General features: G+C 64.2%; 52 protein-coding genes, 1 tRNA gene and 4 pseudogenes (1 of these 57 running past the window's edge). 25 read left to right on the top strand and 32 right to left on the bottom strand.

The window, feature by feature from the left end:
* From MKK84_RS24080 to MKK84_RS24065, 4 genes and pseudogenes are all read right to left on the bottom strand, one after another.
* A pseudogene (locus MKK84_RS24080) lies at nt 1-387 on the bottom strand (cation:proton antiporter) (its annotated part extends 747 nt beyond the left edge of the window); the annotation flags it as partial.
* 104 nt (nt 388-491) lie between these two features.
* Nucleotides 492-1,328, bottom strand: coding sequence for an alpha/beta fold hydrolase (locus tag MKK84_RS24075; protein ID WP_243924449.1), 837 nt, complete (start codon nt 1,326-1,328; stop codon nt 492-494).
* 33 nt (nt 1,329-1,361) lie between these two features.
* A pseudogene (locus MKK84_RS24070) lies at nt 1,362-1,706 on the bottom strand (alpha/beta hydrolase); the annotation flags it as partial.
* Nucleotides 1,707-2,540: 834 nt separating this feature from the next.
* Entirely contained in the window at nt 2,541-3,236 is a 696-nt protein-coding gene (locus MKK84_RS24065) for an MBL fold metallo-hydrolase (RefSeq protein ID WP_243924442.1), read from the bottom strand.
* Between the two features lie 866 nt (nt 3,237-4,102).
* Here MKK84_RS24065 and MKK84_RS24060 point away from each other — a divergent pair.
* The 5 genes from MKK84_RS24060 (at nt 4,103) to MKK84_RS24040 (ending at nt 10,399) form a co-directional block, all read left to right on the top strand.
* Entirely contained in the window at nt 4,103-5,587 is a 1,485-nt protein-coding gene (locus tag MKK84_RS24060) for a PAS domain-containing protein (RefSeq protein ID WP_243924440.1), read from the top strand.
* Between the two features lie 2 nt (nt 5,588-5,589).
* A complete protein-coding gene (locus tag MKK84_RS24055) occupies nt 5,590-5,775 on the top strand; it encodes a hypothetical protein (protein WP_243924438.1) in 186 nt (61 codons plus the stop codon).
* A gap of 108 nt (nt 5,776-5,883) precedes the next feature.
* Nucleotides 5,884-8,298 (top strand): EAL domain-containing protein, encoded by a 2,415-nt coding sequence (locus MKK84_RS24050; RefSeq protein WP_243924436.1) that lies wholly within the window; start codon nt 5,884-5,886, stop codon nt 8,296-8,298.
* A 319-nt stretch (nt 8,299-8,617) separates the two neighbouring features.
* Nucleotides 8,618-9,382, top strand: coding sequence for an IS5 family transposase (locus MKK84_RS24045; protein ID WP_243924434.1), 765 nt, complete (start codon nt 8,618-8,620; stop codon nt 9,380-9,382).
* Nucleotides 9,383-10,093: 711 nt separating this feature from the next.
* Nucleotides 10,094-10,399, top strand: a complete 306-nt coding sequence (locus tag MKK84_RS24040) for a hypothetical protein (RefSeq protein WP_243924432.1) — start codon at nt 10,094-10,096, stop codon at nt 10,397-10,399.
* Here the strand turns inward: MKK84_RS24040 and MKK84_RS24035 are convergent.
* Entirely contained in the window at nt 10,336-10,569 is a 234-nt protein-coding gene (locus MKK84_RS24035) for a DUF3606 domain-containing protein (protein WP_243924429.1), read from the bottom strand. The genes MKK84_RS24040 and MKK84_RS24035 overlap by 64 nt on opposite strands.
* A 690-nt stretch (nt 10,570-11,259) precedes the next feature.
* Complete coding sequence (locus MKK84_RS24030) at nt 11,260-12,318, bottom strand: CorA family divalent cation transporter (protein WP_243924427.1); 1,059 nt, start codon at nt 12,316-12,318, stop codon at nt 11,260-11,262.
* 237 nt (nt 12,319-12,555) lie between these two features.
* Here MKK84_RS24030 and MKK84_RS24025 point away from each other — a divergent pair, with 237 nt between their 5' ends.
* Complete coding sequence (locus MKK84_RS24025; protein WP_243924453.1) at nt 12,556-14,022, top strand: carbohydrate porin; 1,467 nt, start codon at nt 12,556-12,558, stop codon at nt 14,020-14,022.
* Between the two features lie 90 nt (nt 14,023-14,112).
* On the opposite strand, the gene MKK84_RS24020 is transcribed toward MKK84_RS24025, so the two are convergent.
* The 23 genes from MKK84_RS24020 to MKK84_RS23910 form a co-directional block, all read right to left on the bottom strand.
* The gene (locus MKK84_RS24020; protein WP_243924425.1) at nt 14,113-15,939 is read right to left on the bottom strand and encodes a cation:proton antiporter; all 1,827 of its coding nucleotides are present in this window, start codon (nt 15,937-15,939) and stop codon (nt 14,113-14,115) included.
* A gap of 114 nt (nt 15,940-16,053) precedes the next feature.
* On the bottom strand, nt 16,054-18,717 hold the full coding sequence (locus tag MKK84_RS24015; protein WP_243924411.1) for an MHYT domain-containing protein: 2,664 nt from the start codon (nt 18,715-18,717) through the stop codon (nt 16,054-16,056).
* Between the two features lie 156 nt (nt 18,718-18,873).
* The gene (locus MKK84_RS24010; RefSeq protein ID WP_147907774.1) at nt 18,874-19,065 is read right to left on the bottom strand and encodes a hypothetical protein; all 192 of its coding nucleotides are present in this window, start codon (nt 19,063-19,065) and stop codon (nt 18,874-18,876) included.
* A 93-nt stretch (nt 19,066-19,158) separates the two neighbouring features.
* A complete protein-coding gene (locus tag MKK84_RS24005) occupies nt 19,159-20,034 on the bottom strand; it encodes a transglutaminase-like domain-containing protein (protein WP_243924409.1) in 876 nt (291 codons plus the stop codon).
* Between the two features lie 94 nt (nt 20,035-20,128).
* Entirely contained in the window at nt 20,129-20,449 is a 321-nt protein-coding gene (locus tag MKK84_RS24000) for a hypothetical protein (protein WP_243924402.1), read from the bottom strand.
* A 39-nt stretch (nt 20,450-20,488) separates the two neighbouring features.
* Complete coding sequence (locus tag MKK84_RS23995) at nt 20,489-20,905, bottom strand: hypothetical protein (RefSeq protein ID WP_243924401.1); 417 nt, start codon at nt 20,903-20,905, stop codon at nt 20,489-20,491.
* Nucleotides 20,902-21,888 carry a mechanosensitive ion channel family protein gene (locus tag MKK84_RS23990; RefSeq protein ID WP_243924399.1) on the bottom strand — a complete coding sequence of 329 codons (987 nt, stop codon included), beginning with the start codon at nt 21,886-21,888 and terminating at the stop codon, nt 20,902-20,904. The genes MKK84_RS23995 and MKK84_RS23990 overlap by 4 nt, the downstream gene beginning before the upstream one ends.
* Before the next feature lie 46 nt (nt 21,889-21,934).
* A complete protein-coding gene (locus MKK84_RS23985) occupies nt 21,935-23,107 on the bottom strand; it encodes a chromosome partitioning protein ParA (protein ID WP_243924397.1) in 1,173 nt (390 codons plus the stop codon).
* 31 nt (nt 23,108-23,138) lie between these two features.
* Nucleotides 23,139-23,450 (bottom strand): hypothetical protein, encoded by a 312-nt coding sequence (locus tag MKK84_RS23980; protein ID WP_243924395.1) that lies wholly within the window; start codon nt 23,448-23,450, stop codon nt 23,139-23,141.
* Between the two features lie 24 nt (nt 23,451-23,474).
* On the bottom strand, nt 23,475-24,245 hold the full coding sequence (aqpZ, locus tag MKK84_RS23975; protein ID WP_243924394.1) for an aquaporin Z: 771 nt from the start codon (nt 24,243-24,245) through the stop codon (nt 23,475-23,477).
* Complete coding sequence (locus tag MKK84_RS23970) at nt 24,245-24,601, bottom strand: DUF3618 domain-containing protein (RefSeq protein WP_243924392.1); 357 nt, start codon at nt 24,599-24,601, stop codon at nt 24,245-24,247. The genes aqpZ and MKK84_RS23970 overlap by 1 nt, the downstream gene beginning before the upstream one ends.
* Complete coding sequence (locus tag MKK84_RS23965) at nt 24,591-25,004, bottom strand: phage holin family protein (RefSeq protein ID WP_243924391.1); 414 nt, start codon at nt 25,002-25,004, stop codon at nt 24,591-24,593. The genes MKK84_RS23970 and MKK84_RS23965 overlap by 11 nt, the downstream gene beginning before the upstream one ends.
* The gene (locus tag MKK84_RS23960; protein WP_243924390.1) at nt 25,001-25,450 is read right to left on the bottom strand and encodes a hypothetical protein; all 450 of its coding nucleotides are present in this window, start codon (nt 25,448-25,450) and stop codon (nt 25,001-25,003) included. Before MKK84_RS23960 ends, MKK84_RS23965 begins: the two co-directional genes overlap by 4 nt.
* Nucleotides 25,451-25,495: 45 nt before the next feature.
* Nucleotides 25,496-25,858, bottom strand: a complete 363-nt coding sequence (locus MKK84_RS23955; protein ID WP_147907783.1) for a CsbD family protein — start codon at nt 25,856-25,858, stop codon at nt 25,496-25,498.
* A gap of 63 nt (nt 25,859-25,921) precedes the next feature.
* On the bottom strand, nt 25,922-26,110 hold the full coding sequence (locus tag MKK84_RS23950) for a hypothetical protein (RefSeq protein WP_243924389.1): 189 nt from the start codon (nt 26,108-26,110) through the stop codon (nt 25,922-25,924).
* A 114-nt stretch (nt 26,111-26,224) separates the two neighbouring features.
* Nucleotides 26,225-26,671 (bottom strand): YidB family protein, encoded by a 447-nt coding sequence (locus MKK84_RS23945; protein ID WP_243924388.1) that lies wholly within the window; start codon nt 26,669-26,671, stop codon nt 26,225-26,227.
* Nucleotides 26,672-26,716: 45 nt separating this feature from the next.
* A complete protein-coding gene (locus MKK84_RS23940; RefSeq protein ID WP_147907786.1) occupies nt 26,717-26,974 on the bottom strand; it encodes a 3',5'-cyclic-nucleotide phosphodiesterase in 258 nt (85 codons plus the stop codon).
* 83 nt (nt 26,975-27,057) lie between these two features.
* Entirely contained in the window at nt 27,058-27,948 is an 891-nt protein-coding gene (locus MKK84_RS23935) for a YsnF/AvaK domain-containing protein (protein ID WP_243924386.1), read from the bottom strand.
* Nucleotides 27,945-28,442: a YsnF/AvaK domain-containing protein gene (locus tag MKK84_RS23930; RefSeq protein ID WP_243924383.1), complete on the bottom strand. Its 498-nt coding sequence runs from the start codon at nt 28,440-28,442 to the stop codon at nt 27,945-27,947. Before MKK84_RS23930 ends, MKK84_RS23935 begins: the two co-directional genes overlap by 4 nt.
* Nucleotides 28,443-28,444: 2 nt before the next feature.
* Nucleotides 28,445-29,401 (bottom strand): PhnA-like protein, encoded by a 957-nt coding sequence (locus MKK84_RS23925; RefSeq protein ID WP_243924381.1) that lies wholly within the window; start codon nt 29,399-29,401, stop codon nt 28,445-28,447.
* Between the two features lie 73 nt (nt 29,402-29,474).
* Nucleotides 29,475-29,735: a GlsB/YeaQ/YmgE family stress response membrane protein gene (locus MKK84_RS23920; protein ID WP_243924379.1), complete on the bottom strand. Its 261-nt coding sequence runs from the start codon at nt 29,733-29,735 to the stop codon at nt 29,475-29,477.
* Nucleotides 29,736-29,990: 255 nt separating this feature from the next.
* Nucleotides 29,991-30,188, bottom strand: coding sequence for a hypothetical protein (locus MKK84_RS23915; protein WP_243924378.1), 198 nt, complete (start codon nt 30,186-30,188; stop codon nt 29,991-29,993).
* 105 nt (nt 30,189-30,293) lie between these two features.
* Nucleotides 30,294-31,739 (bottom strand): helix-turn-helix transcriptional regulator, encoded by a 1,446-nt coding sequence (locus tag MKK84_RS23910; protein WP_243924451.1) that lies wholly within the window; start codon nt 31,737-31,739, stop codon nt 30,294-30,296.
* Between the two features lie 320 nt (nt 31,740-32,059).
* On the opposite strand from MKK84_RS23910, the gene MKK84_RS23905 reads away from it, so the two are divergent.
* The 12 genes from MKK84_RS23905 to MKK84_RS23850 all read left to right on the top strand — a co-directional run bounded on the left by MKK84_RS23905 (nt 32,060) and on the right by MKK84_RS23850 (nt 43,962).
* Nucleotides 32,060-34,033 (top strand): AI-2E family transporter, encoded by a 1,974-nt coding sequence (locus MKK84_RS23905; RefSeq protein ID WP_243924377.1) that lies wholly within the window; start codon nt 32,060-32,062, stop codon nt 34,031-34,033.
* 66 nt (nt 34,034-34,099) lie between these two features.
* The gene (locus MKK84_RS23900; RefSeq protein WP_243924376.1) at nt 34,100-34,306 is read left to right on the top strand and encodes a hypothetical protein; all 207 of its coding nucleotides are present in this window, start codon (nt 34,100-34,102) and stop codon (nt 34,304-34,306) included.
* 148 nt (nt 34,307-34,454) lie between these two features.
* Entirely contained in the window at nt 34,455-35,753 is a 1,299-nt protein-coding gene (locus MKK84_RS23895; protein WP_243924375.1) for an alpha/beta hydrolase, read from the top strand.
* A 170-nt stretch (nt 35,754-35,923) separates the two neighbouring features.
* Entirely contained in the window at nt 35,924-36,220 is a 297-nt protein-coding gene (locus MKK84_RS23890) for a hypothetical protein (protein ID WP_313899369.1), read from the top strand.
* A 335-nt stretch (nt 36,221-36,555) separates the two neighbouring features.
* Nucleotides 36,556-38,220, top strand: coding sequence for an HTH domain-containing protein (locus MKK84_RS23885; RefSeq protein WP_313899368.1), 1,665 nt, complete (start codon nt 36,556-36,558; stop codon nt 38,218-38,220).
* A gap of 2 nt (nt 38,221-38,222) precedes the next feature.
* Complete coding sequence (locus MKK84_RS23880; RefSeq protein WP_313899367.1) at nt 38,223-38,837, top strand: class I SAM-dependent methyltransferase; 615 nt, start codon at nt 38,223-38,225, stop codon at nt 38,835-38,837.
* A 77-nt stretch (nt 38,838-38,914) separates the two neighbouring features.
* Nucleotides 38,915-39,673, top strand: a complete 759-nt coding sequence (locus MKK84_RS23875; RefSeq protein ID WP_243924371.1) for an SIR2 family protein — start codon at nt 38,915-38,917, stop codon at nt 39,671-39,673.
* On the top strand, nt 39,670-40,320 hold the full coding sequence (locus MKK84_RS23870; protein ID WP_243924369.1) for a non-canonical purine NTP pyrophosphatase: 651 nt from the start codon (nt 39,670-39,672) through the stop codon (nt 40,318-40,320). The genes MKK84_RS23875 and MKK84_RS23870 overlap by 4 nt, the downstream gene beginning before the upstream one ends.
* A 409-nt stretch (nt 40,321-40,729) precedes the next feature.
* Nucleotides 40,730-41,002 carry a hypothetical protein gene (locus MKK84_RS23865; RefSeq protein ID WP_243924367.1) on the top strand — a complete coding sequence of 91 codons (273 nt, stop codon included), beginning with the start codon at nt 40,730-40,732 and terminating at the stop codon, nt 41,000-41,002.
* 124 nt (nt 41,003-41,126) lie between these two features.
* A complete protein-coding gene (locus tag MKK84_RS23860; RefSeq protein ID WP_243924365.1) occupies nt 41,127-41,741 on the top strand; it encodes a DUF3489 domain-containing protein in 615 nt (204 codons plus the stop codon).
* Nucleotides 41,741-42,340: a DUF2924 domain-containing protein gene (locus MKK84_RS23855; RefSeq protein WP_243924364.1), complete on the top strand. Its 600-nt coding sequence runs from the start codon at nt 41,741-41,743 to the stop codon at nt 42,338-42,340. The genes MKK84_RS23860 and MKK84_RS23855 overlap by 1 nt, the downstream gene beginning before the upstream one ends.
* Nucleotides 42,337-43,962: a recombinase family protein gene (locus MKK84_RS23850; RefSeq protein WP_243924362.1), complete on the top strand. Its 1,626-nt coding sequence runs from the start codon at nt 42,337-42,339 to the stop codon at nt 43,960-43,962. The genes MKK84_RS23855 and MKK84_RS23850 overlap by 4 nt, the downstream gene beginning before the upstream one ends.
* A 340-nt stretch (nt 43,963-44,302) precedes the next feature.
* Here MKK84_RS23850 and MKK84_RS23845 read toward each other — a convergent pair.
* A tRNA-Ala gene (locus MKK84_RS23845) sits at nt 44,303-44,378 on the bottom strand.
* 681 nt (nt 44,379-45,059) lie between these two features.
* Between MKK84_RS23845 and MKK84_RS23840 the strand changes: the two genes are divergently transcribed.
* The 4 genes from MKK84_RS23840 to MKK84_RS23825 all read left to right on the top strand — a co-directional run bounded on the left by MKK84_RS23840 (nt 45,060) and on the right by MKK84_RS23825 (nt 50,346).
* The gene (locus MKK84_RS23840; protein WP_243924360.1) at nt 45,060-47,507 is read left to right on the top strand and encodes an SIR2 family protein; all 2,448 of its coding nucleotides are present in this window, start codon (nt 45,060-45,062) and stop codon (nt 47,505-47,507) included.
* A 578-nt stretch (nt 47,508-48,085) separates the two neighbouring features.
* Nucleotides 48,086-48,478 (top strand): heme utilization protein, encoded by a 393-nt coding sequence (locus MKK84_RS23835; RefSeq protein WP_243924358.1) that lies wholly within the window; start codon nt 48,086-48,088, stop codon nt 48,476-48,478.
* A gap of 102 nt (nt 48,479-48,580) precedes the next feature.
* On the top strand, nt 48,581-48,991 hold the full coding sequence (locus tag MKK84_RS23830; protein ID WP_243924357.1) for an acyl-CoA thioesterase: 411 nt from the start codon (nt 48,581-48,583) through the stop codon (nt 48,989-48,991).
* A gap of 137 nt (nt 48,992-49,128) precedes the next feature.
* Nucleotides 49,129-50,346, top strand: a complete 1,218-nt coding sequence (locus MKK84_RS23825; RefSeq protein ID WP_243924356.1) for a serine hydrolase domain-containing protein — start codon at nt 49,129-49,131, stop codon at nt 50,344-50,346.
* Between the two features lie 310 nt (nt 50,347-50,656).
* Here MKK84_RS23825 and MKK84_RS23820 read toward each other — a convergent pair whose 3' ends face one another.
* Entirely contained in the window at nt 50,657-51,958 is a 1,302-nt protein-coding gene (locus tag MKK84_RS23820) for a hypothetical protein (RefSeq protein WP_243924355.1), read from the bottom strand.
* A 1,046-nt stretch (nt 51,959-53,004) separates the two neighbouring features.
* Between MKK84_RS23820 and MKK84_RS23815 the strand changes: the two genes are divergently transcribed.
* The 3 genes and pseudogenes from MKK84_RS23815 to MKK84_RS23805 all read left to right on the top strand — a co-directional run.
* Nucleotides 53,005-53,928 carry a DUF3828 domain-containing protein gene (locus MKK84_RS23815; RefSeq protein ID WP_243924354.1) on the top strand — a complete coding sequence of 308 codons (924 nt, stop codon included), beginning with the start codon at nt 53,005-53,007 and terminating at the stop codon, nt 53,926-53,928.
* A 1,109-nt stretch (nt 53,929-55,037) separates the two neighbouring features.
* Nucleotides 55,038-56,216: a hypothetical protein gene (locus MKK84_RS23810; protein WP_243924353.1), complete on the top strand. Its 1,179-nt coding sequence runs from the start codon at nt 55,038-55,040 to the stop codon at nt 56,214-56,216.
* A gap of 33 nt (nt 56,217-56,249) precedes the next feature.
* Nucleotides 56,250-57,545 (top strand): annotated as a pseudogene (locus MKK84_RS23805) (efflux RND transporter permease subunit); the annotation flags it as partial.
* 1 nt (nt 57,546) lies between these two features.
* On the opposite strand, the pseudogene MKK84_RS23800 reads toward MKK84_RS23805, so the two are convergent.
* Nucleotides 57,547-57,671 (bottom strand): annotated as a pseudogene (locus MKK84_RS23800) (IS630 family transposase); the annotation flags it as partial.

The raw sequence follows: 57,671 nt of genomic DNA, 5'->3' as shown, positions 1-57,671 counted from the left end.
CGCGTCGGGCGGCGACACGACCGCGCCGAGGGCGAAGCAGGCGGCCCAGGGCAGCGTCGGCACGAGCCAGTGGACTGCGAGACCGACGGTTAGCGTCGTGAAGATGACCGCCCCGACCGCGAGCGAGAGGATGCCGCCGAGCTGGCGCCGGAAGTCGGACCACGCGGTGAAGTAGGCGCCGTCCATCAGCAGGGGCGGCAGGAACAGCACGAGGACGAGGTCGGGATCGAGCGTGAAGGCCGGGATGCCCGGCACGAAGGCCAGTCCGATCCCGCCGACGATCAGCGCAGCCGCCGGCGGCAGCCCGGTGCGATGGGCGAGGACTTCGAGGCCGAGGATGACCACAAGCAGGATGAGGACGAACTCGAACGTCGCGACGGGCGTCATGGGCGGGCTGTCCGGGGCAAGGGACCGGCTTGGCACAGGTCCAGGCGGTTGGGGTTCCGGTTGCCCGCCCCAGAAGGGACCGAGGCGGGCAGGACGGCGTGCTCTCAGCCGCGCACGAAGGCGAGCAAGTCGGCGTTGAGGACGTCCGCATTGACCGTCAGCATGCCGTGCGAGAAGCCCGGGTAGGTCTTCAGCGTGCCGTTGCGCAGCAGCGTAATCGCCTTCAGCGCCGCGTCGGCGATCGGCACGATCTGATCGTCCTCGCCGTGCAGCACGAGCGTCGGCACGCTGATCGCCCGCAGGTCTTCGGTCTGGTCGGTCTCCGAGAAGGCCTTGATGCCCTCATAGTGGGCCTGGGCCGAGCCCATCATGCCCTGCCGCCACCAGTTCTGGATCACGCCCGGGTGGACCGTCGCGCCTTCGCGGTTGAACCCGTAGAACGGACCGGTCGGAACATCGAGGAAGAACTGGGCGCGGTTGTCGGCCGTCGCCTTGCGGAAGCCATCGAACACCTCGATCGGTAGCCCTTCCGGGTTTGCCTCGGTCTTCAGCATCAGCGGCGGCACGGCGCTCACCAGCACCGCCTTGGCGACGCGCCCCTGCGGTTCCCCGTGCTTCGCGACGTAGCGCGCGACCTCGCCCCCGCCGGTCGAGTGGCCGATGTGTACGGCGTTTCTGAGATCGAGGTGCTCGGCGACTGCGGACGCGTCGGACGCATAGTGATCTATGTCATGCCCCACCGAGACCTGCGCGGAGCGGCCATGGCCGCGGCGGTCATGGGCCACCACGCGGTAGCCGTGCTGGAGGAAGAACAGCATCTGCGGGTCCCAGTCGTCGGACGAGAGCGGCCAGCCGTGGTGGAACATGATCGGCTGCGCGCCGCGGGGACCCCAGTCCTTGTAGAAGATCTCGGTGCCGTCCTGGGTCGTGATTGTAGCCATGGTGCTTCTCCTTGCAGTGGATCGAAGACGCCTTCACGCATACGCTTGCGCACGCCCTGACGCGGACCGGAGGCTGATCCAGGTCTTCGCCAAGCTCACATCGGCCTGGGTCAGGCCGTGTCCGTTGAGCAGCACGTGGTGCTCGACATCGGCACGGGCTGCGGCGAGACGCCCGGCATTCTCCGCCGGGACGATCGGATCGACCGCGCCCGACAGCATCAGCACCGGCTTGCCCGTGAGATCGACCGCCGGCGGGTCGGCAAGTGGCACCATCGGGCGCAGCAACATCGTGCCAGCAAGCAGGTCCGGCCGCAGTAGCAGGACAGCGGCAGCGATGTTGGCGCCATTCGAGAACCCGACCGCGAGCGGTGCGGCGACGACCGCTGTGGCCGCCGTCCGATGAAGAGAAGATGGCCGTGATCCGATCGTCTAAAAATAGAAACGATAGAAACTCATTGTTTCCAAAATTCTCTACCATTGAGTGTTAGCTGACATTGCCTCACATGCACGTCGAGCAACGAGACATGTATCCTGATGTAAAACATATGTCCGTTAGGGCATGCCGTAGCGGACACCAGGAGGTGGGTGGAAAGGCCCGTCCGTCCGGGTCGGCCTCGGCCAACGGACATGGGTCTATACGGACACCACCGCAGAGGATGGGCAGGTGCCCGGCGCCATGAAGTGCTCCACTTGGACGCCGATCGTCAGCCCGCCCTCTCTGAATGGTTGAGGTGACGTTCACCCGCTTGGTAGGATGCTCTCCGCCCTACACACTCTGTCCCTGGACATATCCATGCCATCGTCAAAGGGATCGAGGTCGAGCGAGCTACGGCCTATGGGGCCTCGGTACTGGGCAGCCTACTTCGACGCGCTCGCCACGGGGCCACTGCTGTTGAAGCCGCACACGGCACGTCGCCGGGCTGGAGAGGTGGCGCGGAACTGTCCATATCCGGAAATCGCTGCGGCGGGCTTGGCGAAGGTGAAGACCGCACTCAAAGCGCAGGATCCGGCAACCTCATCTTAGCGTCTAAAGCGGTGCGATGGTCGGCCGATCGGGTGCGGCGCGTAATGCAACGGGCTGCGGCGATCCCGTTGGCTTTGCTGCGTTACGCAGCCGGTTCACCCGGTACGGTTTGGGTATACCCAAACCGGACCACAATAATCGGCTGCTGTAGGTGGGGACGGATATCCGATCGTGGCGGCTGGCTCTCCTCAGCGTCGCGTTGCAGCCCGCCGAAGTTGAGCGGCGGCATCCTTCACAATCGATTTGCCATGTCCAAAGCAAACCGCCTCCGGTGTCAGCGCCGCCAGTTTACGCTGGCTGCGGCGTCCCTCTGCTTCGTCCTCAAACCCGATGGGATCGCCTGTGCCGAGGATATTGATGAACACATCGCCCGCGATCAGCAGCCGCGTCCCCTGCCATAGAAGACCCACCTGACCGGCGCAGTGTCCCGGAGCGTGGATTACTTGTAGCCCGCCCGCCAGCGGTAGCGTCTCGCCATCGGCGATGTGCTGGTCGATCTGGAACGGCTCCGTGCGCTCGTTCTGGTCGAAGACGATGCGGAGCATGATGTTGCGGATCGGGCCCGGCGCGGGCTTCATCGGCCGGAATGGACCACCGCTCTCGACCATGGGCACGTCGGCGGCATGCATGTAGGTCCGTGCCCCAGTCGTGCGGATAATGGGAATAGCACTGCCGATGTGATCAGGATGTCCGTGGGTGAAGACGAGGTGCTTCAAATCACTCGGCTTGCGCCCGAGCTTGGCGACCGCGTCGAAGACCTTGTCCGCTTTGTTAGGGAACCCTGCGTCCACCAAAACAAGCTCTGGGCCAGCGTCGAGCAACACCGAGTTCGCGTTGCCCATCGGCACGAGGTAGGCGCCGTCGATAATTTTCGTGAACGCCATGAACCTACCTGCTTGATGCCCCCATCCTTAGCCCGCCGTTAAAGGTCCGAGAAGGGTCCAGGCTGTGTGAAAACTCAGGTCCACGCCGAAATCGTGGAACAATCTCCTACGCTGCTGCCATTTGAGCATCCTGCATGGCGGCGGTGATGCCGTCAGAATGCCTGCGCCGGCCCTGGCCTAGGGCGAACGAGGGAAATTCTTCTACAACCTCTGAGTTTTCGCACAGCCTCGTTCGCTTCCCGCCTGTCGACGCAGCAGAGATCTACGACTGGGTTGGTGGTTTTGCGACCGTCCGCTTTCGAGCTGAAGACCTGTAAAAGCGAATGGTCATCGAACGGCATGAGCTGGCCGATAGCGGTCCGCTCGCTGTGGAGCACCTGCGGTCGAAAACCGGACGGTGCCTTGCATAGCCGTCTTTCCGCTTCACATGACTTTCACTACTCCGTTCCGGCATGCTTGAACTCAGAGCTGCAAACATCACGAGCCCGGTCGCCTCTAGTCGCGTTCGAACGCGAGGTGCTCCGGCCGCTCGGGCGCCCTGCCGGAAGCGCCGCAGGACGCTACGAACCAACCAGCGTAAGCAACGATGCGTTAACCGGGGCGCTGCGCGCCCTCAGTATCTTCGAGCACGTGTAAGTTGCATTGCCGCCGGTCACTAGATCGTGATTACTTGTGGACTTAGACCAATCACATCAGGCTATGAGATATCTTACTTTCTATACAGAGTCAGTAAGACTTAGTTAATGATTGACGTTCATTGCCTAAGTACGGTGCCGCGTTCAAGCGATGCATCAGTAGACTGCACTGTAGGCCTTAAGCCTCTCCCGTGTCGTCGAGCTGCCTCATTGATCTTGGGAGAGGAAACCATGTTCGGTAGAACGCGCGCGCACAAAGATCTCGCGGCCGAACTCGATGCCCTGGACCGTTCACAGGCGGTCATCGAGTTTCAGCCCGACGGTACCATCCTCACCGCCAACGCCAATTTCCTAACGGCAATGGGCTACACCCTGCCTGAGCTGCGGGGGCAGCATCACGCGATGTTCGTCGAGGCAGCGCACCGCGACAGCGTCGAGTATCGTGCGTTTTGGGACGCGCTGCGGCGGGGTAACTTCCAGTCGGCCGAGTTCAAACGTATCGCCAAGGGCGGTCGCGCCGTCTGGATCCAGGCGAGCTACAATCCCGTGCTCGACCGCGCCGGTCGCGTCGTGAAAGTGATCAAGTTCGCCTCTGACGTCACCGCCCACGTCCTGCGCAACATCGACCACGATGGGCAGCTTGAGGCCCTGCACCGCTCGCAGGCGGTGATCGAGTTCGCACTCGACGGCACCGTCCTGACCGCCAACGCCAACTTCCTCGACGCGATGGGCTATCAGCTCGACGAGATCCGAGGGCACCACCACAGCCTGTTCGTGGATGCGGCCGAGCGCACGAGCGCGGATTATCATGAATTCTGGGCCAAGCTCGGGCGTGGCGAGTTCGCCGCGGGTGAGTTCCGGCGGGTTGCCAAGGGCGGACGCGAAGTCTGGATCCAGGCCACCTACAACCCGATCCGTGACCGTGATGGCGTGCCGGTGAAGGTCGTGAAGTTTGCCGCCGACATCACCGCACAGGTGTGCGAGCGCCAGCGTCGAACCGAGGCACAGCGGGCGATCGGCATGGATCTCGACGCGATCGGCATCGCGGTCGAGGACGTCACCCGGCAGACCATGGAAGCGGTCGGTACGGTCGGGCAGGTCTCGAACGACATCCAGTACGTCGCCTCGGGCGCGGAGGAGCTGTCGGCCTCGGTCGGCGAGATCAGCCAGCAGGTCAGTTACGCCGCGCGCATGGCCGGCGAGGCGGTCGAGCAAGCCCGGCATACGGGAGCGATCGTGGCGGGGCTGAGCGGGCAGGCGGCTCAGATCGGCGACGTCGTGACCATGATCCAAGGCATCGCCTCGCAGACCAACCTCTTGGCCCTGAACGCCACGATCGAGGCGGCGCGCGCAGGTGCGGCGGGCAAGGGCTTTGCGGTCGTCGCCTCCGAGGTCAAGGCCTTAGCCGAGCAGACCGCCAAGGCGACCGATCAGATCCGCGGGCAGATCGCGGCCACACAGGCAGCCACGCGCGAGGCGGTGGAAGCGATCGGCTCGATCCGGGGCACGATCGCTCAGCTCGACGAGGTCTCGGCTGCGATCGCTGCGGCGGTGGAGGAGCAGTCTGCGGTGACCCGGGAGATGTCGGGCAGCATGCATACGGCCGCCCACGGCGTGACTACGATCGCCGGCGGCATGGAGGCGATCGCTCGGGCGAGCGAGCAGGTCGATGCGGCTACCCGCCAAGTGCGGGAAGCCGCGCGGGCGGTCGCCTAACGATGGCCCAGATCGACGATTTGGCCGCTGCTGCCCTGGGGCATAACTGGGCACAGCTGTCGGAGGTCGGTGCTGCTGTGCGGCGCAGCCTCGACGATGCGCTCGCGGATCTCGTGCGTGTGGCGGCCGACGAGCGCTATCTGTGTCGCTGGCGCTCACTGATGGAAGCTGTCAGCGAGCAACATTAGATATTTTTAACTATAATTCTCTTATCGCGGCCTACTCGATCGTGCGCTAGCGAACTCGATACACCTATATTAGCCTAATGCCTGCCTCATCCGTAGCTCGAGCCGGCTATGATTAGAATACTGACCTGCATTACACAGCAGCACGACCTGCGCCTCGTCGCGCTCTCGGCCGTCATTTGCGCGCTCGGCTCCTTCGCCGTCACCACCATGATGGCCCAGGCCGAGGTCACGAAGGCGCCTCACACCGCACGCTGGATCGGCGCAGCCGCCGTCGTCTTCGGATCGAGCGTCTGGGCCCTCCACTTCGTGGCCATGCTCGCCTTCGCCCCCGCCGAGGGCATCGCCTACGAGATCGACCTCACCGCTTCCTCGATCGCCGTCGCGGTCGCCGGCACCTGGGTCGCCCTACTGCTCTGGCACCTGTTCCGCCGCCCAGCGGCGGTGGCGCTCGCCGGCACCGTCCTCGGGCTGGCGATCGCCGGCATGCACTACCTCGGCGTCAGCGCGATGCGCTCGTCCGGCTTCATCGCCTTCGACCCCGCCTTCGTCGTCGCCTCGCTCGGCGTCGGCATAGGTTTGGCAGCCCTCGCGCTCGCACGAGCCCGCGATCTCCTGAGCCTGCGGCGCCGGATCGAGGTCACCACCTGGCTCGCGCTGGCGATCTGCGGCCTGCACTTCACCGGCATGGCCGCCACCACCGTCGCGCCGATGCTGCGGCTGAGCGAGGAAGGGCACCTCCTTGGTTCGACCTCGCTCGCCCTTGCAGTCGGGCTCGTCAGCCTCGCCATCCTCCTCGCGTGCCTCATCGCGATCCTGTTTCAGCAGCACCTCTCTCAGCGCGCCGTGCGCGAGCTCAACCGCATGCGCCTGCTCGCCAACCTCACCCACGAGGTCCTGCTCATCCACCGCGATTGCGAGATCGTTGAGGTCAACGATGCCGGCGTCCGCCTGTTCGGCGAACCCGTCGAAGATCTCGTCGGTCGCAATATCCTGGGTCTGTTCGCAGAGTCGGAAGGGCCAACACTTGCGCGCCGTGCTCGGTGCCCCGTGGACGATCTGCGGCCTGAGGAGTTCATCATGCGCGCCGCCGGCGGGGTGCTGGTGCCAGTCGAGCTGTCCTGCAGCGCGATCGAGTTCGGCGGCAGGCCAGCCACCGCGGTCGCCCTGCGCGACCTGACCGACCGCAAGCGCGATGAGGCGCGCATCCGCCACCTCGCCCTGCATGACGCGCTCACCGACCTGCCCAACCGCTATCTGCTGGAGCAGCGCCTTGCGCACGCGCTGGACGCGGCCGCCCAGGACGGCAGCGGGGTGGCCGTGGTCTACCTCGACCTCGACCGCTTCAAGCCGGTCAACGACCTGCACGGCCACGCCGTCGGCGACGCCCTGCTCGTCCAGGTCGCCAAGCGCATGCTGGGCGAGCTGCGCCCGACCGACACCCTGGCGCGCGTCGGCGGCGACGAGTTCGTAGCCGTGCTCGCCGGGACGCGCGCACCCGAGCACGCCGCGGAGATCTCCGACCGCCTGGTTGGGGGCCTGGTTCGCCCGTTCGCGATCGAGGGCCAATGCGTCGAGATTGGCGCCTCGGCCGGCGTGGCGCTGTACCCAGGCGACGGCGGCACCGCCGAGACCCTGCTGCGCGCCGCTGACACCGCGCTCTACCGCGTCAAGGACGACGGACGCGGCGCCGTGCGCTTCTTCGAGGCGTCGATGGACACGCAGTTGCAGGCGCGGCGGCAGATGGAGTACGAGCTCGGGCTCGCCATCGCGCGCGACGAACTGCGGCTGTTCTACCAGCCGATCGTCAACGGGGCGACGGGCGAGATCGAGACGTTCGAGGCGCTGATCCGCTGGCAGCACCCCGAGCGCGGCTTTGTCTCGCCTGCCGAATTCATCCCGTTAGCCGAGCAGAGCGGGCTGATCGCGCAGATTGGGGCCTGGGTCATCGACACGGCCTGCGCCGCAGCCGCGTCCTGGCCTCGGCCATGGCGGGTTTCGGTCAACGTCTCGCCGCAGCAGTTCCGCCAGTCGGACGTGCCCGCGATCGTGGTGCGCGCGCTGGCCCGGCACGGGCTGGTGGCGGCGCGCCTCGTGATCGAGATCACGGAGAGCGTGTTCATCCAGGACGCGACCAAGGCAGTGGAGGTCCTAACGCGGCTGCGGGGCTTAGGCGTGCGCTTGGCGCTGGACGACTTCGGCACGGGCTACTCGTCGTTGAGCTACCTGCAGCAGTTCCGGTTCGACAAGATCAAGATCGACCAATCGTTCGTGCGCAAGATAGAGCAGAGCGCGGACACGCTGACGATCGTGCGGGCGATCGCCAACCTCGGTCACAACCTCGGGCTTCAGGTGACGGTGGAGGGGGTTGAGACGGCCGAGCAGTTGGCGATCCTGCGCCAGCTGGGCTGCGACCAGATGCAGGGCTACCTGTTTGCGAAGCCGGCGCCGAAACTGCCGGCCTCGGAGCTGGAGCAGGCGCGACTGCGAGCGCTGTTCGCCGGCGCAGCGGCGCGGGTCGCGTAGTGCAGCCAAGCCACCGATCGTCGGATGAACGGTGGATGGCTTCCGGTGGCAGGTCGGGGCTTATCGGTGGCAATTCGTGACTGAGAACTGTCGCTTTGCTTCCTGCGGAAAACGACGGGTTGTCGGCGTCCGCGCCGTTCGCGCGAGGCGTCTTTCGGAACCGAGCGTGACTGGTACAGTATTGGCTACTGGTCCGCGCGGGGCAAGGTGACCGTCGGCGCCATAACTGAGAGCCGGTCCGATAAGGGTCTGAGGCGGGGTTGAGTGGTCGAGATGGCGGTGATTCCAGGGGGGTGCTGAAGCCTGACCTGGAAACGCCATGTGGACCCCGACAACCAGGCGGCAGCATAGCCGCGCGGGCCTTCGCTATGAAACCGATCTGACGGACGCCGAGTGGGCGCTGATCGGCCCGCTGATGCCAGAACCTGCCACGTGCGGTCAGCCTCCAGTCTGGACGAAGCGGGAGATCCTCAACGCGATCTTCTACGTTCTACGCGGTGGCATCGGGTGGCGGCTGATCCCCGAGGATCTGCCTCCACGCAGCACGACGTATGGCTACTTCAGCCGTTGGCGCGACACCGGCTTGTTTGGCCGGATCAACCACCTTCTCGTCATGGCAGACCGCGAGCGTGTCGGACGCGAGGCCTCGCCGTCCGCTGCGGTACTCGACAGCCAGAGCGTCAAGACGACGGAGAGTGGCGGACCGTGCGGATACGATGCCGGCAAAAAGGTCAAAGGCCGCAAGCGCCAAGCCCTCGTCGACACGGATGGACGTGCCCTGGTTCTCGATCCGCAGCCGGCCGATGTGCAAGATCGCGATGGAGCCGTTCCGGTGCTGCGCCTGTCGCGCCGAACCTTCCCGTTCATCACCAAGGCGTTCGCCGATGCAGGCTATGCTGGCGATCGTCCAGCCACGGCCACGATCATCACCGTCGAGATCGTGCGCAAGCCACCCGGCCAGGTCGGATTTGCCGTCCATCCTCGCAGATGGGTGGTCGAACGCTTCTTCGCTTGGATCAGCCGCAACCGCCGCCTTTGGAAGGACCCGGAGGCGACCGTCGCCTCGGCCAAAGCCTTCCTCTAAGCCGCAGCCGTCATGATCCTCGCCCGACGCCTCGTGCGCGCCTCATGAGATATCGGACGGACTCTAAAGGCATCCGTGACGCTTGAACCCCGTGTGCGAAAATCGACCGTTTTCCCGACAAACACCGCTATGCATGTTGCGGTCGCCGAGGCCGCCAAATTCTGTCGGGAAACCGCGCCGGACATTTAAACGTCGAGAAAACGTGTCCGTTGGCAGCCGGCAGCGAGAGCGCTTCTATGTCTGGTTCAGCGCCTCACGCAATCGAAAGCGGCCAAGCCGCTTTCGGCCAGACTATGTCACGCCGGCTCGCCGATGCGCGCAGAACCGGACGTTCGGCTTCGCGCCCATCTCGGTCATTTAGGCAAGCTCGGCAACGCCCGCATAGCAGACATTCATAGACACACTGGCATGCTGCGCATTTGCAGAGGGGCAGAATTGATATTATTTAACCGAGAGTCGGCGAAGTAAAGGGTTATTGAGGGCCAGCCCGCGACTAGTCATTGAAGAAAGCACATCCCGTCGATGTCGACGGCCACTACATTGCAATTGCGTTGGGTCGACGAGCGCCCCGCGACTGCGAGAACACCATCATACAGCCGGGCCACGAGCAATCTGTCGCTGAACACTTGTAAGAGGATGGTCGAGGTGGTCTCTATGAGGCAGAAATTTAGGTGTTGCACGCCAAGCTGAATTACTGACAAGTGGATCGACGTGCGGTTCACCCACAACGCGACCGGGCTCAACCTGACGATGAGTTGGCCGAAGTGGAAGCTTGGGCGTGGCTTGAACTATCTGGTGGAGTTGGCAGCCGGCTCGTCGGTACTGCAGTTAAAGGACGTGCGGTTCGTAGAGGCGCTTAGACTGACTGACGCGCTCGACGTGAAGGGCGAGGGCACGATCATCAAGGTTGCGCTGGCCAAGAGCACGGCCGGCCTGGACCTTCTGGAGGTGTGCTACTGCAGGAACGGCTCGGCCACCAAGACCAACCCGTTCGTCGCCCCCACCCGCAAGCTGTGAGCGGCCCCGGCCTCAGCGCCGGAGGTGCCGCGCAGTGTGGTGACGCGGCTGCCTACGAGGCGCACGGCCTTGCGGAGTTGCTCCTCACTGACCCCGAACAGCTTGGCGTAGGACTCGCGGCTGGACCGGTCGTGGATGTCGAGGTGAGTGCGTTCGGTCTCGGTAGCCATCGGTGTTCGCTCCCTGACACGCCTCTCGAAGGAGCGCCGTCGACTGTGGGATCAACGCGACCTCACCCTCCGTGTTGCGACCCAAACAGACGCGTTCCGCCGGTCATGCACAGGTTCCGCGGGCGATCCAACGAACGGAAGCGTCTCGCCGTTATGCAGGTCGACCTCGAGATCGACCTTGAAGAACCGGAGAAATGCCACGACCGGAGCCTGCCCAGTCCAGGTGACCTCGCTTTCATATCGGGTGTGAAACTCATCCGAAATGGCGCCCAGGAAGGAATGCAACCAAAGACGCTTGGCGCTCTTCTTCTCGTATCCACCACATCGAACATTTCGTCGGCCGCGCCCGTCGGATGATCCGCGTTCGCGAAGGCCGCAGCCATGATCCATTGCAATCATTACCAAGGTGGCGAAGCCCGACCGGCCCTCACCGAAGTCGCTCGGGTACTGTCGAGGCGAATGGTACCTCCCGAGAACGCGGACCTCCCGTCGCGCCTGGCCGAACTCGTCGCCGTGCTGCTCGCACGCGATGGCGAGCGCGGCGACCGTCGTCCGGACGACGCTTGAGAAGTCACAGTTCCAAATGGCGAGCCTTCGGACAGCCACTTCGTTCCCAACGAGATGCGCGGCATCGGAACACGGCCAATGGAAGCGATCCGCTCACGGTCAGAACGGTCGCGAAGGGTATGCTCACCCCCTGGGTGGACGAATGCCGAGCAATCGTATGACGGCAAAGGCTAGGACGGCCGATGCCAAGCTGAGGCCGCACACGGAGAGGAAACCGTGCGGATCGTCGCCCAAGGGCAGCCCCTTCACGTTCATCCCGAACAAGCCGGTGACGAAGGTCGGCGGAAGGAACAGCGCCGACAGCACCGACAGGACGTAGAGCTGCCGGTTCGTCGCCTCGGCGATGCGTTCGGACACCTCTTCTTGCAGCAGCCGAGCCCGCTCCGCCTGCAGGGTCATATCGCGGTCTAGCGCATCGAGGCGCTGCGCGAGCCGGGCCGCCGCCGCGACCGCCGGCCCGTGGACGTTGTCCGTCGCCCCGTCCGTCTCCAGCCGGTGGAACACGGCGGCGAGGCCGGCGATCTGCCGATGCAGGCGCACCGCGTTGCGGCGGACGGGCCCGAGCCGGCGGCGGTCGTCGCGGGGCCGTCCGTCGAGGATGTGGTCCTCGATCCCGTCGAGTGCGTCCGAGAGCCTCTGCCCGGTGGTGGCCATCGCCGACACGACGTGCCCGACAAGGGTCTCAAGGAGCAAGGTCGGCGAGGCGACGGTGTGGCCCCCCTCGACCGCCGCGCGGGTCGCGTCCGGGCTTTCCGCCGGTCCGCGGCGGCCGCTGACGAGGCTGCGTGGTCCCAAGACGAAGTGGAGCCTGCCCGCCGGGACGGGCTTGGCTCCCGGGCGGGCGAGGTCGGCGACGACGCCCCCGATGTGGTCGGCCTCGACAGTGATGCGCTGGTGCTCGTCGGGCGCGAACACGGCGGTGGCGAGCCGGGTGGGACCGAACCTGCCTTCGCTCGCCCGACCGACCAGATCCGCCGCATCCAGGTCGTAGTGCAACCACAGGAACCCGCCGCCGAACGCGTCAAGGTCGCTCGCCGCCTGCGCCGGCGGGACGGACCGTCCCCGCCCATCCGCGTCGAACGCCATGGCCCATAGCGGCTCGCCCGGCCGGGTCGGCCCCGCGATGCCCGTCGTGGTCGAGGGCGCGGCGCTGGCGTCGACCGGCGGATCCGACGGCTTCATGGGTGATCCAATCGATGAACGGCCCGGTGACGGCGGGCCGATGAGAACATAAAAACTTTGAGTGGTGGCGCCGCACCCGTATGGTGCCCCTCGTATCCAAGTCGAGGGCGACCGACGAGCCGCATGGGCGCCGCACCGGACATTCGAGCGGCTCGTCGGTTCCCAGGGTTCTGCATCCTGCCAGACATCTCCACCGAACGCGCGTGGCGGCCGTCCGTCCATGGGCGCTCCGGGCACGTGCGAGCCTTGCGCGATACGCTCGCCGTCGCGCTGATCGTCAGCCTCGCACCCATCGCCGCAGTCGCCCAGTCCGCGAATACCGGCGCCGGCGGCGATCCGCGCACCTCGGTCGCCCAGCCCGAGGTGTCAGGCAAGCCATCGGCGGTGGCGACGACCTCGATCCAGTCCGTGCTCGGTGACGCAGCCGATCCTACGGGTCTGCGTCGCTTCCTGTTTGACCGAGGGATTGTCCTCAGCTTCAACGCCATTGCCGACATCCTCGGCGACACTAGCGGCGGCACGCGTCGCACGGCCACCGTCCTCGGGCGGCTCGACATGCAGCTCGACGCCGACCTCGACCGCCTCGCCGGCTGGCACGGCGCCGCGTTCCGGGTCGAGGCCTACCAGATCAACGGCGCCGGGCTGTCCCGGGCCGCCGTCAACGACCTTGCCGTGATCAGCGAACTGGAAGCGCTGCCGTCCACCCGCTTGTACGAGCTCTGGATTGAGCAGCAGTTCCTCGACGGGCAACTGGCGGTCAAGCTCGGACAGGTGGCGGCCGACACCGAGTTCCTCGTGAGCCAGACCGCGACGCTGTTCATCAACTCGACGTTCGGCTGGCCGACCATCGCCGGCACAAACCTGCCGAGCGGTGGTCCGGCCTACCCGTTCGGCGCGCCCGCGATCCGGGCCAAGTACCTCCCGACCTCGAACCTCTCATTCCAGGTCGGTCTGTTCGACGGCGACCCGGCCGGTCCGGCGCGGCAGTGGAACGACCCGGACCCGCAACGGCGCGACCGCACCGGCACAAACTTCAGGCTGTCCGATCCAGCGTTCCTGATCGCGGAAGCGGCCTACGCGTACAACTTCGAGGAACGGGCCGGCACGGGTCAGGTTCTAGTCGAGCCCGGGACGGTGACGCTCGGGGGCTGGCACCATTTCGGCCGGTTCGATTCTCTCCGGGTCGATGACACCGGTCGCTCGCTCGCCGACCCTTCGACAACCGGGGTCGCCCGCAGGTTCCGGGGCAACGACGGCCTGTACGGGATCATCGACCAGACCGTGTACCGCGAGCCGGACGACGCCGGGCAGGGCGCAAGCGCGTTCGTGCGGGCGGTGACGTCGCCGGGCGACCGCAACCTGATCGACCTCTACCTCGACGCTGGCATCGGCTACCGCGGGCTGCTGCCGGGTCGGTCGAACGACACGGCGGGCGTGGCAGTGTCGTACGCGCGCATCTCGCCGTCGGCCCGGGGTGCAGATCGCGACACCATCCTGGAGACGGGCACCGCGATGCCCCGGCGGCGGTTCGAGGCGCTGATCGAGGCCACGTACCAGGCGGTCCTCGGCCCGGGCGTGACGGTACAGCCGAACCTGCAGTACGTTTTCCATCCGGGGGGCAACATCCCCGACCCGCGCGACGCGCTCGGGCGGCGGATCAAGAACGGCACGGTCGTCGGCTTGCGGGCGACGCTGACCTACTGAGCGAGGTTTGACTCCTTGCGGAACCTCGGCAATGGCCATCCGACCCGAGAGTGAACCGGTCGAGCCCGGACGCCGTTCGGATACCGTTCGTCAGGCGTGCACCGGAGATGACTCTTCCGCTAAATCGAGGCGAGGAATGTCCGGCGCGGCGAAGGCAAGCATGCGATCCCCCTCGTTGGGGGCGGCACGCTCGTTGTCGACCGAGAGGAGTTTCACCGCCCCGTCCGTCTCGATGATCAGCAGGGCGACCGCGTCGGTCTGCGCCCCCGCATTCGCGAGGACGACTTCGAACCGCCAGCCGGCCTCGTGCCGCCCGGCCAGGGCATCGAAGTCGACCGTGCCGTCGCCGAGAACCTTGCCGCGGGTATCCCGGCTGACACCCGTGTCCGCGTGCAGGAGGTGGTCCGCCGACGGCGCGAGTTGGTAGACGCGCTCGCGGCCGATCTCGGGGGCCAACCGAGTGCACACCAGCGCGTTGTAGAGCTCGTCCCGGGTCGCAGCGAGCAGATGGTCCGGGGGGTGGTCGGCGAGACCTTCCTCGGCATGCCGCGACAAGAGCTCGGCCTGCAGCGTTGGCACCCCCGCCTCACGAGCGGCCTGAAGCGCGCCAGGGTAGGTGTCGATTAGCACCACCGGCACGCCCGCGCGATGCAGGGCGACGACCATGTCGCTCGCCCATGGCGACGCCCCGACGACGGCGAGCCGCTGGGTCTCGGCCGCGGTGGACAGACCCAGTCGCCGAGCCAGCGGTCCCAGTGAAAAGCCATGAAGGATGACCGTGGCCACGATGACCGCGAACACGGTGGGCTGGATCAGGTCGCCGCCGGCGTAGCCCGCCTCGCTCAGACGGGGACCGGCCAAACCGGCGACGGCAGCCGCGACGATACCGCGAGGGCCGATCCAGCCCACGAACAGCCGCTCCCGCCGCGACAGGTCGCTGCCCAGCGTCGCGAGCCAGATGGCGGCCGGGCGGACCGCGAACAGGACAGCGGCGGTGAGAGCGAGGATGGGCAGGGACAGCTTGCCGAGGACGCCGAGGTCGAGGTCGGCGGTCAGTACGACGAACAGGCACGACACCAGGAGCACGACAAGCGCCTCCTTGAACCGACGCAACTCGCCCAAGCCCGGCACGTGGCGGTTGGCCAGCGCGATGCCGAACACGGTCGCGCCGATCAGCCCGGCCTCGTGCATGAGAAGGTTCGGGACGACGTAGGCGACAAGCGCGAGCGCGAGCAGCACCGGCGTTTTGAGCGTCTCTGAGACGAGATCCCGCCGGAATGCCCAGGCCACCAAGAGGGCAAAGCCAACGCCGAGACCGCCCGCCACGAGCACGCCCTCGGCGAGGTGGATCGCCAGGGCGACTGCCGGGGTCTCGCCGGCGTCGTGCGGCACGCCCACCAGGATCTCGATGACGACCGCCGTGAGGATGGCCCCGACCGGGTCGTTGACGATGGCCTCCCACTTCAGGAAGGCGGCAGACCGCCGCTCCAGGCGGGCGTGGCGCAGCAGCGGCAGGATCACGGTCGGTCCGGTAACGACGAGGATGGCGCCGAAGACCGACGCGGGGCCCCACATCATCCCGCCGATGAGGTGGGCGGCGAGGGTACCCAGGACGAAGTTGACCGGCAGCGCGAAGGCGGTGAACCGGAGAACGCCCTCGCCCGAGGCCCTGAGTTCGCGGAAATCGAGCGCGAGACCACCCTCAAACACCACGATGGCCACCGCCAAGCCGATCAAGGGTCGCAGGTTCTCCCCGAAGTCGCGGGACGGGTGCAGCAGGCCGAACACGGGTCCGACAAGGAACCCGAGCGCGAGCAGCAGCACGATGGCGGGGATGCGCAGGCGCGCGGCGAGCAACTGGGCGGCGATGCCACCGCCCACGATGCAGAGGACGGCCGTCGCCAAACCGTGTTCCATCCATTTCCTTCCGGGCAAACCTGTCGTCGAGACCGTCCGACGCCTCACCGGCGGAGGGATCAGCACTTCCGCCGTCGTAAGGGTCGGATCACATGCCCTACAACGGGTTGGAGCCTATGGGATTCCCGACCAGGTCCTCGTCGGGGTCGCACCCCCGGCATCGGTTTGGCGATTGTCGAGCTTGCGCAGCTCGGTGGCGATGTCCTGCAGGCTGGCGTCGCCCTTGCGCAGGACCCGGTCGGCCTCGGACAGCCGGTCGCGCTCCGCCGCCGTGATGTCCCGGGCGCTCAGCACCACCACGGGGAGCTCGGCGCAACCGGGCAGTCCCCGAAGCCGGTCCAGGAAAGAGAACCCGTCCATCACGGGCATGGTCAGGTCGAGCAGCACGAGGCGCGGCACGCCGTGCCGGACTTGGTCTAGCGCCTCGCAGCCGTTCCCGGCCTCACGGACAGTCCAGCCGTTGCGCTCCAGCACGGTCCGGAGGCGATGGCGCATGTCGGCATCGTCATCGACCACGAGCACGTCGCCGTCGGCTTCCCGGAACTGTTCCAGGATCGTGCGCAGCCGCGTCCAGTCCACCGGCTTGGGCAGCGCCTCCACCGCGCCGAGCGAGGCGCTCAAGGCCGCGTCGGCGACGAAGCTGACCATCACCACCGGGATACCGGCGGTCCCCGGCTCCGCCTTCAGGGCGGCGAGCACCGACCAGCCGTCCATCTCCGGCATCATCACGTCGAGCAGGATGGCGCGGGGCTTCAGCGACCGGGCGAGGTCGAGCCCGGTACGCCCGTCCCCCGCGGTGCGGACGGCGAAGCGCTGGCGTTCCAGGAACCGGGTCATCAGTTCGCGCTGGTTGGCCTCGTCGTCGATGACCAGCACGAGGTCGCCGACCGTCACGTGGTTTTCTGGAGCCACCGGTGCCGCCTCGACGGCCTGCTCGGGAGCCACCGCCGGGACGCGCAGGGTGAAGCTGGTTCCCTGGCCCTCGACGCTCTCGACGGTGATGTCGCCGCCGAGCAACTGGGCGAAGGCACGGCTCAGCGCCAGCCCGAGGCCGGTCCCCCCGTAGGTGCGCGTCGTGCTCTCGTCGGCTTGCGTGAACCGCTCGAATAGCCGCCCGACCTGCTCGGGGCTCATGCCGATGCCGGTGTCCCGCACGGTGAACCGGAGCCAGTCGCCGGCCGCGGCGACCTCGCGGGCGGCCCGCAGCGTGATGGTGCCGCCCTCGGTAAACTTGGCCGCGTTCGACAGCAGGTTGAACACACACTGGCGCAGCTTGGTCGCGTCCGTGCGCGCCCGGCCGACATCCCCGGCGACGTCCAGCGCCAAGACGTTCCCCTTCTTGGCCACCAGAGCCTCCACGGTGCCGGCGGCGTCCGTGACGAAGTCGGCAACGTCGATGTCCTCGGAGTAGAGTTCCATCTTCTCGGCCTCGACCTTCGACAGGTCGAGCACGTCGTTGATCAGCCCGAGCAGGTGCTGGGCGTTCGACTTGATCTTGCCGAGGTCCTTCAGCAGGCTCTCCTGGCCGAGCTCCTCCGCCTCCTCCTCCAGCATCTCCGAGTAGCCGATCACCGCGGAGAGCGGCGTGCGCAGCTCGTGGCTCATGTTGGCGAGGAAACGGCTCTTGGCCCGGCTGTGCTCCTCGGCGGCGTCCCTCGCCTCCTTCAGGGCGACCTCGGACGCGTGGCGCTCGGTGATGTCCTCGTGGACGCCGACCCATTCCCGGATCGTACCGTCGGCGTCGCGCACCGGCACCGCGCGGGCCACGTACCGCCGCCATTCGCCGTGGGCGGTGCGCACGCGATGCTCGGCAGTGTACGGGTATCCGGCGCGAAGGGCGTCGGTCCAGGTGGCAACCGTCGCCGGAAGGTCCTCGGGATGGATCGCCTTCGCCCAGCCGGCGCCCATGTACTGCTCCGGGGCGTGCCCGGTAATGCCGGCCCACCCCGCTTGCTCCTCGACGAAATGTCCGGCGGCGTCGGTGGTCCACATGATGCCGTTGACGGCCCGGACGGCGGATCGGAAGCGCTCCTCGCTGACGTGCAGGCGCCGCTGCACCCGGCGTTGGTCGAGCGAGGAGGCCATCATCGCGAGGAACAGGATCAGGAAGGTCACGCCGGCCACCGCCAGGGCGACGTCCCGCTGACCGGTCGCCAGTGTGGTCGCGTGCGCGGCGTGGGCGCCGGCCTCCTGCGCCGTGAACGTCGCCGCCGCCATGCCGGTGTAGTGCATGCCGGCGACCGCAAGGCCCATCACGCAGGCGGCGGCGAGCTTCTGCCATGGCCGGTTGCGGCGGAAGGTCAGCCACAAGGCGGCGGTCGCGGCGGTGACCGCGATGGCGACCGACACCGCCACGACGGCAGGGTCGTAGGCGAAGTTGCCGGGCACGCGCATCGCCGCCATGCCGGTGTAGTGCATCGCCGCCACGCCGACTCCCATGAGAGGGCCCGCGACCAGCAGGGACCGCGTGCCGGTGCCCCGGCGCGCCACCCAGGCGAAGGCGGCGGCGGTGACGCCGACGGCGATCAGCAGCGACAGCAGCGTCAGGCCGAGGTCGTAGGCGGCGGGCAGTCCCATCTCGAAGGCGAGCATGCCGACGAAGTGCATCGACCAGATGCCCCCGCCCATCGCCACCGCCGCGCCCGCACCCCAGGCCCAGCGCGGACCGACGTCCGGCCGGCGCACCCGCGCGCCGAGGTCGAGGGCGGCGTAGGACGCGAAGACCGCGATGACGATGGAGAGCGCGACGAGGAGTGGGTTGTATCCGGTATGGACCATGGGAATTCCGGTGTGTGTACGCGGTCCGTACCACCGAAAGGCAACGACCTTGGGGCACTCGCCCATTCGTGAACGGGCCGGGCGATCCGGTTTCCGGCGCTCGGTGGCTGTATTCGAGCCGTCCGTACGTAGATCCGCACCGGTGTATGCGGATGCCTAGAGCAGGAAGCGGACGCAGGCAGCCAAGGCGGCCGTCGAGGCGAGCGGGACGCCGAGCGCCGCACCCAAGGCGAGGCCTCGCCCCGTCATCGGCATGTTGTCGTTGCCGGCCTGCATGGCCAACCTCAGATGCCACAGCGCGATGGCCTCGCCGGGCGTGACGGTGCGGGACGTGGTGCCGGGGATCAAGGGCCGTCCCTCCATCGAATGCGAGTGCCCCCACCGGCGGTTCGCATGCGACGCCGGACCGGCCGTGGGATGAGGTTCCGGCGTCACCGCGGTTCAGGCCTCCGAGGATGCCGGCGACCTAGCACCCGAATGGGGCTCCGTCGTGGCCTCGTCGGCAACCTCCACCGTGTGCACGTCGAACTGCGCCAGCAGCGCCGTGCCGAAGCTCGTCGAGATCGCGACGTCGGTGGCGTCCCGACCGCGGGCGATCACGATGCGTCCGATCCGGCGGGCGTTATGGCGGGCGTCGAAGGTATACCATCGCGGCCCCTCGGGACCGTCGAGGAACACCTCGAACCACGCAGAGAAGTCCATCGGGTTCGGATCGACCGGAACGCCGATGTCACCCAGGTAGCCCGTGCAGTAGCGCGCCGGGAAGTTCATGCATCGGCACAGGGTCACAGCGAGGTGGGCGAAGTCGCGGCAGACGCCGACGCGTTGGTTGAACCCGTCGAACGCGGACCGCGTCGCATCGGCGAGCTGGTAGTCGAACCGGATGCGCTCGTGCGCCCACGTCACGATGGCCGCGACCCGCGCCCACCCCTCGGGCGCCCCGCCGAAGAGCGACCACGCGGTACCGGCGAGCTTGTCGGTGTCGCAGTAGCGCGAGCCGAGGAGATAGATCAACACCTCGTCCGGCAAGTCCTGGACCGGGATCTGCCGCGCGTCGGGGGCGTAGGCGTCGGGCTCGCCGCTGTCGTGGATCAGGAAGTCGGCCGAGACGGTGACCCGCCCGCCGGGCGAGAGCAGCCTCACGCAGGTGTTGCCGAACGCGTCGGTGTACTTCCGCATCGGAACCGGCGGGTCGACCCGCATCGCATCCGAGGACAGCAGGTCGTGGGCCCGCGACGGATGGACGTCGAGTTGGTAGATGATCGGCGTCGGCCCGAACGTGTCGTAGCCGATGGTGTACCCCGTCCTGATCCTCATGCTCATCCCCGTGAATCGAGTCCCGTCGTCCCGTCCCGCTCGGCGGCGACCATCGAGGTCTGCATGAGCCGTGCCCGTGTTCCGAGAGGACGGCTCAAAGCGTCAGAAGCAACGCGGAATACCCGGCCGCTCCCAGCGCGAAGGCCCAGAACCGGCTCTGCCGCTCGCTCGGCACCTCGTTCTTCAAGACGTTGAGGATCACGCCGCCGCCGAGGAAGGCGGTCAGCGCGGCGATTGCGGCATCGGACACGGTCGTCAGGGCGCCGAGCGCGAACCCCGCGAGCACGGCGGCGGCCAGGACCCAGCGGCCGATCCTGCGGTAGGCCGCCTTGTGGTCCTCGTTCAGGCCGTAGTCGGTGACCACGAAATGCAGCGACATGGCCACCGTGAAGAAGGCCAGGGAGGCGAAGGTCATGACCTCGCGGTGCAGGAGGAGGTACCCGACGAGGCCGTTTCAGAGGCCGAAGGATGCCATGTGGATACAGAACACGCCGACCCCGGTGCCGACGTCGGACGCCGCGGTGGAACTCCGGGCATCGGTGACCGCGAGGCCGGCGCGGCGTGATCGGTCGACCTTCGCCAACCGGTCCAATCCGTAGAAGGCCATCAGGCCGGCAAGCGCGATCAGGTAGACATGCCGCTCCGAAAAGCCCCCGAAGGTGCCGCCGGCCATCCGGCCGACGCTGGCCTCGCCATCGGCTAATTCCGGCAGGAAGTGGACGAAGACGTAGGCCACCGCGACCCCGCCGGCGGCCGACAGCCAGATGCTTCGGGGCGAACCGTCGAGGAAACGCAAGGTAGGCGTCACGACGTGGACGAGCGCCAGCACTACCGCCGCCAGGGCAGCCAGGAACGGAATCGTGGTCGTCACTCGGCAGTCTCCGAAGAGGCGGCGGCACGCCCCATGCGGCGCCGACCGGCGAGCTCGACCGGCGGTAGCCCGACGATGTCGTAGGTCGCCGACGCGATGCCGATGCCGGCGTCGTCCAGGCCGGCCAGGATCTCGCGGCTCATCGCGTCCTTGGCCCCACGAATTTGGTGTGTGCCGAGGATGAAGCGGACGGTGAGCTCCAGCCAGTTGTCGGTGATGCGGAAGAACACCCGCGGCTCCAGATCGACCGGCTCGACCCCGAAACGGTCCTGCAGCCGCGCCTTGGCCTCCCCGGCCATCGCGGTGGCGTCGAGGGCGTGCCGGCGCGCGGCGGCGAGCATGATCGCCTCGACCTTCAGGCGGTCGGACTCGTAGGTGATGGGGATAGCCATCTCCTCCCAGATAAAGGGGAAGTCGCGGGTGTAGTTGAACACCGGTTCCGAGAAGATCTGCGCGTTGCTCACGGTGACGATGCGGCCGGTGAACTGGCGGCTCCTGACCCACATCGCCGGGCTGCTGCCCTGGACCGCCGGGGGCTGGCCCATCTCCATGATGGTGGTCTGGATGAAGCCGAGGCGCAGCACGTCTCCACGCACGCCGCCCATGGTGATGCGGTCGCCCACCGTGAAGGTCGAGCCGCGCAGGATCACAAAGTAGCCGGCGAGCGACGTGATCACCTGCTGCAGGGCGAAGGCGAGGCCGGCCGAGAGCAGTCCGAAGGCGGTGGCAAGCCGGGCCGGGTCGTTGAACCAGATCGAGAGCAGCCCGAGGACCAGCAGCACCGCCGCGAGCAGGCTGATGCCCTGGCGCGTCCAGAACTTGGTCTGGAGCGTGGAATGGTCGGTGCGGGTCAGGACTAGCCCGACCAGCGCCCGAAGGCCCATGCCACCGCCGACGACCACCGCGATGAACACGAGCGAAAGGACGAGTTTCCGCCCGTTCTCGGCGTTGACGCCGACCCAGTCGATTCCGAGGAAATGCAAGTCTTCGCCCTTCGGGTAGGTCGAGGTGTATCGACGATGTGCCGGTTCAGTCCGCCTTCGGTACGGTGGTGGGCGCCGGAGACTGGGACGGAACGGGCTGCACCGTCATGGCCGGGGGCTGGTCCGAGAGCCCCTGCCGGGCTTCCGCGAGCTTAGCCTGGGCTGCCGCGAGTTCCTGGCGGGTCATCCCGAGCCGGTCTTCGAGGGTGGCCATCTCCTTGTTGCGCGTGGCCAGCGTCTCGGTCAGGGAGGCGAGTTGCGCCTGGGCGTCGGCCTGTTGCTTCCTTAGCGCTTCCACCGCTGCGGTCGCCCCGTCACGGTCGGCCGTCAGCTTCTGGATGGCCTGCTCGGCCTGACCGCGCTCGGAGATGACCCGGTCCCGCTCGGCCTGGGTCGTGGCGAGATCCTTCCGGGTCGACGCCAATCCGTCCTTGGCCTGCTGCAGTTGCTGGCCGGCCTGGGTGATCTCGGCGGTCAGCTTGTCCTTGTTGGCGTCGAGGCCGGCGATGGCCTGCTCCAGCTCGCCCCGCTGCCTCGTCGACTGCTCCGTGGCGGTACGGGCGTCCGCAAGTTCCTTCTGCGCCGCGGCCGAGCCCTCGCGGGCCTTCTGCTGGCTCTCCTCGGCCTTGGCCAAGTCAGCGGTCTTGGCGGTCGCCTCCTGGGACATGGCGGCGATGTCGGCACGCAGCTTGGCCTCCTGCTGGCGCGTATCCTCAAGGCGGCGCCCGACGTCGGCGAGCTCCTTCGTCCGGGCGGACGCCGCCTGCTCGGCCGCGGTGATGGCCTCCTTCATCGGCGCGAGCTTCTGCTCGGCCTGGCCGACCTGCGCCTGAAGGTCGGCCAGCTTCCTGGCCTCGGCCTCGGATGCGGACTTCGCCTCGGTCGCCTTCCCCTCCGCCGCCTGTCGCTCCGAGGCGAGGTTCGCCGCCTTCGCCTTGGCCTGCTCGCCGGCCTGGGTCGCGTCCCGGTCCTGCTGCTGGGCCGAGGCGATCCTGGCCTGGAGCGCGGCCAAAGTGCCGGCGGTTGACCGCTGCTGGTCGAGGTCACCCTGGAGCGCCGTCTGCCGGGCTTCCAGATCACCGATGCGGTGGTCCCTCGTCGTCCGCTGCCTGGCGCCGGCGATGGACGCCACGACGAGCCAGACCAGGAGAACCGCCGCCACGACGGCGAGGCTGAACGGGAGGGGTCGGCGCAGTTCCGGGCGATAGTCGATGGCCATGGCGGTCTCGCGGGCTTGGAGGGGTTTGGGGTCAGATCGAGGAGGCGGCCTCGCCCGGGGTCGGTTCGGCACCTGCGGCTCCGGGCTCGGGTCCACGGACGGGCGGGGCCGAGCCCGCATGTGCCGCCTCGACCAGGGAGCCGATCATCGTCAGGAGCGCGCGGTGCTCGGGCGATCCGTTCCCGGAAGCCAGGAAGCTCGTAAGCTCGATCCGGGACGGCGCCCCCCCGGACGGTCCGTTCGGCTCGTGGAAGACGAACACGTCGGCCTGGTCGTCGCCGTGGCAGAGTAACCAGCGGTCGTCGTTGCTCCCCGCGTGGATCAGCGTCCGTATGGTGGTCATCGACGGGTCCCTCGGGAGGTGGTGCTAGAACTCGGTCGGCTTGATGCCCGCCTTCTCCAGTCGCTGTTCGAGCTCGGCCGGAAGGGCCTGCACCGCCTGGCGCACCGGCATCTGCAGCACCGGATCGAGGGCACGCATCGTCGAGTACAATCCCGCCGCGGCGGCTCCGCCGAGGAGCGGAGCGAGAACGAATAGGCAGAGCTGCCCCACGGCGTCCCAGCCGGCGAACAGGGCCGGGCCGATGCTCCGGGCCGGATTGACCGAGGTGTTGGTCACCGGGATCGAGACGAGGTGGATCACCACCAGGACGACGCCGATGGCGAGGCCGGCGAAACCCACCGGCGCCTTCAGGTCGGTCGCCCCGAGTATGGTGAGGACGAGGAGCGCCGTCATCACGAACTCGACGATGAACGCGGCACTCGCTTTGTAGTGGCCCGGCGAGCGCACGTCGTAGCCGTTCGATGCGAAGCCCGAGGAGACGTCGAAGCCGGGATGGCCCTGCGCCACCACGTAGAGGACGTAGGCCGCCACGATGCCGCCGAGGACCTGCGCGGCGACGTAGCCAGGCAGACGGGCGGCGTCGAACTTGCGGCTGAGCGTCAGCCCCAGGGTCACCGCAGGATTGAGGTGGCAGCCGGAGATCGGTCCGAGCGCGTAGACCATCGCCATCAGGACGAAACCGAAGGAGAGGGCGACGCCGGCATAGCCGATGTGGTCGGCGGCCAGGACCGCGCTGCCGCAACCGCAGAACACCAGGACGAAGGTGCCGACGAACTCGGCGACGTACGGGCGCATCAGCGGGATTCCTTCGGGATGGTGGCCCCGGGGTTCGGGTTGGAGGTGACGGCCGCCGCGGCGTACCGGTCGGGATCGCGCGCGGCGCGGTAGGTCGCAGCCGGTCGCCGCCCGCCACCCTTCAGCAGCATCGCCACGCCGAGGCACATCAGCAGGACAGGCACCGGGTTGCGGCGGACCGCTTCGAGGGCGCCCTCGTAGAGGTCGGCCCCGGTCCCGTCGCGGCGGACGGTGCCGAGCATGTCCTCGACGATGCCGGTGGGGGTGAGGCGCTGCGTAAGCCTGTCGAGCGTCCGGTCCAGGCGGCCACGGCTCTCCTCGATCTCGCGTTCCAAGGCATCTGCGTCACTCGTCATGCGTCACGCGCTCCTTGATGACGGTGGCGTCGTGCCGAAGCTGTCGGCCCGTCCGGGTCGGGACGAGCCCGTCGACCGAGAACCGGCGTCTGGCGAAGAACGCCAGGACAACGCCGATGACGAGGAAGGCGACGCCGACGATCAAGGCGGCGAGCGCCTCCGAGCCGACGACGGTGGCGAGCCACTTCACCAAGGCGTCGACCAACACCAGGAAGCCGACGACTGCGAACACGGCCGCGCCGGCCATCGCAGCGAGGCCGACGATCAGACGTTGGAGGTTGTCGGCCATCTCCTGGCGGAACAGGGCGATCTCGCCCCGTAGGACATCGCCGGCACCCCGGAGTGCTTCGGCGAGTAGGCCCTGGAGCCCGCCGGACGGCGGGGGGTGGGGAACGGCACTCACGGATACCCGCCCCATGCCTGCTTGTGCTCAGGAACCTGCGATTTGCGGGCATCGCCTTCGCCGGACCGGAGGACGTGGAAGGCACCGTACCCGAGCGCTCCCACCACCAGGGCCGTCGCCAGCGGATTGCTACGCGCGGCTACCTCGGCATCACGATAGAGCTCTCGCCAGCCGCGGCGAGCGACATGACCCGAGAGCGCATCGAGGTTGCCGGCGACCGTGTGGACGAACGGCTTCGCCTGCGTCTGTCCGTCAAGCTCTTTGCCGCCCGAACGCAGTGCCCGGGCGAGTTCGGACAGGAAGCTGGCCGCCTCGCTCTTGCGCCGGTCTGCATAGCCACCGGCTTGGTCGCGCACGGCATCGGCCAAGCCGGCCGGCGAGCGTGCCGCCTGCATAGGGCCATCGGCGGCTGGGGCCGGCCCCGCAGGTCGGGTGGGATCGTTCACGGTGATGCTCCGGACCTGCGAGAGGACTTTGATGGGCTCCCGGGCCTAGCGGCGGCCGTGGACGACCATGGCGAGGAGGTAGCCGAGCGCGCCGGCCATCGCCGCCATCATCAGCGGGGACTCCTTTGCGTAGCTCGTCACCGTGTCGGCGCCCTGGCGGTAGGCGCGCTCGGCGTCGGGGAAAGCATCGCGACCCTGCTTGAGCGCGCCCTGGGCGAGGTCGCCGGCCTGGTCGGCCACGTCGCGCACGGCGTCCTTGGCCTGCCCGTACAAGTTCTCGACGTTGCCCTTGGCCTCGTTGGCCGCGCCCTTGGCCTGGGTCTCGCGGTCGCTGGTGAGGTCGCCGACGGCGCCCTGGACCTTGCCGCCGAACTCCTTCGCGGCGCCGGTGATGCGGTTCTCGTCCATGGTTCTTCTCCTGGTTTGCTCCCGGACGCGCGGGATGCGCGTCCGGGGATTGGGTCGGGTCGATTACTTTCCGGCGCTCTTGCCGTGGGCCTTGGTCGAGCTTTCGTGCGCCTTCTCGGAGTGGCCGTGGGCCTCCTTCGAGTGCTTGGCGGCGGTCTCGTCGCCCTTCTCGTGATGCTCGGCCGCGGTCTTGTGCGACTTGGCGGCGGCCTCGTGGTGCTTGGCAGCCTCGGCGTGCGCGGTCTTGGCCATGGTGGTTTTCCTCGAATGGCACCGTCACGGTGCTCGTTGCGGTCGCGTCGACCGGCGCGTGCGGTTGGAAAAGGACCCGACCGACGTGCGGGATGTCCTCAGGCGCGAGGCGCGTCAGTGCGCCGGCAACCTGCCGTCGGGGGTGTAGCGGTCGACCGCCGACGGAAGCTCCCGTGAGAGCCTGGAAAGGAGTTCGTCGCTCGAAAGGCCGGTCTGCTTTGTCAGGGTCGCGAGCAGGTCGGAGCCGAGGGCGGAATGCATGTGCTCAGCCGGAATCTCGGTGTTCCGGCCCTGCCGGACCCATGAGTCCGCAGCCTCGCCGTGACCGTTGCCGCGGAAATGCTCGATCAGCTGGCCGAGGCCCCCGCCGAGCAGTCCACCGGCACCGGCACCACCGAGGTTGCCCAGGATGCCGCCGAGCCCTGGTTGGCCAGGCGTGGCACCGGACGGGTTGGCTTCGGAGGCGCCCTTCAGCATCTCGGCGATCTTGTCCTTGTTCTGGTAGCCCGCCACGGCGAGCAGCCCGAGCAGGGCGGTCATGGAGGGGAAGCCGTCACTCATGTTCATTCTCCCGTTCGGGTGTTCGACGTACGGGTTCGGGGCGGCTCAGGACCTCGAACCGGTTCCCTTGGATGCCTTGTATTCGTCGATGGCGGTCCGGCAGCCGGGCGAGAGCTTGCCCATGTTCCTGCCGAAGCACGCGACCACCTCCGGGCCCTTCGGGTCCATGCCGTTGCAAAGGCTGAGATAGTCCCCAGAGCAGGACGTCCGGAGATGGCCCGTGGCGGCATCGTCGCCCTGGGCGCCGGCGGATCCGGCCGCCATGACGAAGGAGAGGACAAGGAATCGGGTGATGCGGATCATGGGGCGGCGGCCGTGCCTGTTGCTTGCCCGAGGGTTCGCGCGTCAGAAGGGAGAGGTCCGCGGGACCCCTCCCGACCAGGCGCTCAGACCGGCTTGCGCGGGGCGGTCCCGGCGGTGCCGGCCGTACCGGTACGCTCGACGTTACCCCGCTCGTCGGTGACCTCGACCTCGGTGTGGCGTACCTTGTCGGTCACGGTCTCGACCCGCTGGGTCGCGTCCTTGCGGATGCCGACCTCGCCGACGACGCGGGCCTCCTTCGAGACCACCGCCTGCTCGCGCATTTCGGTCGCCTCGATGACCTTGTCCTCGAACAGGGCCATGTCCCCCGGCGTCACCGCCCGGTCGACCACGCGGCGGTCGACGCGTACGGTCTCGTCGTGCAGGGTGACATTCTCGCTCACGGCCTTCTCGACGGCATAGGAGCGCACCCGCACCCGGCCGCTGTCGACCATGCGCTTGCCGACGTTGAGGCGCTCCTCGACCACCGGGATGTAGTCGGTGCCCTGCGCGGTCTCCTGAGCCGCGACGGTTTCGGTGGAACCCGCCGCACGCAGCCCCTTCGTGGCAGTCGTCGATGCGGGAGCAACGGCCGCGACCGGCGCGCCCGCAGCCTGCCCGTTCCAGCCCTCCTTACGCCAGGACGCCTCGCGCTCGTCCATGTCGACCGAGCCGTGCTCCTCCAGGATGTCGTAGGTACGCTCGGCGTACCCGTCCTCTACGGTCGCGGTCAGCATGGTGCCGCCGCGGTTCAGTCCCTCGGCGTGGAGGTGGCGGTCCTCCTCCGGCATGAAGAACTCCTTCAGCGAGCCCCACATGCCGCCCTCGTGGGTCGTGGCGGCGCCGGTCGTCGTGCCCGCCTCGCTGCCGGATAGGATCCGGACGCCAACCTCGGGGATGCCGATGGCCACAAGCTTGGCCTTCGCGGCCGTCGCCTCGGGGTAGGTGTCGTACATGGCGGTGATGGTCTGGGTCATGGTTCGACCTCCGATGGGGGTGCAGGGGACAGGGCCGTGACGTGCCCCTCGGGGGACACGCGTTCGATCACGGCGTGCTGTCTGCGCAGCGTCACCGGCATCTCGACGTCCTCGCCCGCCGTGGTCTGGCGGACATGCACCTCCTCCCGCAGGACGAGGCGCTTCTCGACGACGAGGATCTCTTCCAGGATGGGGATGATCGTCACCCCGTTCGCCTCGCGGACCACCGGGGGCGCTTCGCCCTCGGCCAGAGTCCGGTTGATGGCCACCCGGGTGACCCCGACCATGTCGCTGCGCAGGGTCTCGCGCAGGACCTCCTCGACCGTCTCGGTGCGCGTCGTGAGCCGCACCCGCCCGGTCTCCACCGCCCGCTTTTCGATGCGGGCGGTCTCGGCGATCAGCGGGAGGACCGCCTCGTCGCCGACGGCAACCTCCGCCGCCGGCTCGTTCTGCGCCCCGGAGCGATACGGCTCGGTGGCGGCGGGGGCGTTCACGATCAGACTCGACGCTGTGTGGTGGCGGCGACGGCGGTGCGGGTGAGCACCGGGTCGACCGCTGCACCGCGTCCGGCGAAGAAGGCGGCAAGCGCACCGAGGATCAGCGCCAGGGCGCCGTAGAGCGCCCCCTGCGAGCCGACGCGGGCGGCAGTATCGGCCGCCTGCTTGGCCTGCTCCTTGGTCTTGGCGACGGTGTCGTTGAACTGCTGCACGTACTGCGCGACCTGAGTCCGGGCCTGATCGACCGGGATGCCCTGAGCCTTGGCCAACGCCTGGGCCGCCTTCTCCTGGGCATCCTTCTGCTGGGCGGCGTCGCCGGTCACCGCGGCGCGCATAGCGCTGACGGCGGCGTTCTTGAGGGCCTCGGGGTCATTGCCGGTCGTGCCGCGAACCTGGCTCTCGATGTTCGAGAACGGGTTGTCCATGCCCGGCAGCGACGGGGCCGCAGCCTGCGCGGCGGTCTTCACCGAGCCGCCGATCAGGTTGCCGGCGCCACCGAGCGTGCTCGAAACCGCGCTCGACGCGCCGCTGACGATGCCTCCAACCGCCGAGGACAGCAGGTACACGACGACCAGGGTCGAGACCGCCCAGGCGATCAGCCCGTGATAGGCGGTGGTGGTCCGGGCAGGCTTGCCAGAGAGGCGTCCGGCGAGCCAACCGCCGGCGGTGGAGGCGAGGATGCCGGAGATCACGAACCAGATGCCGGCGCCGGACGACAGGCTGCCCGCCGTCGGGGTGCCGTTGCCGGCCGGGTCGACGGTCGAGAGTCCGATCCCGAGTCCGACCATGTTGAGAATGACCTGGGCGACCAGCGCGATCACGGCGCCGGCGATGACAGCCCCCCAGGAGATGGAATGCAGCGCCATCGTGCGCATGTCCTCGGCCGGGGTAGCCAAGCTCGTTGTAGGCACGTCGCGGTCGTAGGCCGGACGGGTGGTGTCTGAAGCTAACGCCATCGTGGTAACTCTCTCGTCGGGGGTGGTCGGGTCGGACTTCAGCCAAGGTTTGGCGGAAGCGGGTTCGGCCGGGTCAGAGGACCCGGCGGCGGCCCATCAGGGTGTGGTAGAGCCACAGCACCACCACGGCGCCGACGACGGCGACGAGGAGGCTGTAGAGGTTCACCCCGGACACCCCGGGCTGGCCGAACTGGTTGAATAGGAAGCCACCGACGACGGCGCCGACGACCCCGAGCAGGATGTCGACGACGAGCCCTTGGCCGGTGTTGTTGACGATCTTGCTGCCGATGAAACCGGCAATCAGGCCGAGCACGATCCAGGCGAGGAGGGACACGGGCGGTCTCCGGGCATGCGCGCTCGGTCGGTGCCAAGGCCGCGCGGGACGGGATGGGGTGTGGGCTACTCTCTGGCACGGCGGTCGCAGTGAGGCGGCTGCCTGCCGCCGAACCCGCCTGTGGTCGTTCGCTCGACGACCGGACCCGATACGCGACAAGCGCCCCGGGTCCGCGATGTTCCGCCGATTAACATCTAATCAAACCGCAATATTTCCACGTTGGTTCGTGGCGAATATTCGCGGTTTAGGTTTTCGTCAGTCGACGTCTGGTTCCGGCTTCCGTTCCGGGCGTCGTTTCCCCCTGGGGTTCGACGGCGTGATCCCGGGTTCGGGGCCGGGATCCCCGGTGAGCTTCTCCAGGGCGTCCCGTACCGAAGCCCTGACCTGTTCCAGGGTCGGCTTGAGCTCGTCCGTCCGCTTAAGCTCGTCCGTCGGCTTGGGTTCGTCGGCCATTCGCTTTCCGGTCGATGCCCAGCCTTGCGTCGTGGTTGAAGATGGCCCTGGTCCCGCCGCGTGCAAATCGTCGGAACGTACCGGTTCGGGTGTTTTATGTACCGGTCACATGGCCGGGAAGCCGTGATCCCTGCCCCAGACCACGGCCTGGGTGCGCCGGTTGACGCCGATCTTCCGGTAGAGCGCGGCCGCGTGGTTGCGCACCGTGCTTCCCGACAGCACCAGCGCCTGGCCGATGGCCTTGTCGCTCTGTCCCCGGCAGATCAGGTCGAGCACCTGCCGCTCGCGGGCTGTGAGGTCGGGCATCACAGGCTTTGGCCCCTCGCCAGGGTTCCGTAGGACCGAAAGCTTCTCGACGAGGCCGCGGCTGAACCAGGAGGCGTCAGTCATCACCGTCTCGATGGCCGAGTACAGCTCGCGCTCGGAACGCTTGCGCTCGGTGATGTCCTGCAGCACGGCCAGCACGGCATCCTCGCCGTTGATGACCACGCGCTCGGCCGAGACCAGGCAATCGAGCGCCGTCCCGCCCCCGTCGCGCACGCAGGTCTCGACACCGAGGGCGGACCCTTCGTGAGCCAGGGTCGCCTCGAACCGTTCGCGAGCGGCGTCGTCGACCCAGAGGCCGGTCTCGGCGACCGTCCGCCCGAGGGTATCCCCCTCGGCACGGGCGAACACCCGGACGAACGCCTCGTTGACGCCCGTCACGGTGTGATCACTCGCGCGGGTCAGCACGGTCGGAACCGGGGTGAGCCGGAACGCCTTGGCAAAGCGCTCCTCGCTCTGGCGCAGGGCGGTCTCCGCCTTGCGACGTGGTTCCAGGTCCGCGAAGGTGAACAGCATGCAGGCGACGTCGCCCATCTCGATGGGTTGGCCGGCGACGATCACGGCGTGCGTGCCGCCGCCCGGGCGCTTCAGGAACGCCTCGCGATGGGGGATCGGCTCTCCGGCGTTCAGGTGCTCCAACGCCCTCTCGCGCCCGTGGGCGTCGGCGAGGAGGTCGACCTCGTACACGCTGCGCCCGAGGACCTTGTCGCGCACGTAACCCGTGATTTCCAGGAACCCCGTGTTCACGCGGACCAGCCGCAGGTCGGTCAGGCGGACGATCACGGCGGGGGCGGGGTTGGCGGCGAACGCGCTCTCGAAGCGCTCCTCGGCCTCGAATTGTGCCGAGATGTCCTTGATGATTAGCGCCAGGAAGGTCGGGCGGCCGCCCGCGTCGGTGACCACGAGGCTGCGCAGGGAATGCACGAAGTCGATACCGGATCGGTCGGCGTGCCTGACCTCGACGACGACGTCGCGGAAGGTCTCGCCGTCCATAACGCGCTCGATGGGGTAGCGGCCGGGCGCACGGTTGTTGCGGTAACGCAGGCTGAAAAGCGCGCGGTAGGCGTCGACCGTCGCGCCGAGGTCGGATAGCGCCGCCACGCCGTGCATCGCCAGGGCCGCGTCGTTGGCCCAGGAGATGCGCTGGTCCGGCTCGACCAGGATCACGCCCTCGCTCAGGCCGGTGACGAGTTGGCGGAGTTCGGAGCGGTTGGCATCGGTCGCGATGGGTCCACGTCCGGGGCCGTGGCCGCCGGCGCCCCTTGTGCCGGGTGGTTCGATCTCGCGCCCGGGGGTGCGTTGGCTTCCGACCGGCGCGTTTTTTGGGTTGACCTTCGGATTCATGGTCGCCCCGTAGCCTTGGCTCGGCGTCGCGGCAGGGCGGCAGAGCCGGATCGCGTCAGGCGACACTAGCATGCCGGGCCGCGGCCGTCCCCGTCCCCGTCCGCGACCTGACGGCGGCGGATGCGAGGTCCGCCGGGACCAATCGGCATCCTCGACGTTGAGGTGCGACGCGCTGCGGAATGCGGCGTGACCGGGAATCCCGCATGCCGATGGACGACGCCGTAGCCGCGAAGCCTCCCGCCCAGGTGCCGCCGCCTTTGGTCCCCGGCCTGCGCGGCCTGCTGACCCTCGCGGTGGGCGTCGTGCTGATCGCGGCCCTGTACTTCGGACGCGAGGTCTTCATCCCCCTCGTCCTAGCCGTCCTCCTGAGCTTCGTCCTCGGGCCGGTCGTCAACCTGCTGCGGCGGATCAAGCTCGGGCGCGTCCCCTCGGTCATCGTCGCCGTGCTGCTGGCGCTCGGCGTGATCGGCGGCATCGGCGCGGTCATCGGCACGCAGGTGGCCGGGCTCGCCGGCAACCTGCCGCAGTACCAGGCCACGGTCTCGAAGAAGTTCGCCGGCCTGCAGCAGGGCTGGCTCGGGGAGGCCAATCGGGTCATCTCGAAGTTCAGCCACGAGGTCCACGACGCCACCCAGAAAGCGGACGCCTCCGGCACCACCGCGGCGAGCGGGCCGGCCGGCGACACGCCCAAGGCGCAGCTCGTGCGCATCCAGGATCCCGAGATCTCACCCCTGGCCCTCGCCGAGAAGGTTCTCGGCCCGGTGTTCGAGCCGCTGACCACGGTCGGCATCGTGCTGGTGGTCGTGGTGTTCCTGCTCCTCCAGCGCGAGGACCTGCGCAACCGCATGATCCGCCTGTTCGGATCGAGCGACCTTCACCGCACGACGGTGGCGATGGACGACGCGGCCGGTCGCCTTGGGACCTACTTCCTGGCTCAGCTTGGCATGAATGCCGCCTTCGGCGTCATCGTCGGCGTCGGGTTGTGGTTCATCGGCGTGCCCAGCCCGATCCTCTGGGGGGTGTTCTCCGCGCTGATGCGCTTCGTGCCCTACATCGGCGCCTTCATCTCCGGCATCCTTCCGGTCGCGCTGGCAGCGGCCGTCGACCCGGGCTGGAACATGGTCATCGCCACCGCGGCCCTTTTCCTCATCGCCGAGCCGGTGTTCGGGCAAGTCATCGAGCCACTGCTCTACGGCCACTCCACCGGCCTGTCCCCTTTCGCTGTGATCGTCTCGACCCTGTTCTGGGGCTTCCTGTGGGGGCCCATCGGGCTGATCCTGGCGACCCCGTTCACGGTCTGCCTGGTCGTGCTCGGTCGCCACGTCGACAGCCTGGAGTTCCTCGACATCCTGCTGGGCGACCGGCCGCCGCTGACGCCGGTCGAAAACTTCTATCAGCGCATGCTGGCCGGCGACCCGGACGAGGCCCGCGACCTCGGCGAGCAGATGCTGAAGGAGCGCTCCCTGTCCTCGTACTACGACGAGGTCGCGCTCAAGGGCCTCCAGCTCGCCGCCAACGACTACGCCCGCGGGGTCGTCACGCCGGCGCAGCTTGAGAACATCCGGGCCTCGTCCCGCTCCCTGGTTGAGGACTTCGAGGACCACCCCGACGTCGAGCCAGCCGGCACCGACGCGACAGTCAACCCGAACGACACGCCGACGCTCGCCGAGCGGGCGCATCCGAAGAACGAGGCCGTACCCGGCCAAGCGCCACCTCGCGAGGCGCTGACGGAGGCATGGCGCGGCGAGGCGCCAGTGCTGTGCCTGGCCGGACGCGGCCCACTCGACGAGGCCTCCTCGGCGATGCTGGCGCAACTGCTGCGCAAGCACGGGCTCGGGGCGCGCGTGACGGCCTACCAGTCCGCCTCGCGCGAGGGCATCCGCGACCTCGACCTGTCGGGCGTGGCGATGGTGTGCATCTCCTACCTCGACATCACCGGCAACCCGTCGCACCTGCGCTATCTGCTGGAGCGTCTCCGTCGGAAGTCGAGGGACGTCAGGCTGTTGGTCGGCCTATGGCCGCAGGGCGAGGCGGTCCTGACCGATACGGACCTCGGTCGGCAGGTCGGGGCCAACGCCTACGTGTCGTCGCTGCGCGGTGCGGTAGAGGCGTGCCTGAGGGAGGCGGGTGCGACGAACACGGGCGACGAGACCCCGGCCGCGGCGAACGCCGCCTGAAGCTGGAACCCGCCGATGGCTTGACCGTTGTTCGGACGTCTTACAGTCAAGCCTCGGACAGCCGCCGTGAAGACAGTCTTCGCCGCCCTCGCGATCTTCCTGGTGGCCGCAGCACCGGCCATCGCTTCCGAGACGTCGAACGTCGTCAGCGGCGTCTCGAAGTCCGCGACGGTCCAGATGGTCGCTGTCATGAACGCCGCCCCGGTACCCGTCGCGCAGGTAGCGTCGACCAAGAAGGTTCGCATCGTCCTCGCCTCGCCCTTCGGTAACTGAGCTCTGCCGGCCGGCACGGTTGTCCGATGGTCCAGGAGCTTATCTTCGGGCTTGCCGTCCGCACCCCGCCGCAATCATCCGCTAGGACTTCCCGGCCTCGACGGAGCGTGACCCGGTCACCCGTCCCGGCCATGGTTCGGGGGTGCGGGTGTTTCCACGGTTTGCATGTGCCGAACGGGCACTGGCCGCCACGCTGGTAGCCGCCGTCCTCGTAAGCCTCGGGGCCTGCGGCGGACGCCCGACCGGCGTGCTGCTGCCCATCGCCGACGCGGCACCGGTCGCGGGCACGTCCCGTGTCGATATGCTGGTCGCTACGACCCGCAAGTCCGCGACCGACCGCGGGGTACTGTTCTCCGGCGAGCGCGGCGAGGCCGTGACCTACACCGACCTCGCGGTGTCGATCCCGCCGGACGCCACCCGCCAGCCCGGCACCGTGCAATGGCCGGAACGCCTCCCCGGCAACCCCGCCACCGACTTCGTGGCGCTGCGCGCCGATCTGGTCGACCGCTCGAAGGTCGCGGCCTGGACCGGAAAGGCGGTGCACGGACGGGGCAAGCGCCACGTCCTGGTGTTCGTGCACGGGTTCAACAACAAGTTCGAGGATGCCGTCTTCCGGTTCGCGCAGATCGTGCACGATTCCGGTGCCGAGGTCGCACCGGTGCTGTTCACCTGGCCGTCCCGCGGCTCTGTGCTCGCCTACGGCTACGACCGGGAAAGCACCAATTTCTCTCGTAACGGCCTGGAGACCCTGCTGCGCGACCTCGCCAGGGACCCGAACGTCGGCGAGGTAACGGTGCTCGCCCACTCAATGGGCAACTGGCTCACCCTGGAGAGCCTCCGACAGATGGCCATCCGCGACAAGCGCGTGGCGCCCAAGATCCGGAACGTCATCCTGGCCGCACCCGACGTCGACATGGACCTCGCCCGGGGTGCCTTCCACGATATGGGCAAGGATCGGCCGCGACTAACCCTGATGGTGTCGGGCGACGACCAGGCGTTGGCGGTCTCGCGTCTCGTCTGGGGGGACAGCGTGCGACTGGGAGCCATCGACCCGAACGCCGAGCCGTACAGGTCCGAGCTGGAGCGCGAGAACATCGGCGTCCTCAACCTGACCTCGGTAAAGTCCGACGATGCACTCAATCACGGCAAGTTCGCCTCCGGGGACGTGGTCGCGCTTCTGGGCAAGCGCCTTGCCGACGGGCAGCCGATCTCGGACGGCCAGATCGGCATCGGCGACAGGCTAGTGAGCACGGCCGCCGGGGCCGCCTCGACGGTCGCCACCGGTGCCGCACTGGCAGTCGCCGCCCCGGTGGCCCTGATCGACCCGCAGACCCGCGAGACCTACGGCGACCACCTCTCGAACGTCGGAAGCGGTTTCAAGGACACCGTCGGCTCGACGGCCGACCTCGCCGCCGCGCCCTTGCGCGCTGTCACGGGCGGTCGCTGATCATCCGAAGCAAGTAAGTCTGGATGGGGCTGACTCCTCAGCCCTGCGCAGAAGAGATGATGGTGTGGAATGTCGGGCTCACCGTTGCTGCGGAACCGTTGGCGTGGATGGGCCTCGTCCAGGCCCAGGGCCTGGAACATGGGGCTCAAGAGTGTGCTATCCGGGGTTAGATGATCGCCGGTCCCCTCGGGGCCGTCGTTGGCGATGCGGTCGGTGCGATGGTCAGCATGGCCAACGGCAGTCCCGGCGTCGACCGGCGTGCGCGTTTCCTGATCTATGCGCTGGGCGAGCGGCGGCCGTCCTTCGCCTACGTCGGTCCCCTGCGGGTCGGTACCATTCTGCCTGAGGACGGTGTTATCTACTACGACGTGCCCACCAAGTTCGCCCTGCCGAACTACAGCTACACCGTCGTCAACGACCACCCGTGCTCGTTGACCCGCGCAGGCGCCGTGTCGTCGAGATCATAGAGTAGAAATGGGTCGATAGCAGGCTGTCCGCTTTTCCGATGGGCCTACTCTCAAGCGGCCGTTCCGCTTTCGGCCAAACCTTGCCATTCCAGACCGCGGCTTCGCGCCAAGAGCGGAAGTTGGCCACTTGCCCAGGAGCAGACATTCTGCTGCCGAGCCAACCTCACCACGCACCGTGATTGGTGACGTGCCCGAACCTGGTCGTTCAGCCTGCCTCCAATCTGGTAGGAGCGCGCTCATTCCGGTGGTTCAGGCCAGCGCAATGTCCTATCCCGAAGCAGGCACCTCGCCAGCTAAGGAAACGGTAGCTTCGTAAGCTATAGTGCCGAGAGATTATGGCGTGGTCGTGCGGTTCGTGCGCCCGATCTCGCTGCCATGCGAGCAACGGAATGGCGCCGGGGAGTCCAACTTATCTGTGGGCGGCAGAACTCGTGCTGCGAAGGCACAGGAGACCGCTGCGCGTCCATGAAATCGTGACCTATGCCCAGGATCTTGGCCTATTCTCGGAGGGCATGCACAGCCGCACGCCTCAAAAGTCGCTGCAGGCACGTTTGAGCATTGAGATCCTGAGCAATGCAGACCACTCGCGCTTCGTACGGACGGCGAGCGGTTTGTTTTTCCTTCGCGAGCTCCTAGCTGAGGCACACGCCTCCGAGGCGGGGGACGAACGCTTGGACCTTCCTCATCCAATGAAGCCGGAGCCTTACACGGCGAGGCGCCGCGCTCCACCCCCCGCGACCGAGCGCGTACTTGCTATCCCAAGGGAGCACTACGCGACTCTACTTTCCTTCCAAGGGCTCAAGCTCGACAACGGCGAGCTTGTCCGCAGACTCGTCGGCGGCCCTCTCGATTACCTGTCCCGGACCGAGGCGGAGGAGACCGACAGCCATAAGCAGGTTGTGACCTACGTACTTGTGACCCACGGGGCCAAGGTGCTCTCCTTTCGCAGAGGCACGTTCAATCGTGCCGCCGCATTCTTGAAAGGCAGTCTTTGCATCGGCTTCGGCGGCCACGTCTCAGAGGACGACATCACAATATTTTCCTACGCGGACGCCGGCATCGTGGCGAACGCCGTGCGCGAGATACAGGAAGAGATTGACCTCGCGCCGTCCGGTGCTCAAGTCATCGATTCGGAAGACGTTCGAATCGTCGGATTGATCAACGATGACTCCAGCGAAGTCGGGCGACGTCACGTCGGCATTGTTATGCGTTACGAGGTCAAGGATTGGGCAGCCTGGGAACGTGCAGAGCGGGGCGAAGCTTCCATCAACCAACTCAGTTGGATTGACGCCCTTAGCGGGTCGGTAAACCTGATTGAGTTCGAGTACTGGTCTCAGCTGTGCTGGCGGGCGCTCTTCCCGGTCGTGGCGAAGGCCCAGCCCGCCTACAAAATATTGCGTAAGAAGCCGTTTCGCAGCGCTCACCATCTTGTGATTGGGGGCGGCATCGGGTCGGGAAAGTCGCGAGCTACGCGCCATCTCACGCAGGCGTTTGGGTACGTCGAGGTCAACAGCGGGCGCGTTATTGCCGAGCTGCTGGGCCTACCTCCGGTGCCGTTGACCCCTCGCCCCCATTTTCAGGAGCTTGCGTGGGAGTTCGTGCGGTCCCCAGATGGGCCCAGCCGGCTCGCGGCGGCGCTGGCGCATGCGGCCGGACGGTCCGGCGCGCGCCAAGTGGTGTTCGATGGCGTTCGTCAGCTCTCGACTTTGCAAGCGCTTCGCGCGGCGTCTGAGGCCCCGATCGCGCTGCTCTTCGTGCATGCTGCCCCGGACCTCGCCTATGACCTCCACTCCGGTCGCATGCGCGCTGGGGGCGAGCCGCCCGTCGAGCGCGATGCTTTCATGCGTATGCTCAGCGCGCCGGTTGAGCTCGACGTCGCATCCCTAATGGCCGAGGCCGACGCGGTGATCTACAACTGGGCTGGTGAGGACCACTACGGGCGGACGCTGTCGGCGATGGCCGAGGAGCTCGGGCTTCGGCGGAGAAATGAGGTGGATTGAGAGTGGGTAACGGTGGCTACGATGACGGTTACGCCGCATGCCCATGCTTCTGGGGCCGCGAGCCCGGTAGCCTCGTCGCACGATTCCTTGCCCGAGTGCCGGACGTTGCAGGATGGGACGTGCTCGATGCCGGATGTGGAGAGGGCAAGAACGCGCATGCCTTCATGATGCGCGGCGCGCGGGTGACAGCTGTTGATACCTCCGCCCTCGCATTGCTTAATGCACGCGAGGCTTGGCCGAGTAGCACGGTCGAATGGGTTCATGCGGACGTCCGACGCCTCGCGCTTCCTCCAGCCTCGTTCGACCTCGTGGTCGCCTATGGACTCCTGCATTGCCTCGCATGCCGGGGCGAGGTCGAGGCGCTAGTGGCCCGTTTTCAGGCGGTAACCAGAGCTGGCGGGCGGCACGTAATCTGCGCCTTTAACGAGCGCCGGCAGGAGCTGATTGCTCATCCAGGCTTCGAGCCCTGCCTCATTCCGCATAATGCGTACCTCGACCTTTACCGCGATTGGGATATCGAGGAGGCGAGCGACGAGGACCTTCACGAGACGCATCCTCATAACCGTATCGCGCACGTACACTCGCTTACCCGCCTGACTGCACGACGGCCCGCGTGACCCCCGCTTGCCCCCAGGAGCTTAGGCGCCTCTATCGCGAAGGGCGCGTCATTCCCTTCGTCGGCGCCGGGGCGTCGATGGCAGTCGAGTGGGTACAGGATGGGGCGACTCATCGAGGGCAGTCGTGGCGCGGGCTCGTAGATAAGGCGGCGGAACTCATTGGCACGGACGACCCTGAACTCCTGCGCATGCGCGGCAGCGACCTTCAGATCCTTGAGTATTTACGCATCAAGCGTGGCGGTATGCAGCCGCTGATCAACTGGCTCCATGCAAGCATGCAGCCGAGGGATGAAGACGTTCAGCGCTCCGTCCTCCACACAGCGCTCGCCCGCCTGGAGACGTGCCGGCTTATCTATACTACGAACTACGACGACTTCATCGAACGCGCGCTTAGGCTGTACGGTCGCGCCGTGGTCTCGATCGCGGCCGAGCACGACCTAAGCCAGCACTTGGCAGATACGCAGGTCGTCAAGTTCCACGGCGACTTTGACCGTCCCGCCGCCATGGTCCTGTCCGAGTCGGACTACGAACGCCGCATGCGTCTTGAGAGTGCAATGGATTTGAAGCTGCGCTCAGATATTCTGGGCCGCGTGCTGCTGTTCGTCGGCTATAGCTTCCGTGACGCGAACGTCGCTTATCTATTTCGGCTCGTGCACGAGCGCTTTGGAGATCTTCCGCAGTCCTTCGCCGGCAAGCGCGCATATATTATCTACCCAAATCCCTCCGATTTTGAAATGCAGCTGTTCAATGAGAGGCGCATTGAGGTAATCCCGACCTCCGGGCCCGACCTCGCGCAGGCGGCGGCTAGCGTGCTGGACGCGATGGCGCTGCTATGAGGAGGATCAAGGTCCGGTACGCGACAGGCAGCGCGTTCAAGCGGCAGGAGATCGAGATAATCCTCAATCATCTTGAAGTCGTGACGCCTAATCGGCCTCCTTCACGCGCGGCTGACGTGTTCGATGTCGAATTCCCGAATGTGGACACGGACGAGCCGCTTGAGCGGAACCTCGTCCATATGGTGCGGCACAAAGTTCGCTCGGCCTACCGCGGAATCATGGCGCCGTGCATCGCCGAGCATGCTGGACTGATCCTGGAGACGCTGGAGGACAAGAGCTACCCGGGCGGCCTGACGCAACCCATGTGGGATGCGCTCGGAGCGGAGGGATTTGTAAACAGCATGCGCTGGGCGGGAGAGAGGGCGATTGCGCGGGCGGTCGTGGGCTATTGCGACGGCCTGCGCGTGTATACTTTCGTCGGCGAGACAAAGGGCACGCTCGCTCCACTTCCCCTCGGCTCGCGTGACTTCTACTGGGACACGGTCTTCTGTCCTGACGGTGGTGGTGGCCTCACCTATGCACAGATTTCGGAAGGAGCTGGCGGCTTGGCTGGGAAGGTTGGACTGTCACAATCAACAAAGGCGATGTCACAGCTCCTGAATCACTTGCGCTCCAATTCGGCAGCGCTTTTCCCGACAATGTCATAGAGCTGAGAGGAGCGGTCGCATTCCGGCCATTTTATCAAGTTTAATTGGCGTGATTGATGATTATTGAATGATTATCTTTCGCCAACGCTAATTTAAATCTGTTGTTGCGCCTTCAGATATCCTATACTGTTCCACAAGCGTCCGGGCTCCCGTTTACCAACGTAAGCGGAACGGCAGATATTCAGCCATCCAAGTCGCAGGGCGCTGCCTCGCCGGGTGGCTTGCAAGCGTACGTTCCCGGCTTCTGCAAAGGACCAATCGTCCGCGTTGACGAAGGCCTTCCCGGGCTACGTCGCGAATGTCGGCGGGATCCGGTACGTCCGACTGGACTGTCGCCGCCAACAGAGCGTGTGTGCTGACCGGCCCGACTCAGCCGCGGGCCGAGGCAGCCACGCACAGGGGTAACCAGATGAGCGAGACGACCGCGGGCCTAACGGATACGAGCGAGGCCGGCCTGAGCGTGACCGCGGCTCAGGCCGCCATCAGCGCCCGCCTGACCGAAGCTTCCGCTCTCGCCAAGGCCGCCCTGGTCTGCGCCCACGCCGGCTACGAGCGCGAGGCCGTGCGCATCGTCCTCGACCCCGACGTCCCCCTCAGCGAAGCCCAGACCCTGCACGGCGCCAGCTGCCTCATCGGCCGCATCAACCGAAAGGCCGTCGAGGCTACCGCCCCCGGCGACTGACTGTCCGTTCGCGCGCGGCCGTGCCTATGCGGCCGTCCCCGCCTCGCCCCGCCGGCCCGCTTTCGGGCCGATCGCGGGGTCGGGTCAGTGGCGGGGCTCGTCCGCCGCTACGGAGACGATCATCATGACCGCTACCAATGCCGCTGCCATCACCTCCGCCGCCCCGACGGCCGTCCCCCTGAACCGGACCGAGTCTGGCCTGCTGCAGGCCGCTGCCGCGGACGGAGGCCGACTAGCGCCCCTCGCCGCGATGAAACCCGCCACTCAGGCGCGGCTGCTCGGCCGCTTCCTGCGCGATGGCCTGGTGATCGCACACGCGGAGGTGGACGGCCTGCACCGCCTCACTCCCGCTGGATACCGGGCTGTCGGCCTCGCCCCGCCTAAGCCACCGCGCGCCGCCAAGGTGAATGCGGGTGCCCCTGCCGCTGCACCGGCCGATCCCGCCGGTACCGCGATCCCGAACAAGAAGGCGCAGGTGCAGGCGCTGCTCAGGCGCGAGCAGGGGGCGACGCTCGTTGAACTGATCGCCACCACCGGCTGGCTGCCCCACACCACCCGCGCCGCCCTGTCGCGCATCCGCACCGGCGGCCAGGTGCTGCTCAAGGCTGCCCGCCCCGACGCCGCCATCGCCTACCGCATCCCCGCGCCGGTGACCCCGGTCGCCGGCGCGCCCCGAGCGCGCAAGCCCCGGCGCACGCCGGCGACCGAGGCCGCTGTCGCGACCCCGGCGGCAGCCTGATGGGCGGGCAGCGCACGCCCGCCGCGGCGCAGACGGTGGCGGTGTTCAGGACGGGGGCCGCCCCTGCCGCCGACCGACTCGCCGCCGCGCTCGACGAACTGGCCGGCCTCGACGCCGCCAGCCTCGCCCGGCGCTGGCGGCGGGACTTCGGTTCCGCCGCCCCGCCCGGCCTCTCCCCCGCCCTGCGCGTCGGCATCCTCGCCCACCGCCTTCAGATCCGCGCGTTGGGCGGTATCGACCGCGACACCGCACAAGTCCTCGGCCGGTTCGCAGCCGGGCGAGGGAGGGGGGGCGAACGAGACAGGTCCGAGCGCAGCGCGGCGGCCATCCCGATCGCCATTACGGTCCCGGTGCCGGACCGGCGCGGGCACACCCCAGGCGTGCAGCTGTCGCGTGAATGGGGCGGGCGGATGCACACCGTCACCGTGCTCGACGTCGGCTACGCCTGGGATGGGGCGACCTACCCCAGCCTGTCCCGTGTCGCCCACGCCATTACCGGCACCAAGTGGAACGGCCCCCGCTTCTTCGGCCTGCGCGAGCGAGCCGAGGCGGCGACGGGAGCCGGGCGGGAGACGGTTGAGCGGAGGGCCCCGGCGTGAGTGCCAAACCACGCCACTCAGTGAACGCGGCGCAGCATCCCCCCTCGGGCGGCCGCCCGGCGCTGCGCTGCGCGATCTACACCCGGGTGTCGACCGAGCACGGGCTCGATCAGGAGTTCAACTCGCTGGACAACCAGCGCGAAGCGGCGGAAGCCTACGTGAGGAGCCAGGCCCACGAGGGCTGGCGGCTGCTGCCCGAACGCTACGACGACGGTGGATACTCCGGCGGCACGCTCGAGCGTCCAGCCCTCCGGCGCCTGCTCGACGCCGTGCGCGAGCGCCGGGTCGATGTCATCGTCGTCTACAAGGTCGACCGCCTCACCCGCGCGCTGGCCGACTTCGCCAAGCTCGTCGAGCTGTTCGACGCGCATGGTACCTCGTTCGTGTCGGTGACCCAGGCGTTCAACACCACCACCAGCATGGGGCGCCTTACCCTCAACGTCCTTCTCTCGTTCGCCCAGTTCGAGCGCGAGGTCACCGGCGAGCGCATCCGCGACAAGATCGCCGCGTCCAAGCGCAAGGGCATCTGGATGGGTGGCGTCGTGCCGCTGGGTTACCGCGTGGAGGTCAGAGCGCTGCACGTGGTCGAGGAGCAGGCCGAGGTCGTGCGCGCGATCTTCGCCCGCTACCGTGCACTCGGCACGGTCAGCGCGCTGCACGCCGAGCTGGAGGAGTCCGGCATCCGCGTGCCCGAGCGCCGCGACGGCAAGGGCAAGTCGGTGGGAGGCGGTGCGTTCACCCGCGGGCACCTGTACAAGATCCTCGCCAACCCGATCTACGTCGGCCGGCTCAGTCACCGGGGCCGTGTGCACGAGGGCCAGCATGTTGGCATCGTTGACCCGGCGGTATTCGACGCGGTGCAGGCGCAGCTGGCGGCCAATCACCACGCACACACCGCCCGGCGGCGGGAAGGCGCGCATCTGCTCACCGGGCGCATCCGGGACGAGCGCGGCCAGCCGATGACCCCGAGCCACACGGCAAAGGGCGCGCGGCGCTACCGGTACTACGTCAGCCGGGCGGCGGTCCGGGAGCGGCCAACCTGCGCCGTCCAGCGCATCGCGGCCCACGCGGTCGAGGCCAGCGTGGTCCAGGCGCTGCGCGCGACGCTTCTCTCGACTGGCGCATCTGCCTCGCCATCCGCTCCGGTATCCGAGATCCTCAGCGACGCTGAGATGGTCGCGACACACCTCGCGCGGGTGACGATCCATCCCGACGCGCTGCTGATCGAGCTGGTCGGCGGGCACGAGGGTGATCCGATCCGCATCCCCTGGTCGCCCGCGGGGCATCGTCGGCGCCGGGAGATCGTCGTGCCCCCGGGGGTGGAGCGTGATGGCTTGCGACCGATGAAGGTCGAGGACCGGGCGCGCATCCTCACGGCCATCGCCCGCAGTCGCGCCTGGATCGACGACCTCGTCGCGGCGCGTGCGGCAGGAACCGCGGCCATCGCGCTGCGCGAGGGCTGCAGCGAACGCGCGGTGCGGATGGTGTTGCCGCTCGCCCATCTCGCCCCTCGGATCGTGCGGGCCATCGTCGATGGGCGCCTGCCGCGCGGCATCGGCGTCCGGCATCTGGCCGAGCTACCGGCATCCTGGGCGGAGCAGGAGCGCGCCCTGGGCTTATGAGCGCATCACCGCGCTACCGGGTCGGCTCGCTCCGGGTCCATCGCCGGGCGATCTGATCCCCTGCCGTCTAAGCCGATCCTCAACGGCACCATCCTCGCGTCGTTGTCGGCCGCTCGCGTTCGCATCGCTACGCGCCTGCGGCGAATGATTCATCCATCGCCCATCGAAGCCTGCGCGCGGAAACGGGTTTGGCACCAGCGGAGATAACGGCCTCGTTCAGCCGCCAATCCGAAGTCTGGCGGCGTAGAGACTGGCATATCGTGGTGGAGACGCGGCTAAGTCGCGGACACCGCGGCGCTTTTCGTATCAACCACCAGGCACGCAGTTTCTAAAAACTGCCTGGTGGAGCTGAGGGGAATCGAACCCCTGACCTCCGCAGTGCGATTGCGGCGCTCTCCCATCTGAGCTACAGCCCCGTCGAGGCGCCGGCCTTGTAGGCCGAACCCGATAAACCTTTTCAGACCAACCTGTTATGAGTCCTCTTAGCTCTTCTTGCACGACGGGGCAAGGATGTTCCTCAACGCTCATTGCAGCCCTTATCGCGGGCTTCGTTGTGACGCCATTGTGACAGAAAATTTATCACGAACAGCAGTCGGAATAGAGGCTCTCGCGACGACGGAGTTGGCGCCGAGGCACCATTGAGCGGCGAGCATGAGGCCAGGAACCAGGGCCGAGCCGATGCCGCGGCGATTCGGTTGCAGACACCCCAGACGTCATCTCTCAAGCTTTGAGAATGGCACGTCACTGTCGCCGCTCATCACGCGGGGAGAATCGGTGGAAGGATCATGGAGCGTCCGGCACAGCCCTATCGAAGTGGAGCACTACGTCGAAACGGTCGGAATCCCTCTTGGGCGGAACGCCGGGGATGACATGGTCAATCCTGAGGGCCGGTATCAGGTCCGTGACGATGGCCTTGTGCTCCCAAAAGACGAGCACGACCCCAGTAAACATCCCAAGCCCATCAACCAATTTTTCGCGCTAGCTCAGCTCGGCGCCAACCAAACATCGTCAGCCGGTCGACACGCTAAGCGCGTATAGACAAGACAAATGGACCCCTTTAGGTTGTTCAGCAGGGATGGGCCGCCACATACGAGCTAATGATGCCCGTTGATTTGAGCACGTTTGTCAAAAGTATTCGCCCCTCTAGAACAGTTCTTTTATTCGGCGCAGGGTCATCTATCCCTTCTGGAGCGCCAAGCGTCCAGGTTCTACAGAGAAAGTTCGAGGATAAATTCGGTATCAGCGCGCGAGATTACTCGCTGGCCGAACAAACAGGCATCGTAGAGCAAAAGATTCGCGATCGACGCGCCCTCATCGAAGAATTGCAAACCTGCTTCCAAGGATTGAAGCCAACCGGGGCAATACTGAATCTTCCACTTTATGACTGGAAGAGCATATATTCAACGAATTACGACGAATTGGTAGAGGACGCTTATAAACGGAGGAAACGTCCTCTCGACACCTACACCACAAATTTTGATTTCAAACTAAGAAGTGACCCAACGTCGACGCAGTATTTTAAGTTGCACGGCACGATAAGCAAGGATGTAAGCCTAGGGGACAGATCGAGAATAATTCTAACCGAGTCTGACTACGACGTCACCGAAGAATATCGACATCAACTCTATGATAGATTGAAGGCCGACATAGGAGAGTCGGACCTAATTATCATTGGTCAATCATTGGCAGATTCCGATATCAAAAATGTAGTAAATCGCGCCTTATCGTTAGCAAACAAGGCGGGACTTCAGAGCAGGATCACACTGCTCTTGTACACGAGAGATGAGGGCAGAGCGGCTCTGTTTGAAAGTAGGGGAGTTCAGATTGTGTTTGGCGGCCTTGACGATTTTTTCGCTGGCCTTATTACCCGAATCGATACTGACACGGCACCATCGGTCTCGAACGATCCGTTGGACAAAATTCACGCGTTGAGGCCGGCCACCGTAGACGTAAGCCATGCCATAAGCCATCAGTCGGCGAGCTTTGGCGCCATGTACAATGGTTGGCCAGCGTCTTACGCGAACATTAGAGCGGGGCACTCATTTCGAAGAAGCGTGAGCGATCAAGTCGTTGAGCAGTTTAGGACTAGCGACAACAATATAGCTATCATAATAGGTCCAAGCGGCGTAGGAAAAACAACCGCAGCGAGACAAATATTGGTTTCTCTACTAGATCACGGATTTCACGCTTGGGAGCATAAAGAGGATCAGGTCTTAATCCCAAGTAAATGGCGAGAAGTGGCTTCCACATTAAAGGCAAGCGCCACAAATGGAGTGCTGTTCATTGACGAAGCTCATACTGAACTTGCCAGCATAAATGACCTTGTTGAAAGCCTCTGGCGCGATACCTGCCTCAATCTCAAGATTGTTTTGACTTCGACTAAATATAATTGGGGACCGAGAATCAAAAGCCCCATAATCACGAAGATGGGCACAACATATTCTCTCAATAAAATCATCGGCGACGAGATAGACAAACTACTCAACCTTGTAGATTCGATTGATGCTCTCAGGGCGCTAGTCGAAGAGCGATTCTCGGGCTACTCCCGGCCGGAACGGCGGCGTAGGCTAACTCATCGTTGCGAGGCAGATATGTTTGTCTGTCTGAAAAACATATTTTCTTCCGACCGATTCGACGACATCATACTTCGAGAATACGCTGCGCTAGAAAGCATCCTTCAAGATGTTTATAAAGTTGTAGCAGCGATGGAGAATGCCGGAGTTCACGTCCACAGACAGTTGGTGATTCGATTGCTCGGACTGGAGCCCGCCTACGTTTCGGTTATCCTCGCGGGCTTGGAAGATATCATTCATGAAACGACGGTCGATGAAAGGCAAGGGGTCTACTCTTGGAAAGGAAGACACAAAGTTATTATGGGGATCGTAGCGGAGCACAAATACTACGATAAGACAAAGAAATATGACCTGTTTGAAAGAGTGATAGACAATATAAGACCATCCTATGACATCGAAATACGCACCATCCGAGAGATTTGCAACGTTGAAACTGGACTTTCTACCATCTCGAATCTGAAAGATCAAAACACGCTACTGCGTAAAATGATATCGATCGCACCGGGAGAGAGAGTTCCTCGCCATCGGCTGATCCGAAACTTGATCGAGCTTGACGATTTTGACGCTGCCGAGACAGAAATAAAAGCTTTTCGTTCTGATTTCCGAGTGGACGCTCCGACAGCGCGGTATCAGATCACGCTGGCAACGGCCCGCGCTACCCGTACACGGGGTGTAATGGACGAGGATCGCATCGCATTGCTGGGCAAAGCAAAGGATTTAGCCGCAGGCCTTGTAAGTCGTTTTAGAAACGCAAATGCGGTGATTAGCGCATACTGCGAGGTTGGCATCGAAACAGCGAAAATGACGGGCAGCACCGAAGTATTCGATTTAGCCATCAGTTTGCTCAAACAGGCCGAAGAACGCACTGGAGATCCCGATATGAGCCGCGCTATCGCAAGGCTTGAACGCAGAATTTCAAATATAAACATTGAGGCGACGGAATACGAAACGGTCGATCTTGTCGAAGATTAATCAGGGCGGGTAATCTTCATTTAAGACTTTGGCAACCTTGGTCCAAGGTGTTTCCGATATTGCCCACTTAGACTATTACATGCCCTAAAGGACTGGCGCTCAGTTTAAAATGCAGAAGATGTAACGATGAAAGCCTATTGTGATATTGTGCGGCCCATCTAGGGCAGCGATTCGTCAGGCTTTCTGCGCCAAGCTTAGCGGTTGATTCAGGTCGGCTCCTGTTCTGTGTCGCTTACAGCAGGATCATCCTCTTCCGGCACTTTGGGTGTCGGCAGCGACGTGGGATCGTCCTTGCTCCCATTCCCCGGTGGAGGCTCGATCTCGTCGAAGCGTGACGGGTCCTCGATCAGTGCTCCGGGATCCTCTCCGGGCATTGGCGTGTCAGCCTGTGACATGGCTACCGTCTTCTACGTCTTCCAAGGCGCAAGCCCATTTGCAGCGAACTGTTCCGTCGGCGGATGTCTGACCGGCATGAGCATGTCCGAGGCTCATTGGACTCTCAGCTACGGTCCCTGGCGCCCTTGCTACGCGACTTACCCGACGTATGATTCATTTGGAGGGAACAGACAGCGGTTCACATGATGCATCGAGACACGTTTCCCGCAGCGGTCCTGACGTTGCTCACCGGCACTCCGCTGGCCTGGGCGGCAGGCAATCCGGTTTCCGTTCCAGCCAAATACGATGGACGATGGACCATTGAGGCGACCACCATAAGCGGCGCTTGCCCGGGCACCCTGAGCCTGGAGATGAGTGTCGCCAAAGGCGAGGCGTCCGTATCTTCCAGCGTCCTGTATTCGGTCAGTGGCGAGATCTCACAGGCTGGCGCGGTGCGAGGGACGATTTCAACGGCGGCAACGACGGCGCTCGTGATGGGAAGGGTTGACGGCGATGAGGTCGGTCGCGGGACGTGGCGGACCCAGGACGGTAGCTTGCTGACCTGCAGCGGTAGCTGGATGGCACACCGAGCATGAGGTTCCGCGAACCAAGACCCTGCTGACCAGTTCGCCTACTGAGGGCTCACCGCCTGCTGATACGGTCTCCAGGACGGCGCGATAGGACAGGGTAGGCCAGCTATGGCCGATGAAATCCCGAACGTCCCTGGCGGTCCACACCTACGCACCGTGGCGATGCCTCGGGACACCAATGCCTCCGGCGCAATTTTCGGAGGTTGGACCGTCTCGCAGATGGATCTGGCTGGGGGCACCTTCGTGGCTCAACGCGCCCAGGGTCGCTTCGTGACCGTCAGCATTGAGACCATGCGCTTCCTGAAGCCGATTGAGGTTGGTGACGAGGTAAGCGTCTACTGCACCCTTCAGGAGCAAGGCGACACGTCCATAGCGGTCAAGATCGAGACCTGGGTGCGGGACCGATCCGGCATCAACCCGGAGAAGGTGACGGAAGGGGTGTTCACCTACGTGGCTCTAAACGAACACGGGAAGCCACAAGCCCTTAATGCTAGTCGATGGGCGCGATTTATGGCGTAGGTTCAAGCGCCCTCTAATGGTCAAGCTTGGTCAGGCGACTCTTCCTTGTGGCGATCACGGCGCGCTGTGACTAGCAGACAGGGGACTGAAACTGGTGTGCCTGGTGAGGGCATGTCGCGCTGCTGGAAGGATCACCGATGCAAGGCTTGACCGGGAAGAGTGGGATAGCCGCTCTGTGTTGCCTTGGCGCCTTTACGACCGCGGGTGCCTATGCCTCGGATGGTCATACGAACGCGATAGGAAGCGTTCAGCAGGTCTACGACGGCAGGCTAACCTCCGACATCCAAGCCAACACCTTTCGGAATATCGACAGGCTGTTCCCGACCCGAACGGTGAACCGTGGCGGGTTAGCCATTCCGCTTGAGGCTTCGCCGAAGCCACTGACGGACGTAAAGTTTCAGTCCAATGGCAAGGCGGTCGACCTGTTCGACTACCTCTCGCTTAACCGCGTGGCCGGTCTGCTCGTTCTGAAGGATGGGAAAGTTGCCTACGAGGATTATGAGCTTGGCAACAACGAAGCGACCCGCTGGATGTCGATGTCGGTCGCCAAATCGATCAGTTCCACGCTTGTCGGTGCGGCCATCAAAGACGGCTACATCAAGAGCATCGATGACCCGGTCACCCGTTACCTTCCGGAACTGGCTGGTGGCGCCTACGACGGCGTGAGTGTCAGGAACCTCTTGCAGATGGCGTCCGGCGCCAAGTGGGATGAAACCTACACTGATCCAAAGTCGGATAGGCGGCACATGCTCGATCTCCAGCTTGAAGGAAAGGCAGGCACGGTCGTGGCTATGATGGCCAAGCTACCCCGTGCTCATGAGCCTGGGACCGCATGGAACTACAGCACGGGCGAAACGCACCTAGTGGGCGCCCTTGTTCGAGCGGCAGTCGGAAAGCCGGTTTCCGTCTACCTGTCGGAGAAGATTTGGTCGAAGCTGGGCATGGAGCAGGACGCCACATGGTGGGTCGAGTCACCCAACGGCTTGGAGGTCGGAGGCAGCGGGTTCAGTGCCACGCTGCGCGACTATGCGCGCTTTGGTCAGTTCGTGCTGAACAAGGGCGTGATCGACGGTGAGAGCGTCGTCCCAGAGGGTTGGTTTGAGCAGGCAGGCTCGCCCAAGGAATTGAACGGAAAGACGGTCAATTACGGTTACATGTGGTGGCCGCTTGGAGCACCGGTGGGAACGCCGAATGAGGGGGCGTTCACGTCGCGGGGGATCTTTGGGCAATATGTCTACGTGAACCCGAGAGAGCACGTCGTGATCGCCATGTGGGGGGCTCGGTCAAAACCGACAGGTGCGCCTCCTGTCGTGGATGCGGACTTCTTCGGGGCTGTGGTGAGTGCGCTCCGCTAAGCGTACCCGGCTTCGGCAACCGCGGAACGCGCGGCAGACGACAGCGTACAACTGATTTACTCACTGCCTTGGAGACATGATCAGCCGGTGAACTGAGAAGATGCTATGCGTCTGATCCAGTGACGCAACATTCACCCAGTATCCTGAACGTCCTATTCCGAGGTCTGAGTGAGCTAAGTTGTGTCCAGCGACGGACACGAGACCGCCGATAGGGTAAGTCGACGTCGCCGTGGCAACGGGCATAAACACTGGACAACAGCGAAGCGTATCAAGGTACTCTATGCAAGCATCGAGGGTTTCGAGAAAAAGATCATTTCTTCTTGTCAGCTTGAATGATAACGAATGATCCTATACTGGAAAACATCTTTTTAGCGACATAGCCGGTGCATCCATAATCTTTAACAAATTGTAGAGCATCATTTTCAGCATCTTTGTTAAGGGACGCTGTTCCAAAAGGGTTGCCTAATGCTTCACCAAATCCACCAATTACACCGAATACATCTGCAGCCACTTTGATTGGTGAAGGCACTAATTTCGAACAATCCGGTGCATCGCTGTTGTAAAATATATCAATAAATGTTCTAAAATACAACAGTGATCGCTGAGGATTAGCGGGAGGTTTGTCGTTTAAGGCGCTATCAAGTATATAGCCCTGCTTAAAATGCTCTCTATGGAACTCGAGACTATTCAGAAGCGTTTGCGCCGCTGTCACGCCCCCATCAATTGCCCGATGTAAGAAAGCCCTCGCCTTGGCAATTCCCCTGTCTTCTTGGGACAACGAATACAAGAAGCCGAACTCGTAATCTGCCGCTGCGTATCCCATGTGCGAGGCATGCGCTATCGACTTGATGCTGTCGCCACTTTTATTTGTAGCTCGTTGCGCCCGCCCGAGCTGGAAATAAAATCTTGGCGTGTTCGGAAACTGTGAAACTGCATCCTGACATGCTTTCAAAGCTCGCAACGGAACGATGTCTTTAAATTCGATCCCAGTAGACATTCGGTTCGGATCGTCTGGGTCGGACGCCAGCTGATCGCAAAGAGTTACTTCCGAAGTATCTGCATTTTGTGAGTTGTCCGCAGGAGAGAGGCCATACTTGTCAAGATTTTCAGGGGGCGACGATACCGTTTTCCCGCCTTTTGATGCTTCGTTTTTAGCTTTTAGTTCTTCAGCAGCCGCCTTGAAGTCGGCGACCAATTTCTTGACATCCGCCTCCTGTGCTGCATAGCGGATGTATTGACTGGGTTTTTTTAAATTGTCCACCCATATGTTAGATTTCATTAGCAGATCCGCCCTGTCGACAGGGTCCTTCAGATTAATTGAGCTATTTTCATATATATCAATGATGAGCCCTCTCACATGCATCAACAAATAAACGTACTTGAAGCTTTTTCCATCATAAAACATCTGCGCAACGTAGTATCCTGGCTTTTCTAATGGCGCGATTCTAATCTTAAAAGTGGGGTCGTCTTCTGCCGTGTATAGGCCATCTTTGACGGACAATACACCCCCATTAAGCTTGCCGTCGGAATCTGGAACGACATTGCCGTTTTCGTCCGACCAAACAAATAAGAGTTTGCTAGGAAGATCTTTGGCCTGATCCGATGAATTCAAAAATGGTTCCGTGGACTTGAAGCATCCAGTAAGCATTAGCGAGGCGAGAAGTATTAATACTATTCTCATCATCGGATAGTCCAATTCATTACTGAGAATGCGACATTTCTTGAGTATCCCGCATCTCAAATCATTTGTCGAGATTGCCGGCGCGCAAAAACCACGCTATATAACTCGAAAAGGGCAATCACCATTTTGTTTTGATGGCGTCGGCGGTCGTTGATTGCCACATCAGGCTACTATCCTGTGGTGATGGCCCGAACGCACTGTCTGGTAGAGTCTAGGCGTTGTGCTTGTTGAGGATTAGAGCAACGACCGTCTTGTCAGGCTGATCCCCCAGCGATCGAGGGCCATAAGAAACTACGGCGCGGATGGCGGTGCTCCGGCGGCATGGGCGGCCGGAGGTTATTGAGCCCAAGGTAGAATTCCATTTCGGCGCCCTTACAACAAGCTTATAGCCGACGGGACATTCCCTGGATTAGGACCAGTGCGCGACACCGCACATGGAATGGATCCTCGAGCCTTAATCTCAATATCAATCGTTCGTCCATAGGGAAGCAACGATGAAGCTATTCCGATTGCTACAACGCCTCAAAACCGGATGTCTCGGCCAGGCAAGACAAATTTCTTATGATTGCGGTACGGCATCTTCCTGTACGGCGATCATTTTCGCTATGATGTATGTCGCTCCTGATACAGCCGCGTTTGCAGCAAGCGGCTGTAATAAGCCTAAGATGGGCACTGACCGTGCACCGATCTTATCACCGCCCCTAGTGAAGGTTGTAGCCGGTAAGGGTAGGCTCCAATTTTACTTCGCGCCAAGTTTGTCCTGCCGCATGAATGGCGTCTTCGTCGTTCCGGGCGATAGTCTCGTTGCGTATGCTCAGACCAAAGGTGGTTGGACATCTGTAACTTATTTCGGTGGGAGCAGCCCGTCAGGGTGGGTCCGGTCTGATCGGCTCAGAACAACCGGCACCATGAGTCCAAATCAATGATCGGTGCTAAGCATCATGTCATCCCCCCAGTTCGGATTAGAAAAATAGTTTATGGAGGATACATTGCGACTAAGCCTCACATGTGCTGCTTTACTTCTCGCTGTTTCGCCGAGCTATGCAGCGACCACGGGAGTTTTTTGTAAAAACAAAATCTCTTTCATCGCCCGCCCTGAGCAATCCGGCCTATTGGCTTTCAAAATAATGGGCAGCACCAGTAGTAACAACGTCGTCGAAGTAGGCGGTTCTGCCCAGCCTCATGCTGGCGGATGGCGGTACCAAGTCAAATCGACGACCTCACCAGAAGAGCGATGCACACTCGATATCAAAGAAGTTGCAGGTGGCTATACCGCAACAACTGTCGATGGTGCTAGATGCCAAAGCTCAGGAGGATTCGGCGCCTATCAGTTAATCAGTAATGTAGCGTTCCCTGCAAGTTCTCTTGTTCAGGGTCTCAAGCCTCCGAATGGGACGCCTGACGATTTTCCTGCCGTTGATTGCGTGCGAAAGAAATTCTTTTCCGCCGCTGAGCCAAAGGTGTTTCTAGTTGCTGAGGTGAGTGGCGATCCGCCAACAGACGTAGTTCGAAATCTGATCGCAAAAGACACCGGCGGATGGAGCGGTATCTTCGCCGAAAGGCCAACTTCGATTATGAGGCATTTCTTTACAGAAGGTTTTAATCGCTCGTGGGCAAAAGCCATGACGCATAATCAGGATGAGCCAGTTCTGGATGGTGATCCGATTACCGGGCAGCAAATGGTGACGCGAGTTCAGATTATCTCGATTGATGGAGGTGAGACTCGGCTTGGATTGGCGCACGTAGTTGCCCATTTGAAGGTATCCGCTGGTGGGGAAACAAAATCGGAGCAAGTTAGATTCGACCTTAAGCTGGAGGGCCGAAATTGGAAAATTGACGACATTAAAAGCGGTGATATGCAATCGATCAGGACATATTTTCGAGAGTCATACAAGGCTTGATCACTACAACTCACGACGTTGGTTTTTTAGACCAGCCGAGACTGCATTGACCCAGTATCAACCTAAGATGCGAGGAACACTGGTCATGGGTAAAGTCCGATACGTCCTTGTCGCAGCGTTCTGTTCAATATCAACTCATGCATCGTCGATGTATGATCCACGGCAAGTAGCTCCTACGACAAAATACAAAGTTGATCGGCGGAACACAGGTGATCTTTATACGACTGGATCAAGAGTAAGGGTCTACGGCGCCCCTCGAGCCGGCGCCAAGCTATTGCACACTTATGATCCTGGCGCGATAATGGTGTTGTTGGGTTACGCTACGGGAACACCCTTTGTTTGGGTAAGCCCATGTAACGCGTGCGTGAAAGGTTTTGCTCTAAAATCTGAGTTCTTTAAAGATTCAAAAATTTGACAATCACTGCAAAAGCTCGCCTTCTTCGCGGCTAGGATTGATCGTCATGATAAAGACTTGTTTATCAAGCACTATCTCGTTCTTTTACATCATTACCGTAGCTGCCGCTGATCAAAACTACTGCGGACGTATCACATCATTGCCGGATGGATTCGTTGTAAAATCAAATGGAGCCAGTATCTTTTTTGCTGGTGACAATTCGGCTCCGCCGGATCCTAAGGGCGTTTACGACTATCTGAACACCCATCATAAAGATAGTGATAGAGGGTGTTATTGTATTTCCGGTATTGTGAAGGGCGCACGTCTTACGAGTGTGAGCGGCTTGTCTTATTGTAAAGGCGCGCCGATTAAATAGGCGACAAAGTCGTTAGTATGGCATTGCCGTGCGTTACAGCAGCGTCAGTTGGCCGTGGGGATTCTGGCTGGATGAGGCGTTGGAAGGTGTCTCGCCAGCCCAATTAGACGACTTATCCCAATGTGACTAAAGGCAAACGGCGCTTTAGTCCGCTTCTTAGAGCGATGGGTGCTAATATCCACCGGTCACCAAGTTGAGCAACATCTGGCTCTATCGGTAGTTTTGACGGGACCTGCCTACCCGAAATAACGCTCACGGCTGATTGCGGCAGTTACCAAGTTGCTTACAATGTTTAATGAGCGATGGCAGCTTAGCAAGCTATCAACAAGGAACGACGCTATGCCGAATACTTGGAGCAGGGTTGCAGTCATATCAATTGGCCTGACGCTTTCAATGGCGCGACCATATCAAGTTTTTGCGCAAGTTAACCCAGATCCAACAAGGCTGAGCGCCCGAGAGATTACAAGGTATTGGAGGGGCGAGCAGCGCAAGCTACAGACTGAATACAACGATATATTTCAAAAAGCCCATATGATGGGCGACTTCGCAAAAGCTGAGTATTATCATAGCGAGTACGTTAGGCTATCAAAAGCGATGAATGCTAAATGGCGAAGCGATCTCAACGCAGCATCCGGTGGCAATCGGGCATCGACCGAAAATGATAGAAAAGAGACGAAGCATAGCAACGAAGTAGCTCAAGCTTTGCATGACTTGGAAATTAAGTATCCAAATAGGCCGGACGTCCTGAGAGATGCCTATTGGAAGATAGCGAAGGCGCATGACCCCCTCGCTGTCGCAAGAGACTACCAGAACAATTTTACAGAAAATAGAGGCACTTCTAGTGCTGCGCCTGTAGCACAGACAATGACATCACCCGCCGCCTCGACCAGTCCAATAGCAACGTCTCCTTCTAATGAGCAGTCCCTACCTATGAAGGAAAAACGCGCAGCAGTATTGATATTTTTCAAGAAAGATCCAAGATCTTTGGGTGCGCATGAGTCGAAGGTTTCATCGGCAACGGAAATATTAAAGTCCAGATTTTCGGATATAGATGATGATAGATTGCGCGCCTGGAAAGCATTTTTTGGTAAAATTGATAATCCAGCAAAGGTTGCATATCAGGTGAGTCCAAATGACGAATTTCCAGAGATACGCTTGCCCACCGAGGCAGAACTGAAAGATTATCAATATCAAGTAGAGCAAGGTGAAACTAGAGTGGCAAGCCCTTGCGTCGAGAATATTCTTGGCGCTGGACAGGGTTGTAATTCAAAAGGCGATGAATATTTGAAGGCTGCTGCGGGTCTATATGTCCTTGGGATCGGAGCGTTGGTCGCTGTCACTGCAGCTGAAGAAGAACGGATTTCAAAGCTCCCACCCGCGGAACAAGCGGCAAGACGTAAAATTCTTGCGGAACGCTGGGAAAAACAAAAATGCGAAAGCGAGAGAAGCAGGCAAATTGCCTGGGGTGACCACTCAATCTTGGGACCTATCAGTTGTATAGGTGTCGGTCGCGACTGATGGACGGTGTTACTATATAATCATCCGTCCAAGGGACTCAATCCGGAATTGCCGAACGAGGCTTTCGCCGAGATCGTCATCGTCGCACGGGACACGGAAGCTCGTGAGCGGGTGAAAGCCCGCATCGAGAGATTGGTCGCGCAAGGCGCCTTGAGTGCAGCGCATGTTCGCGTCGACCGGTTCAACTTCGGCCCGCCTGTCGGCTTTCCAGTTCAGTTCCGTGTGGTTGGGCCGGATCCAGCTAAGGTCCGACAGATCGCCTATCGAGTCCGAGACGTCGTCCGCAGCAACGACAAGGTCGTGGAGCCGCAACTCGACTGGAACGAGCTTTCACCAACAATCCGCCTAGTGGTCAATCAGGAACGGGCTCGGGCTCTCGGGCTGAACGACCAGGACATCAGCCAGTCCCTGCAAACCCTGATTTCCGGGGTCACGGTCACCACGATGCGTGAGGGCATCGAGCAGGTAGGTATCGTCGCTCGTGCGACGCAGTCTGAGCGTCTCTCGCTTGGACGCCTATCCGATCTGACCGTCGTGTCTCGCAACGGGCTCGCGGTGCCCGTGGCGCAGGTCGCTCGGCTTGAATACGTGGACGAGGAACCGATCCTCTGGCGGCGCAACCGCGATATGGCGATCACGGTGCGCACCGACGTTGTCGATGGGGTCCAACCGCCTGACGTGACCAATGCGATCTGGCCTTTGCTGAAGCCAATTAGAGACAGCTTGGGACCGGCCTACCGCCTCGAGATCGGCGGTGCCGTCGAAGAAGCCGACAAGGGCAACGCTTCGCTGTTCGCCCTCTTCCCGGTCATGGTGTTGGCCATGCTCAGCTTGCTGATGATCCAGCTTCAGAGCTTCGCCCGGCTGTTCCTCGTGTTCTTGACCGCACCGCTCGGGCTAATCGGCGCGTCGCTCTCGCTGAACCTGTCAGGCAAGCCGTTCGGCTTCGTGGCCCTACTCGGGCTTATCGCCCTGGCCGGGATGATCATGCGCAATTCGGTGATTCTCGTCGATCAGATCGAGACTGACCGGAAATCCGGACGGCATACCCTACGTGAAGCGATCGTCGAGGCGACCGTACGGCGAGCCCGGCCCGTAGTGCTGACCGCGCTCGCTGCAATTCTGGCGATGATTCCGCTGACGCGAAGCGCCTTCTGGGGACCGATGGCCATCACCATCATGGGCGGTCTGTTCGTCGCTACGTTCCTGAAGCTGCTGTTCTTTCCGGCTCTCTACGCCCTTTGGTATCGGCGCCATCTCAACGAGTGTTCGAGATTGCCTGGTAGTGCAGCCCCAGTCAGCGAAGTAAGGTTGGCGCTAGTGCACTGACTCAGACGGATGGTTCAGGGGATCGGCTGACGGCGGCTAGGATGTCGGTGGCGGGTTTGGTCCAGACGAAAGGTCTGGCGCGCCGGTTGTGCTCGGCGATGTAGCGTTTGATCGCCGCCTGAAGGT

Source organism: Methylobacterium sp. E-065, assembly GCF_022829605.1.
GTDB lineage: Bacteria > Pseudomonadota > Alphaproteobacteria > Rhizobiales > Beijerinckiaceae > Methylobacterium.
Note: the sequence above shows the minus strand (reverse complement) of the source record. Positions and strands in the feature narration are given on the sequence as shown.

Bases quoted from the DNA above. Each gene is read 5' to 3' on its own strand.
- MKK84_RS24075 (WP_243924449.1), bottom strand. From the start codon at position 1,328: ATGGCTACAATCACGACCCAGGACGGCACCGAGATCTTCTACAAGGAC.
- MKK84_RS23855 (WP_243924364.1), top strand. From the start codon at position 41,741: ATGGGCGGGCAGCGCACGCCCGCCGCGGCGCAGACGGTGGCGGTGTTC.
- MKK84_RS23860 (WP_243924365.1), top strand. From the start codon at position 41,127: ATGACCGCTACCAATGCCGCTGCCATCACCTCCGCCGCCCCGACGGCC.
- MKK84_RS23970 (WP_243924392.1), bottom strand. From the start codon at position 24,601: ATGACGAGTGACGCAGATGCCTTGGAACGCGAGATCGAGGAGAGCCGT.
- MKK84_RS23865 (WP_243924367.1), top strand. From the start codon at position 40,730: ATGAGCGAGACGACCGCGGGCCTAACGGATACGAGCGAGGCCGGCCTG.
- MKK84_RS23985 (WP_243924397.1), bottom strand. From the start codon at position 23,107: ATGGCCATCGACTATCGCCCGGAACTGCGCCGACCCCTCCCGTTCAGC.
- MKK84_RS24020 (WP_243924425.1), bottom strand. From the start codon at position 15,939: ATGGAACACGGTTTGGCGACGGCCGTCCTCTGCATCGTGGGCGGTGGC.
- MKK84_RS24045 (WP_243924434.1), top strand. From the start codon at position 8,618: ATGTGGACCCCGACAACCAGGCGGCAGCATAGCCGCGCGGGCCTTCGC.
- MKK84_RS23955 (WP_147907783.1), bottom strand. From the start codon at position 25,858: ATGGACGAGAACCGCATCACCGGCGCCGCGAAGGAGTTCGGCGGCAAG.
- MKK84_RS23815 (WP_243924354.1), top strand. From the start codon at position 53,005: ATGGAGGATACATTGCGACTAAGCCTCACATGTGCTGCTTTACTTCTC.
- MKK84_RS24030 (WP_243924427.1), bottom strand. From the start codon at position 12,318: ATGAAGCCGTCGGATCCGCCGGTCGACGCCAGCGCCGCGCCCTCGACC.
- MKK84_RS23830 (WP_243924357.1), top strand. From the start codon at position 48,581: ATGGCCGATGAAATCCCGAACGTCCCTGGCGGTCCACACCTACGCACC.
- MKK84_RS24065 (WP_243924442.1), bottom strand. From the start codon at position 3,236: ATGGCGTTCACGAAAATTATCGACGGCGCCTACCTCGTGCCGATGGGC.
- MKK84_RS24005 (WP_243924409.1), bottom strand. From the start codon at position 20,034: ATGAGGATCAGGACGGGGTACACCATCGGCTACGACACGTTCGGGCCG.
- MKK84_RS23825 (WP_243924356.1), top strand. From the start codon at position 49,129: ATGCAAGGCTTGACCGGGAAGAGTGGGATAGCCGCTCTGTGTTGCCTT.
- MKK84_RS24035 (WP_243924429.1), bottom strand. From the start codon at position 10,569: ATGGCTACCGAGACCGAACGCACTCACCTCGACATCCACGACCGGTCC.
- MKK84_RS23950 (WP_243924389.1), bottom strand. From the start codon at position 26,110: ATGGCCAAGACCGCGCACGCCGAGGCTGCCAAGCACCACGAGGCCGCC.
- MKK84_RS23935 (WP_243924386.1), bottom strand. From the start codon at position 27,948: ATGACCCAGACCATCACCGCCATGTACGACACCTACCCCGAGGCGACG.
- aqpZ (WP_243924394.1), bottom strand. From the start codon at position 24,245: ATGCGCCCGTACGTCGCCGAGTTCGTCGGCACCTTCGTCCTGGTGTTC.
- MKK84_RS23905 (WP_243924377.1), top strand. From the start codon at position 32,060: ATGCCGATGGACGACGCCGTAGCCGCGAAGCCTCCCGCCCAGGTGCCG.
- MKK84_RS23835 (WP_243924358.1), top strand. From the start codon at position 48,086: ATGATGCATCGAGACACGTTTCCCGCAGCGGTCCTGACGTTGCTCACC.
- MKK84_RS23810 (WP_243924353.1), top strand. From the start codon at position 55,038: ATGCCGAATACTTGGAGCAGGGTTGCAGTCATATCAATTGGCCTGACG.
- MKK84_RS23915 (WP_243924378.1), bottom strand. From the start codon at position 30,188: ATGGCCGACGAACCCAAGCCGACGGACGAGCTTAAGCGGACGGACGAG.
- MKK84_RS23925 (WP_243924381.1), bottom strand. From the start codon at position 29,401: ATGGCGTTAGCTTCAGACACCACCCGTCCGGCCTACGACCGCGACGTG.
- MKK84_RS24055 (WP_243924438.1), top strand. From the start codon at position 5,590: ATGGCCCAGATCGACGATTTGGCCGCTGCTGCCCTGGGGCATAACTGG.
- MKK84_RS24000 (WP_243924402.1), bottom strand. From the start codon at position 20,449: ATGACCTTCGCCTCCCTGGCCTTCTTCACGGTGGCCATGTCGCTGCAT.
- MKK84_RS24015 (WP_243924411.1), bottom strand. From the start codon at position 18,717: ATGGTCCATACCGGATACAACCCACTCCTCGTCGCGCTCTCCATCGTC.
- MKK84_RS23885 (WP_313899368.1), top strand. From the start codon at position 36,556: ATGGCGTGGTCGTGCGGTTCGTGCGCCCGATCTCGCTGCCATGCGAGC.
- MKK84_RS23980 (WP_243924395.1), bottom strand. From the start codon at position 23,450: ATGACCACCATACGGACGCTGATCCACGCGGGGAGCAACGACGACCGC.
- MKK84_RS24060 (WP_243924440.1), top strand. From the start codon at position 4,103: ATGTTCGGTAGAACGCGCGCGCACAAAGATCTCGCGGCCGAACTCGAT.
- MKK84_RS23940 (WP_147907786.1), bottom strand. From the start codon at position 26,974: ATGATCCGCATCACCCGATTCCTTGTCCTCTCCTTCGTCATGGCGGCC.
- MKK84_RS23890 (WP_313899369.1), top strand. From the start codon at position 35,924: ATGATCGCCGGTCCCCTCGGGGCCGTCGTTGGCGATGCGGTCGGTGCG.
- MKK84_RS23945 (WP_243924388.1), bottom strand. From the start codon at position 26,671: ATGAGTGACGGCTTCCCCTCCATGACCGCCCTGCTCGGGCTGCTCGCC.
- MKK84_RS23870 (WP_243924369.1), top strand. From the start codon at position 39,670: ATGAGGAGGATCAAGGTCCGGTACGCGACAGGCAGCGCGTTCAAGCGG.
- MKK84_RS23840 (WP_243924360.1), top strand. From the start codon at position 45,060: ATGATGCCCGTTGATTTGAGCACGTTTGTCAAAAGTATTCGCCCCTCT.
- MKK84_RS23875 (WP_243924371.1), top strand. From the start codon at position 38,915: ATGGCAGTCGAGTGGGTACAGGATGGGGCGACTCATCGAGGGCAGTCG.
- MKK84_RS24050 (WP_243924436.1), top strand. From the start codon at position 5,884: ATGATTAGAATACTGACCTGCATTACACAGCAGCACGACCTGCGCCTC.